Genomic DNA, 57,671 nt, shown 5'->3' with positions numbered 1-57,671 from the left:
ATGGTTGATTGGCTTACTAAGACACCCATCGGCACCACTGCCAACGAGTGCCTCACGCATATTATGTGACACTGTGTTGAGTAATAAGTAGAGGTAGTCACTGCATTGACGAGCAATGGCAATGAGCTGCTTCATTCTGGCCATGGACTCTGCGCCGCCGGGGTCGCCAAGCACGCAGATATCGTAGTTGAATGCGTTACTGGCAGCCTGCTCGAGCTCTTCTATGGTGCGGCACCCGGTTAAATGCACGCCCCAAGCCGCCAAAATACTGCTGGTTGCCATATAACTGTGTTCGTTCTGCTCGAAATACAGCACCCGCTTATTGACCAACGAAGCACAAGGCAGGTCAAGTTCAAAGTGGTGTTCAGGTACTTTGAACACGGCGTTGAAGGTAAAACAGGTGCCCTTGCCGGGAGCCGAGTTTAGGGTGATGCGACCGCCCATAGCCTCGACTAAGTGTTTGGTAATGATAAGGCCGAGACCTGTGCCGCCAAATTTTCGGGTAATGGAAGAGTCGGCCTGGCCAAAGGGCGTAAACAAAGTGTCTTGCTTGTCCATGGCGATGCCCACGCCCGTATCCTTAACGGATATTAACAATGAGACACGTTCGTCGTTCAACAACCGGCTACTAATATCAATATTGACTTCGCCGTGTTCGGTAAATTTAATGGCATTACTGACTAAGTTAGTCAGTATTTGCCGAAAGCGTGTGGGGTCGCCAACAAGGTGATCGGGCACGTTTGGATTGACGTGAATAGACAACTCCAGGTTCTTTTCATGAGCGCCGGGGGCTAATAAGGTGAGCACTTCATTAACGGCATCACGGATTTGGAATTGAATGCTTTCCAGTTCCATGGCGCCAGCTTCGAGTTTAGAAAAATCGAGAATATCACTGATGATTGTCAACAGGCTATTCGCTGAGAGCTCAATGGTATCGAGGTAATCTTTTTGGTTTTTATTCAGTGGTGTTTTATATAGCTGGCGGGCAAACCCAATGACTCCGTTCAGTGGGGTGCGCAGTTCATGACTCATTTTCGCTAAGAAGTCTGATTTAACTTGGTTGGCAGCCAATGCATCACGTTTGGCGATATTGAGCTGGATGTTTTGCATCTCATACTGCTCGAGGGTTTCTTGATAATCAGCAGTGGCTTGGTCAATATGACGCTGCATCTCATCCTTTTCTTCGGCCATATGCTGGTTAATATGCAGCAACCCTTGGCGTAGCTGTTCGAGCTCGCCCTGCATTGGCTTTTGAATATTGTCGGCCTCTTTCCCATGAGCGACTTCTTGGGTTGCTTGAACTAAACGCGACAGTGGCTGAGTGATCATACGGCTCAAACGAATCGATATCACCACGGCAAAGCCAATGGCTAGCAGAATGACCGCAGCACTGATCAGCACCGCCTTTTGCTGCTCGACTACCGCAACTTGGCGATTGAATTGCACCATGACAATGCCATTAGTTTTAAAAGGCTGGTGACTCGGCGCATTGGGGTCAAGTATGCCATGGTAGATAACCAGAAAATCACCTTCCCGGGTCGTTTTGCTACTGGTTTTATTATCAAGTGTCGGTACTTGGGTTAAACGCGCAAACTCACGGTGTAAGTTGCTGGCCAACACCAGTTCATCATTGCTATCGAAAATAGCAACGGACTTAATAAGAGGTGAGTGTTTGTTATGAATATGCCTGGCGATGCGCTCAAGTGCGCCTTGGTCGTTGTTCGCCAATGGGTTTTCCAGCGCTATACTTAAGGGCTCGATGATCGTATTACCTTGCTCGATAAGAAATTCATCCAGCTCAAGGTAGCGATTTATAGTAAAATAACCGCCAAGTAACAGACCAATCACCACAGTAGGCACCAAGGTCAGGATCAATACCGAGTCCCGCAGGCCTAATCGGTTCATAATCAACCATATTTTTTGTCTGTGATAGGTTTAGGTTATAGCTTTCACAGGCCTTTCGCAATGTTAATTAGGGTAGTCAATGGCGAAGTTCTTTAAGCCCACAAAAAAATCAGTCAGTCAGCGCTTTCGTACCTTGTCGATATCTGGACTCGACCACCATGGTCGCGGTGTCGCCAAAGATAAAGGTAAAGTGATCTTTGTTGCCGGGGCGCTCGGCTCGGAGCAAGTCAAAGCAGAAATACTCAGCGATAAAAAGAATTACGCTGAAGCACGCTGTGTGAAAGTATTAAGCCCCAGTGCTGAACGAGTGGAGCCAAAGTGCCAACACTACCAGCACTGTGGTGGTTGTAACTTGCAGCACCTCGAGGCAAGTGCACAGTTGGCTGAAAAACAAAAAGCGTTAGCGGCGTTATTTCATAAGTTCACTGGGCTCAGTTCATTGCCATGGCAGAGTCCCATTGATAGCTCACCTTGGCATTATCGTCGTAGTGCCCGGGTCAGTGTATATTGTGATAATAAGCAAGATACCATCAAAGTCGGCTTTCGCCAGCAGGGGTCAAAACAGATCACTAATATTGTTGCTTGCCCGGTGCTTGATGCAGGGTTTATGGGTGTCTTTGACTTCTTTCGTGATGTTATTGGTGCGCATCGTGCTTTGCGCTGTATTACCCATTTACAGTTGGTGAGTGCCAAAGAGCATAATTTCATTGTTGTACGCCACACTAAGGCAATAGCGCAAACACTGCGTGAAGATATAAACGCGCAAGCGCAACAGCACAATTGGCAACTTGTTTGGCAAAGTGAAGCGCAGCAGGGCTTGCTTAGCACTTACTATGAGCTGGAAAGTAGTCAGCTCCGCCTTGGCTTTGGTTTGCAAAATTTCATTCAAGTCAATGCCGAGGTCAACGACAAAATGCTCACGCAAGCCATGTCATGGCTTAATTTAGCGGCGCATGAGCGGGTATTAGATTTGTTTTGCGGGGTGGGTAATTTCTCGTTGTTAGCGGCCATGCAAGCACAGCATGTTACGGGTGTCGAAGGAGTTGAATCGGCCGTCTCCCATGCGCGCGATAATGCTCAGCATAATGGCATTGATAACTGTGATTTTCATTGCAGCGACCTCACGCAGCCATTAGCGCAAGCACAGTGGTTTTCCAGTGAGCTTGATGTGCTGATCCTCGATCCATCTCGCACTGGGGCTGAAGCGGTGCTTGCGCAATTACCGTGCAATCAGTTTAAACGTATCTTGTACGTGTCGTGCGATCCCGTTACTCTGGCTAGAGACAGTAAAATTATACTCGCCAGCGGACACCAGCTAACTAAGCTTGGGACAATGAATATGTTTCCGCATACCGGGCATATTGAAACAATGGCCTTATTCGAACGGGGGTAGTTGCGGCCATGGTGGCAACCAGACAATCACACCGTACAGCACAGATAGAGAGCTTTGATACGGCGCTAAATCAACTAGCTCTGAGCGATGACAAGCATGCGTTAGTGAAAGCGGCCGCCGACTATTGTGGTGAGCGCCAGTGCGCCGAGCATGACCGTCTTGCCTTAGAGATGGTAGAAATTTTGGCGCAGTTAAACCTGGACGCCAATTCATTGGCGACGGCCTACCTAACGCCCTATTTCCTTGCTGGTTGTATTGATATTGAAGACACTCGCAACACCTTCAACAAAGACGTGGGTCTGTTACTCAAAGGGGTGGAGCAAATGGCGACCATCAGCACCTTGGCTCATGCTGGCAGCGGCCAAGTGCAGGTGGATAAAATTCGCCGTATGCTGTTGGCAATGGTGGAAGATGTTCGCGCGGTGGTGATTAAACTCGCGCAGCAGGTTTGCTATTTGCGTGAAGTGAAAAATGCCGAAGAAGAAGAGCGCGTAATTGCCGCCAAAGAAACCGCAAATATCTTTGCCCCACTTGCAAACCGTCTTGGTATTGGTCAGTTAAAGTGGGAGCTGGAAGATTTAGCTTTTCGCTACTTGCATCCACAAACCTACAAACGCATTGCTAAGTTACTAGAAGAAAAACGCTTAGACCGTGAAGCGTATATGCGCGATATGGTCAAGCAGGTAGAGGACAAGCTTACCCAAGCGGGAATTCAGGCGCAGGTATATGGCCGCCCGAAGCACATTTTCAGTATTTTTAAGAAAATGAGCAAAAAGAACTACGAGTTTGATCAGTTATTCGACATTCGTGCCATGCGCATCATCGTCGATGAAATTCAAGATTGTTACGGTGCCTTAGGTATAGTACATACCAGTTGGCGTCATTTACCCAAAGAGTTTGACGACTATGTTGCCACACCCAAACCGAACGGCTATCAATCCATTCATACCGTGGTCTTCGGGCCGGAAGGAAAAACCGTAGAAATTCAGATCCGTACCCAGCAAATGCATGAGGATGCGGAGCTAGGTGTGGCGGCACATTGGATGTATAAAGAAGGTGCACTGCCTGGTCGGGACTCGGGTTACGAGCAAAAAATTAATTGGTTGCAGAAGATTCTGCAGTGGCAAGAAGAAGTTGTGGATGGCACCGACCTAGCGGACGAGTTGAAAAACCAGGTGGTCGAAGACCGGGTGTACGTGTTCACCCCGCGCGGCGATATTTTTGATTTACCCCATGGGGCAACCCCCTTGGATTTTGCCTATTACATTCACTCCAACGTTGGTCATCGTTGTGTTGGCGCTAAGGTATTTGGCAAAATTGTGCCTTTCACCTACCAGTTACAAACTGGTGATCAGGTCGAAATTCTTACCCAAAAAGAGCCCAATCCGAGCCGTGATTGGCTTAACCCTAGCTTGGGGTATATCCGCTCCTCACGAGCACGTTCAAAGATCCATCACTGGTTTAAGCAGCTAGATCGAGACAAAAACTTACAAGCTGGTAAGGATATTCTCGATGGCGAGCTGCAAAAGCTCGACATTCAATACAAAGATCTTGAGCCGGCGATTAAACGTTTTAATTTCTCAGCTCTTGATGACCTCTTGGTCGCTATCGGTGCCGGTGATGTGCGTCTAAATCAGCTGCTTAACTTTGTGCAAAACAAAGGTGAAAGCGAACCACAAATCAAGTTTAAGCCGCACCGAGGTAATCACAAAGGCGATAAAAATGGCATCGTGGTTGACGGTGTTGGCTCGCTGATGAGCCATATGGCAGGTTGCTGTGAGCCGGTGCCAGGCGATAGCATTTGTGGCTATATTACTCAGGGTCGAGGCATCGCGGTGCATCGCAGTGATTGTGAGCAATTTGCGCAGCTACAAGAGCGTCACCCCGAGCGCATTGTGGAGGTCAGTTGGTCGCAAAAAACCAGCCAAGACTTTGCTCTGTCAATTAAGGTCGAGGCCAACGATCGCCAAGGGTTAATTCGCGATATCAGCGCGGTGCTCGCCAATGAGAAGGTCAATGTGATGAGCATGAATGTGAATACTATTGATGAGAAGCAACTGGCGATATTTTCGATGAAGATCGCGGTCTCAGACCTAAGCAGCACCAATCGACTGCTAACGAAGTTACTGCAAATTGATGGCGTGTACGATGCCAACCGAGTTGGAGCTAGCTAATGGGCTCTGTTGATGAACTATTGGCGATTATGGCCAAGCTGCGCTGTCCTGAGTCGGGTTGCGAATGGGATTTGGGGCAAGATTTTCACACCATAGTGCCGCACACTCTTGAGGAAGCCTATGAGGTCGCCGACACCATAGAGCGTGGTGATTTTACTGCCCTTAAAGCCGAGCTTGGCGACCTGTTATTTCAGGTGATTTTTTATGCGCAACTGGGAAAAGAACAGCAGCTGTTTGATTTTCAAGACATCGTCAGTGGTTTAAATCGTAAGCTCAAGCAGCGTCATGGTCATATTTTTGCCGATGAAGCCGAGCCCGGAAATTGGGAGCAGCGCAAGCATCAGCAGCGCCAAGCGCAAGGGCAAAAGCAGCTTCTAGACGATATTCCTAGCAATCTTCCAGCGCTCAGTGCGGCTCACAAAATTCAAAAGCGGGTCGCCAGTGTGGGCTTTGATTGGCCCTGCATTAGCGGCGCTTTGGATAAGGTGAATGAAGAGGTCGAGGAAGTGCGTGAGGCCATCAACATTGACCCACACAGCGATCACAGTGCTGAAGAAATTGGTGATTTGCTGTTTGCCACCGTTAATGTCGCTCGCCATCTTGGTCGTGACCCTGAGCAGTTACTGCGCCAAGCCAATCGCAAATTCACTAAGCGATTCAACCAAGTGGAAGTACACATCAATGAGCAGCAGCACAGCCTCAAGGACGCCTCATTAGCGCAAATGGAAGCAGCGTGGCAAAAGGTCAAATCACAAGAGTAAGGCCGCACCCGTAGGCCAATTTAAACTGGATTGGCGCAGGTGGCTTTGCTATACTATCGCCCCGTCTTGATTCTATTTAATCCATTTCCTGATATCTTAGGGTTCGCATGAGTACAAAATTTATCTTCGTTACGGGCGGGGTGGTTTCCTCGTTGGGTAAAGGTATTGCCGCAGCGTCTTTGGCCGCAATTTTAGAAGCACGTGGCTTAAAGGTGACCATCTTAAAGCTGGATCCTTATATCAACGTTGACCCGGGCACTATGAGCCCGATCCAACACGGTGAAGTGTTTGTTACCGAAGACGGGGCTGAAACAGACCTTGACCTAGGTCACTACGAGCGCTTTATCCGCACCAAAATGACCAGCCGCAACAACTTCACTCAAGGACGCGTATACGAAGATGTGTTGCGCCGTGAGCGCCGTGGTGAGTACCTAGGCGCCACCATTCAGGTTATTCCACATATCACCAATGATATTAAACGCCGCGTAATTGAAGGTGCCGAAGGGCATGATGTGGCCATCGTGGAAATTGGCGGCACGGTTGGTGATATTGAATCACAACCTTTCCTAGAAGCAATCCGTCAGCTTGGTACCGAGCTTGGACGTGAAAATGCGCTGTTCATGCACTTAACGCTAGTGCCTTTCTTAGGCCCTGCAGGAGAAGTGAAAACCAAGCCTACGCAGCACTCGGTGAAAGAGCTTCGTTCCATCGGTATTCAGCCTGATGTGCTGGTATGCCGTTCGGCGTGTAAATTGCCGGCCAACGAGCGCGCTAAAATAGCACTATTCACCAATGTTGAAGAAAAAGCGGTTATCTCACTGCAAGACGTCGACAGCATTTACAAAATTCCGGCGTTATTAAAGTCGCAAGATTTAGACAATATTATTTGTCGCCGTTTTTACTTAGATTGCCCAGAAGCGGATCTGTCTGAGTGGGAACAAGTACTGTATCAAGAGTCGAACCCAATTGGGGAAGTGACCATAGGTATGGTCGGTAAGTATATTGAGCTTCCTGATGCTTATAAATCGGTGAATGAAGCCCTTAAACATGCCGGTTTGAAGAATCGCTTAACTGTTAATATCCAGTATGTTGACTCCCAGGATATTGAGAGCAAAGGCGTTGAATTACTGCACGGCTTAGACGCTATCCTCGTACCGGGTGGCTTTGGCGGCCGAGGTATTGAAGGCAAAATTCGCACAGCGCAGTATGCTCGTGAAAACAAGGTACCTTACCTAGGTATTTGTTTGGGGATGCAAGTCGCACTGATTGAATACGCACGCAACGTTGCTGGCCTAGAAGGGGCGAACTCAACTGAATTTGATGCCGGCTCTGCGCATCCGGTGGTTGGCCTTATCACCGAGTGGCTGGATAAAGACGGTAATGTTGAAATGCGTGATGCAGACTCTGATTTAGGCGGCACTATGCGTTTAGGCGCGCAGTTATGTCACCTTAAAGAGGGTTCAAAAGTACGCGAGGTGTACGGCAGTGACCAAGTGGTTGAGCGTCACCGCCACCGCTACGAAGTAAACAACAATTATGTTGAACAACTTGAGCAAGCGGGTCTGAAATTCACCGGTCTCTCCGAAGATAAAAAGCTGGTGGAAATCATCGAAAATGAAGATCATCCATGGTTTATTGCGGCGCAATTCCACCCGGAATTCACCTCAACACCACGCGATGGTCACCCACTATTTGAAGGTTTCGTGGCAGCAGCAAACAGCTTCCAGAAACAATCTTCGTAATTGTCAGATAAAGCCGTGCTCATGCACGGCTTTCTCGTTTTACACTTGGGACAAGAGGAATCAAGCAAGATGTCAGAAATTGTTAAAGTGATCGGCCGTGAAGTGATGGACTCACGAGGTAACCCAACTGTTGAAGCTGAGGTTCACCTAGCCAGTGGTGCATGGGGTCGTGCCTGTGCTCCATCAGGTGCATCAACCGGTACGCGAGAAGCATTGGAGCTGCGCGACGGCGACAAAGCACGTTACCTAGGCAAAGGTGTGCTAACCGCAGTCGGTTACGTAAACAACGAAATTGCCACCGCATTAAAAGGTCAAAATGCCCTTGAACAACGCGCTATAGATGCGGTGATGTTAGAGCTAGATGGCACTGAAAACAAAGAAAAACTAGGTGCAAACGCGATTTTGGCTGTGTCTTTAGCGAATGCTAAAGCAGCAGCTCAAGAAAAGGGCGTAGAGCTGTTCGAACATATCGCTGATATCAATGGCACCTCAGGTAACTACTCTATGCCTGTGCCAATGATGAACATTCTTAACGGTGGTGAACACGCTGATAACAATGTTGATATTCAAGAGTTTATGGTTCAGCCAGTAGGCGCATCTAGCTTCCGTGAAGCGCTGCGCATGGGCGCGGAAATTTTCCATAGCTTGAAGAAAGTACTCAGTGCTCGCGGCTTAAATACGGCGGTGGGTGATGAAGGTGGTTTTGCCCCTGATCTGAAGTCGAACGAAGAAGCTCTGGAAGTGATCGCTGAAGCGGTTAAAGCTGCCGGTTATGAGCTCAACAAAGACGTGACCTTGGCGCTTGATTGTGCTGCGTCAGAGTTTTACCACGATGGTAAATATGACCTTAAAGGTGAAGGTAAAGAGTTTGATTCTGCTGGGTTTGCTGACTTCTTGGCTGACTTGGCGGCGCGCTATCCAATCATCTCTATTGAAGATGGCTTGGATGAGAGTGACTGGGACGGTTGGAAAATTCTAACTGACAAAATTGGCGATAAGGTGCAATTGGTCGGCGATGATTTATTCGTAACAAACACGAAAATCTTAAAGCGCGGTATTGATGAAAGCATTGGTAACTCGATTCTTATCAAGTTTAACCAAATTGGTTCTCTGTCTGAAACCTTGGATGCGATCAAAATGGCGCAAGATGCGGGCTTCACAGCGGTTATTTCACACCGCAGTGGTGAAACTGAAGACGCCACCATCGCTGATTTGGCAGTAGGTACAGCAGCCGGTCAAATTAAGACGGGTTCATTGTGTCGCTCTGACCGTGTCGCTAAGTACAACCAGTTGCTACGTATTGAGCAGCAACTTGGCGATAAAGCGGTATATAAAGGCCGCTCGGAAATCAAAGGTCAATAACCAGTTGTTGAACAAAAAAACCGCAGCTCAGCTGCGGTTTTTTTATTTCTGGTATTACCAAGCACTTAAAAGCTGGGCTTGTGGTTAAATAGCACCACTAATACGAAGGTTATTGAAGGCTGTTGGTTGTACCGCGATTGAGCTCACGCTTTACGTAATCTTGACCTGCTTTTTCTTGTGCTGCTTTTTCTTCAGCAGTCATACAGACGCGCTTGGGTATGTTCGAGCCAGTCGGCCTTTTTAACTCACATATCAGGCCGTCATTATTAGCGGTTTGTCCTTCATTAGCTTGGCCAGCGCAACCACTTAATAGCACCACTGCACATCCTGCCAAAAGCAATCCTAATTTCATTATTATCTCCTTAATAGTCCGTTAGCCCTCTTTTGGGGCCACCTTCATGTTATAAGGGAATTACTTTTCAGTTGCCAGTAAAGTAAGTGTTATTAATTGTTTTTAATAGTTAAATTAACCTATTGTTAATATTGTTTACCTTTCATTGTTGTGTCACTATGAGTCTAAATCGGAACAGTCGCTGTATCTGCATTGGTAACGCTCAAGGAGGGCAGGGTGACAGTACTTTATTTTCTCGGATGTCCAGAATTAGACACGCTTAATACCGATGAGCGTAGTCAGGTAGTGGAACAGGCCTATAAAGAGTTTCGGGCAGTGCACCCGGTAAAATGGGCGATACGCTGGTTGTTAATTGTCTTGGCGCTATTACCCTCGGTGATACTTGGTGTGTTGATTGGCACTGAGGCTGCGCTCGCCAGTGCAGTGATAGCTATGGTGCTACTGCATATTGTCATTGCAGAGAAAGAGAGCACCTTAGCGCGCCATTATTTGCACCAGCATTTCAGCGAGCTCTGTGCGAAAGTGTTGCTTAAGTACTAAAGCTGATGTTGTTAGGCATCAATCACCTTACTTTGACGGTGCATGATTTGCGGCGCTCGTTACAGTTTTACTCCGAGCTGCTATGTTTCACTCCGTTAGTGCGTTGGCGTCAAGGTGCATACCTGCAAAACCAAGAACTGTGGCTATGCCTTAATGTTGGCCGACCCCAACCAGCGCAAGATTACTCCCATGTTGCTCTAACGGTGGAGCCAAGCCGTTTTTGTGAATTGCAACAGCGATTAACCGCCGCTGATGTGTGTTTTTGGCAGGAAAATAGCAGTGAAGGAAACTCTTTGTATTTTCTAGACCCTGATGGTCATAAGTTAGAAGCGCATGTTGGTGATTTAGGTAGTCGATTGGCAGCCATAGCGCAAAAGCCCTACGAACACTTGCATTGGCATCCACAAGGGCAGGCAGTGATAAAGGACTATGATTGATACCCAAAGCGGCGCTAGTCAGACCTCCACAGACCGGGCTTATAAGGCGAAATGGTTGGCTAGAATCTGTCTCGTAAAATGGGTTTTAAGGTAAAAGCCACGGGGCAGAGTTTGAATTGTTTTTCCTTGTGGGCCAATGGCGTCAGTTAACGCTTGGCTGTTTGCCGCTTTAGGACGCAGTTGCAATACTTCGCCATAATGGCCGTTGAGCGTTTCTATTTTCCCCAATGCAATCAGCTCGGTGAGCTCCTCCCAATCACGTTTAAGCTGTGCAAACTGTTGCTCATTGGGACGCCACAAAAAGCCACTGCCAATGACTCTGTCGATTACTGCGATATCACGTTCGGCCAGTATTGGCAGCCACAGTACGTGATTAAGCTTCTTGTACACTGTGCTTTGTTCAAAGGTCAGCCCTTGTAGATTGGTTAAGGGGGCGACACTGACAAAGGTCGTCTCCAGTGGCAAACCTTTTTGCGAGATGGGCAGCGTTTTCAGTTCGACACCTAATGACACAAAGTCGGGTTCGGGCAGTGAGCCAGCACTGGCTCCTAACGCAAGTTCAATAAGCTGACCAACCCAGCCTTTTTCACGCAGCAAGTCTTGCGGTGTTTTAAAGCCAAGCTCACCTGCCAATTGTCCCAGCGTTTTACCTGCTATAGCATCGACCCGTTGTTGCAGTTGACTAAGGGTTTGTGGCGGTGCGTTCATGTCTTTGTCTCTAGAGTATTTCAATCGCTATGTTAGCAAACTCTTGCGTAGTGGAGAATGTGTCACCTTACTATCTCGGCTAAGTATTGCTAGTAAGTGCCTTAGTTGGTGTTATTTTGAACATGTTTTCAGTGATTAAAATAACATCGCTTTATAAGTTCTCGTCAAAAAATAACATTATGAAAAATAAAGATATTTTCCATAAAGCCTCTCGGGCTTTAATAATATACTGTTGTTTTAATCCACAAAATACAGTCCTATAAACATATTTATCCACAGAATCTGTGGAGAAACACCTTTTTATGATCGTCAATTGTGGATTTGTTCTATTTTTACCCTTGTTTTTTAAAAGTTATGCACAGCTTGTGAGTAAGTTGGTGTTTAGTGCGAATAATATTTGCTGTGCTTTAGGGATTATGGAACAATCGATAAAAATCGACTTACAAATGAGGCACTAAGGTGATTGATGCCGAAGGTTTTCGTGCCAATGTCGGAATCGTAATTTGTAATAACCAAGGCCAAGTCTTTTGGGCTCGTCGTTACGGACAGCATTCTTGGCAATTCCCGCAAGGTGGCGTAGACGATGGGGAAACGCCCGAGCAAACCATGTATCGTGAATTACACGAGGAGGTTGGCTTACTCCCTGAAGATGTAGAGATACTGGCAAGTTCTAGACATTGGTTGCGTTATAAGTTACCGAAGCGGTTGATCCGCAGAGATTCCACACCTGTGTGTATTGGCCAAAAACAAAAATGGTTCTTGCTAAAATTAAAGTGCAAAGATGAAGACGTGGATTTACTTAAAACTCACCACCCTGAGTTTGATGACTGGCGTTGGGTGAGTTATTGGTATCCTGTACGTCAGGTCGTGGCCTTTAAACGCGACGTATACCGCCGGGTAATGAAAGAGTTTGCGCCGGTTGCTATGCCTTTTAATCGCAAGGAGTCACAGCCGCAAGGGCAGTGGCGCCAACGCCGATAGGAGAACACCATGTTAGCCACCATGCGCACCATCGTCGAGCAAGTTGCTCAGCAACCGAGTTTGGAAAGCGCATTGGTGGTATTTGTATCGCAAGTAAAAAAAGCGATGCGCACCGAGTGTTGCTCAATTTACTTCGCTGATTACAGTAAGGATAACTTCGTCTTAATGGCCACCGATGGCCTCAATCCTGGTGCTGTGGGTCAGTTTCGAGTCGGTTTTACTGAAGGCTTGGTGGGCTTAGTGGCGCAGCGTGAAGAACCTATTAATTTGGCTTATGCCAAATCACACCCGCGCTTTGTCACCTCCGATTTAGTGCAAGAAGATCAGTACAATGCCTTTCTCTCTGTACCTATTGTGCATCAACGCCGCGTGCTCGGTGTTATTGTCGTGCAGCAGCAAGCTGCGCGGGTATTCAGTGAAGATGAAGAGTCATTTTTAATTACTCTTTCTGCTCAGCTAGCGCCTCAGTTGGCCGACGCACAACTGCAAACCTTGCTCAACCAAGATGGGCAAAGCCAGCGCTCCACAACTCTTAAAGGCATATCCGGCTCGCCGGGTATCGCTTTAGGGCAGGCCTATGTGGTGTTGCCTAAGGTTGACTTTTCGTCGGTTGAAATGCGCAAAGAGCCTAACAAACTCAAACAAAAGCAGCTATTTTTCCAGGCGGTAGCCGCCACCCACAAAGAATTCAGCACCCTGGCAGCGTCGATGCAAGGGCACCTTCCCGATGAGGCTGTGGCCGTTTTTGAAGTGTATTTACAGCTTCTTGATGCGAAGAGCCTAGGACGCGATGTTGAATTAGAAATAGCCGACGGTTGGTGCGCCAAAAGTGCCTTGAAGCGGGTTATTGAGCGTCTAGTGCAGCAATTTAATGCCATGCAAGACCCTTATATAAAGGAGCGCGCCGTTGATGTTAAAGACATTGGTTTACGGGTTCTGCACCACCTACTAAATACCGAGAAGGCCACCAAGGTGTATCCAGACGATACAATTTTGGTGGCGCACACGTTAACCCCAGCTATGCTAGCTCAGGTCCCCAAAGAAAAACTCAAAGGGGTGGTCAGCGTCCATGGTGCGGCGAACTCCCACGCCTCTATTCTTACCAAGGCGATGAACATTCCCACCGTGTGGGGCATCAATGATATTCCTCTATTGCAGTTTGACCAAAAGGAATTGATTGTTGATGCTTATGCGGGGCGCGTCTACTTATGTCCTAGCGAGGCTCTTAAGCAAGAGTACGCGCAAGTACAGCATCACGACGCTAAATTACATGACCAGTTTGAGTCTGAGCACCATCTCGAGGCAAAAACCGCAGACGGGAAGAGCATCGACTTGTTGCTTAACGCTGGCTTGGATTTAGGCAGTGAGCTCAATAGCGCCCGATATTGCGATGGTGTTGGGCTGTACCGCACCGAGTCATGGTTTATGCAAAAGGGAACGTTTCCGTCTCAGCATGAGCAAGAGGTGTGGTATCGCCAAGTACTCAGCAGCTACCACCCTGCGCCAGTTACTATGCGTACATTGGATATTGGCGGCGATAAAGCACTGGATTATTTCGATATTAACGAGGAAAATCCGTTCTTAGGGTGGCGCGGTATTCGCGTAAGTTTGGATCATCCGGAGCTTTTCCTCGATCAACTGAAAGCCATGATCAAGGCCAATACTGGCTTGGGTAATCTACGTATTATGTTGCCGATGATAAGTGATATCGGGGAGGTTGATGACGCGTCTGCGCTGATGGAACGCGCTTATTATGAGTTGCAACAAGATGCACCGGATCAATTCAGCTATATTGATAAGCCGCTAGTGGGAGTGATGATTGAGGTGCCCTCGAGCATGTATTTACTCAAGGAGTTGGCGGCCAAAGTTGATTTTTGTTCGGTGGGCAGCAACGATTTAACTCAGTATCTGTTAGCTGTGGATAGAGCTAATTCCAGAGTGGCTGGGCTTTTTGATCCTTATCATCCTGCAGTTTTACGAGCTTTAAACGGTATTGCCCAGCAATGCCAAAACGCCAACTTTCCGTTTAGCCTATGTGGTGAACTTGCCGGTGAGCCCGAAGGCGCGGTGCTCCTTATTGCTATGGGGTTTGACAGCCTAAGTATGAACTTCAGCTCGTTACACAAAGTGAAGTGGGTGATCCGCCGTGTCGGTTTGGCTGCTTGTGAGGTGTTATTGCATCAATGTTTGGCTGCTTCCAGTGCAAAGAAAGTGCACCGCTTGGTGCGTGAATTTATGCTCGAAAACCACCTTGGCGCGCTTCTTTATACGCAAAAAGAGTGATCAATAAGTGGTCGTGAAATTGCCTTTATAACCTGATATATTAGCGCTATAAGAAAAGTTTATAAGAAGGGCGGTATGGCTGACCTGATATGGCTATTTTTGCTATGCACAGTGCTTGGCAGCGTAGTAGGCTTTTTAGCTGGATTACTGGGAATAGGAGGCGGCTTACTTATTGTCCCGGCGCTTTCGGCGTTATTGGTGCACTTTCATGTCACGGATGTTGAGCACGTGTTAGTGATTGCCATTGCTACCTCCTTGGCTTCGATTTTATTCACCTCCACCTCTTCTGCTTTGGCGCATCATCGTAACCAAAATGTCCCCTGGCAAGTTGCACCTTGGGTGCTTGTAGGCGTTTCACTGGGCGCCCTGATAAGCGGCTTTATGGCAAGTTATATACCTCAACAGGGATTGAAAACCATATTTGCTGTCTGTGTGATGTTCATTGCGATGCGTATGATTGTCTCTACGCGCAGAGTAATGAAGACTCGGGCCATGCCTAAAGGTCCTATGGTTGCTGCTAGTACCTCGGTACTTGGGGCCATATCCGGGTTAATCGGTATCGGCGGCGGCGCGCTTGTGGTGCCGCTTTTAAATTATTTTTCTGTGGATATGAAAAAGGCCATTGGCTGCGCCGCTGTCAGTGGCATAGCCATTGCGCTGTTTGGCTGCTTGGGTTACATTGCCTCCGGGTGGCAAGTGAAGAGTTTAAGCGATGGCTTCTTGGGCTTTGTGTATTTACCTGCTTTAGCGGGGATTGTTGTCACCTCCTGGTTCACTGCTCCTTTTGGCGCGCGAGCAACGCATTTTTTACCAGTATCGCAAATTAAGAAAATCTTCGCCGTGCTATTGGTGGTGATCGCCTTGCGAATGGTGTTTAGTTAGGCATTGGAATTTATGGCTTTAGAGTTTCCGCAAATCGACCCCATTATTTTTGAAGTGGGTCCGGTGGCTGTACGTTGGTATGGCTTAATGTATTTAATTGGCTTTGCTTTCGCTCTGTGGCTAGCAAACCGACAAGCAGCAAAACCTAGTTCAGGGTGGAGTAAAGAGCAAGTAAGCGATCTGCTGTTTTACGGCATGCTCGGTGTGATCCTCGGCGGACGTGTGGGCTATGTGCTGTTTTATCAGTTTAGCTATTTCCTCGAAAACCCATTGTATTTACTGCGTATCGACCAAGGCGGAATGTCTTTTCACGGTGGTACCCTTGGCGTGATTGCCGCCATTGTGTGGTTCGCTAAAGCCAAAGGTAAGTCTATCTTAGCGGTGGGCGACTTTGTGGTGCCTTTGGTGCCGCTGGGGTTGCTGGCCGGGCGCATTGGTAACTTTATCAATGGCGAGCTTTGGGGGCGCGCATCTGATGTGCCCTGGGCGATGGTATTTCCTACTGGCGGGCCTGAGCCAAGACACCCTTCACAATTATACGAGGCATTTTTTGAAGGCCTCGTGCTGTTTCTTATTTTGCAGTGGTTTATACGCAAACCACGCCCAGCAGGCAGTGTCGCCGGATTGTTTTTACTCGGTTACGGGGTATTCCGTTTTGCCATTGAGTACTTCCGTGAACCTGACGCTCATTTAGGCCTGTTTGCAGACTTTATTTCCATGGGGCAAATTTTATCCTTGCCGATGATTATCGTGGGTGCTGGGCTGATGTATTGGGCATACCAGCATAACAACAGCACAGAGAAACACGGCTCACAACAACCAAGCTAATACTATGAAGCAATATTTAGATTTAGTGCGCCATGTGAAAGAGCATGGCACCAAAAAAGAAGACCGGACCGGTACCGGCACCCTTAGTGTATTCGGCTATCAAATGCGCTTTAATTTGCAAGAAGGGTTTCCCTTGGTGACCACCAAGAAGTGTCATTTGCGCTCGATTATCCACGAGTTGTTGTGGTTCCTTAAGGGCGATACCAATATTGGTTATCTTAACGATAATGGCGTGCGCATTTGGGATGGTTGGGCCACGGCAGAAGGTGAGCTGGGCCCAGTGTATGGCAAACAATGGCGCAGCTGGGAAGGTCCTAATGGTGAAGTGATTGACCAGATTAAGGACGTGGTCGAGCAAATTAAAACTAATCCAGATTCACGACGATTAATTGTCAGTGCCTGGAATCCAGCATTGTTGCCAGACACTCAGTTTAGCCCTAGCGAAAATGCTGCTAAGGGCAAGCAAGCACTGCCGCCGTGTCACACGCTATTCCAATTCTATGTGCTTGATGGCAAGCTGAGTTGTCAGCTATACCAACGTAGTGCAGATATTTTCTTAGGTGTGCCGTTTAATATTGCCAGCTATGCATTACTGACCATGATGATAGCGCAAGTATGCGATTTAGAATTAGGCGACTTTGTCCATACCTTTGGCGATGCGCACTTGTACTTGAACCACTTACAGCAAGTAGACGAACAGCTTGGGCGTGAACCGTTCGCCAAACCGACCATGAAGATTAACCCTGAAGTGAAAGATATCTTTTCTTTTAGCTTTGATGACTTTGAGCTGGTGGATTACCAGTGCCATCCTCATATCAAGGCGCCTGTTGCTATTTAATCTGGCCTCAGGTTGTTGCTGGCACCTTTATTGCAGGCACATTAAGTAATATTCATAAATGTGTTTCGATGAGGGTGTCATGCGACTCTTAATCACGATTTTGCTAGCGGCGCTGGTGATGGCTTGTGCGCCTTCACAACGCATAGAAATTGTGCCCCGCGTCGGTGAATACCGACCTGTACAAGAAAATACTATTCACCAATACAGTGTCCGTCTTGCCAATAATATGACAGCGGCGTTGCAAAGCATTGCTCCGGGTGCCAAAGTCGCAGTCGGCACCTTTTTGCCGCCCCAGTCATTAACGCTCAAGCAAATGACACCTCAGCAACACCAGATAGCTCTACAACTTCAAGAGAGTTTTATCACCCTCTACAATCAAATGGGTTTCTCCGTGGTTGAATACCGAACCCGTAATAGCATTGCTTTGCGTGACGGCGGAGATGTTATGTTGAGCCGCGAGGTAGGGCAGTTAGCAGCCCGTCACGGTATCGACTTTTTTGTTACCGGGACTATGACCCCACAGCAAGATGCTTATGTGGTCAATGTGCGGATGATTAACATCAGTAATAATGAGGTGGTCGCGGCGGCGACGGACTATTTACCTAATAATGTGTTAACTAGTGCCGATAAAGTACATATGCAAAATGGCCATATTGAGCGCCGCGCTTATTAACGAGGAAAGACTATGAACACTCCCGCAATTTCAGGGCTTTTATCGCTGACCTTAGCTGTAGCTGGTTGTGCCAGTATGAATCAATGGACTGCGCATGAAGATGAAGTGAAGCGCCAAGCCATTGATGAATATGAAAGTGCCCATCAACAGGTTAAAGTGATTGGCGCGCCAGAGCAAGCCGTGGCTGGTAATACAGCCCAGTATCAAGGCCTTAACAATCCTCTTAAAGTGCATTCCAGCCGCCAAAGTTACGCGAAACATTCTGTGAAAAACATCAACCATTATGTGCGCGGATTGATGCAAGATATGATGAGTAACATTGACGCCAGCGCACAAAATCAGGTTATGGCAGTATCAAGCTTCGTCTACTTAGATACCGACTACCAGCAGGGCACATTATTGGGCAACCAATTGGCAGAGAGCTTTATGCATGAGTTGCATGAATTTGGGGTGCCTGTAGTGGATTACAAGACCACTGATTACATTCGTGTAACCCCTGAAGGTGACTTCGCTTATAGCCGTGACTTTTTAGAGTTGCAGCAAGATCACCCAATGCGCTTAGTGTTAGCGGGCACGCTGGTGAAACACCAAGGCGGAGTCTTAGTGAATGCGCGGATTGTTAGCGTCAATTCGAAAATGGTCATTGCCAGCTCTCAAGGTTTGATCCCCAACGATGTAGTAAACGCGTTACTGAGTAACGCCAGTTATAATGGTGTGGAGCTCAGCCAAGCGAATTAGTTATAAAGTTTTTAGCCCTAGCGCCGATAACCGACTATATGGCTTAAGTGGGTAAAAACAATGATAAAGCGTTTTCTTATTGGCGCCATGGTAACAACCATGGCCATGGCTGCATGGGCTCAAAGTGAGCCAAGCAAGGTCGAGATAAACCCTCTGTATATCAGTGTTGATAGAGGGTTTAACAATGCTCACCACAAACACCTAGGGGATTACACTCAACAATTGGCATTGAAACTCAGTGATACCATGGCAACACAACATGTCAGCCATATTGCAGTGACCAGTTTCGTTGACTTTGATCATCGCCTTGATAACGCTGGCGCCCTTGGTAACCAGTTAGCCGAAGGGCTGATGACAGACCTGCAACAATTTGGTTTTGCAACGGTCGAGCACAAGCTTAAACGCGCTATTTCTGTTCAACCATCCGGTGACTTTGCCCTTTCTCGTCATGCCAGCGAGTTGGCTGAGTCGGTGGGTGTAGACCATGTTCTCACCGGTACACTGGTGTACCGCCCCAATGGTGTGGTGATTAATGCTCGAGTGATCAGTAGTCAGGATCAAGTCATTAAAGCCAGCGCCCGCCAGTTTATTCCTTACTTCGTCTTAGACAACCTATTGCCGCATGGTTAATAGCTCAGCGTTTGTGCTTTAAGCTATTGCTATTTAAGGTGAAGTTATTTGATAATAGAGGCCAGTGGCCTCTTAGTTAAATGGATATAACAACCCCCTCCTAAGGGGTAGTTGCAGGTTCGATTCCTGCAGGGGCTGCCAGTTTATCCACATCGACCTATCCCCATAAAAGCACCTTTATTCGTGTTAAAGACAGTACTTAGCAGATAAACACGATAACGGTCTTGCGGTGCGTGCTTAGGTACCCACGCCTCTGGGTCGTGGACTCAGAGGCCGAAACAGGTATTACTAGGCGCCAGGGCCGCACTCTATGCAGTGTCTAATAATATCAGGACCAAACTTTAGCTTGGCGTTAACGTTTCGTAGGGCCGTGCGCACGCCTTCCTCTATGACCGGGTGGTAAAACGGCATCTCTAACATTTGTGGTACAGTCATTTTGTTTTGCACCGCCCAGGCAAGCAAGTGAGCGATATGCTCGGCTGCAGGGCCTATCATTTCGGCGCCCAAAAATAGGCCGCTGCCTTGCTCTGCGTAAACTCTTAACATCCCTTTATTTTTTAACATAACGCGGCTGCGTCCTTGGTTTTCAAAGCTTACTTCGCCGATTTCATAGCAGCCACAATCACCAAAGCGTTTACTTACTTGCTGATATGACTCGCCAACCATCGCAATTTGTGGGTCGCTAAATACAGCCGCAATTGGCGCTCGACGTAAGCCATTACGCACATCAGGGTAGCGTCCTGCATTGTGCCCTGCGATAGTGCCTTGATCCGTAGCTTCATGTAGCAGCGGCACCATATTACTGGCATCTCCGGCAATAAATATGTTGCTGTCCCCGCATTGCATAGTGTATTCATCGGCAATGGGGACTCCTCGCTCATCAAGCTCTAGTGATGTATTTGTCAATGCTAGCTTATCGACGTTGGGTTTGCGGCCCGTGGCGGCAAGCACGTAGTCGAACTGTTCGTTGTGTTGTTGTCCATGATCGTCGGTATAAGTGAATAGAGCTTTATCGCCGACTTGTCGCATATTTGTCACTTGAGCATCGGCGTCTACGAAAAACTCTTCAGCGAAGGTGGTGGCGGCATAATCTTTTAAGACTGGATCGCTTAGCGGGCCAATTGCTCCGCCAACGCCGAATAACTTTACGCGTACCCCTAAACGATGCAATGCTTGGCCGAGCTCTAAACCAATAACGCCAGGGCCAAAAACAGCCACAGACTCGGGTAAGTCTTGCCAGTCAAAAACCTCATCGTTGACAATTAAGCGCTCGCCAAAGTTGTTAAACGCTTCTGGGTAACTAGGTCGGGAGCCGGTGGCGATAACGACACGCTTGGCTTCAATTAACGTATGATCAGCGACTTGAACTTGATGATCATTAATAAATTGTGCGTGGCCAATCAGACGGTCTTGCGGGTCGATATCTTCGACTGCATCAATTACAAAGCCAACAAAGCGATCACGTTCGTTGCGCACGCGATGCATCACTGCCTGACCATCAATAATAGGGGCTTGGGTATTAATACCGAAACGGTTCGCTGTGTGCACACTGTGGGCTGCTTCTGCAGCGGCGATCAAGAGTTTGCTGGGCATGCAGCCAACTCGCGCACAAGTTGTTCCGTAATGGCCTGCCTCGATCAAGAGTACCTTATTGGTATGTTCTTTCGCGCTGCGATAAGCACTTAGGCCGGCTGAGCCTGCGCCAATGACTAAAACATCGGTGCTCACTTTATTCATAGCAGTGTCCTTATAAAAAAGGGCCCGCAGGCCCTTAAAATGAATTAGTTGTTGGTGAAGTAAAGGGAAAGCTCATCAGAGCCACCTATATGTTGCCCACCAATAAATACTTGCGGTACCGTATCTCTACCGGATATTGCTTTTAAGCTGGTAAGCGACGCTTGACTACCCAACACAATTTCCTCAAAAGCAAGACCGTGCTGCGTAAGCATTGCTTTCGCTTTGGTACAAAACGGGCACCCCGGCTTAGTAATAATGCTTACCGGCTGTGGCTTACTTTGTTTGGGGTTAATATAATCAAGCATAGTATCTGCATCCGACACCTCAAAAGGGTCGCCTGGTTTTTGCGGCTCGATAAACATCTTCTCGACCACGCCGTCTTTTACGAGCATGGAGTAGCGCCAGCTACGTTTACCAAAACCTAGGTCGTTCTTGTCGACCAGCATGCCCATGCCGTCAGTGAACTCGCCGTTACCGTCAGGGAGTAAGGTAATATTGTCGGCTTCTTGGTGCTCAGCCCACGCATTCATAACAAATGTATCGTTTACCGAGACGCAGACAATGTCATCTACGCCATTTTGTTTTAGTACACCTGCAAGCTCGTTGTAGCGGGGCAAGTGTGTTGACGAGCAGGTTGGTGTAAACGCACCGGGCAACGAGAAAACCACGACCGTCTTACCTGAAAAGATATCGTCTGAGGTAAGTTGTTGCCATTGCTCGCCTTTACGCACTGCAAATGTCACCTGAGGAATTCGTTGGCCTTCGCTGTTGTTTAATGTTGTCATACTGATAATCTCCTTTCGATGTGTTGAGTACAGTGTGACAAAAGCGAGTTGATTTGTATATCAGTAAGAATTGATGACTTTGATTGTTAAAATCGAACGATGAACGTATCTTGAGTTTAAATGGTACGCAGGAAGTGCTGAACCAAAGCTATTGGCTCAGCAACACTAAATCATTCAGTTGAATATTCGCCAGTGGCCGTTTACCAATATTAGTGGCAATGGCACTGTGTTGGTAAAGCTGATTCACTTCTACACGATGTAAGGTAGTTACCTGGCGTGGCAAACGTTTGCCTGCATAGGTGGTGAGGTTGCTGCTATGCGCCAAAGTGAGTTGCTGACCCATCACTAAGCCGTTGGCTTTACCTAAGTTGACAACTACTTGGTCACCATCAATATGCTGAATTAATCCACGGGTCGGTAGGCAGCGCAGCTCATTGTTAAGGTCAAACATCACTTTCTCACTGAGCGCAGTAATGGCTCGTCCGTATTGGCTTTGCCAAAAAGTGCCACTGTTTACATCGATACGAGCGGTTTTTTCAAATTGCCAAGGCCCTTGAGTTTGATAGGCTTTTTGCCATATTTTTTCAAAGCTCAAGGCATCGAATAACGCAAACTCTACATTAAAATAGCGGTTATAGCTTTCGTCCTGCCAAAATGCATAATCATTATTTAATTGCTTGCCGGTGGAAATATCGGTGATTTGCGAAAGTAACACGTACTGACTGTTACTTTTGTCACGAATATATTCCAGTACATTTTCATCATACTGAAATTGCTGTGTAAAGAAGGGGCTAACATCCACCGCTTCTTTAAAATAAGGAATAGGCAGCATTGCTAGCTGCGTTTGGCTCATAATTGCGTAGAGCTGCTTAGTAAAAGCTGGGGCCACGTCAAATATTTGACCATAACGAGCTTGCTGTGGATTATCCAATGCCGTGCGTGTGAGAGCAAAGTGGCTAACAAAGTCTTGTTCAGGGCATTGCTGTGGGTTATCTAACACTTCAATTTGCATGGTGACACTGATCATGCCATCACTTTGTTGCTCTTCGAGCAGCTGCATTTGTTGTACTTGACCATGTGCTTGCAAAGAAAGGTGATCTTGAGTGAGCACGCCGTTAGTCAAGGTCTGCACACTGGATAGCTCCAGCCCTGAATATAATAACGCCTGTTTTATAGCGTCACTGACCGCGTTGGCGCGTGCTGTTTCAGTATCTCCATCCTCTAAAGTCGCAACCCCTGTGGTTTGCAACCATTGGGCGCTGACACTCGGGCTTATTAGTGCAATCATCAGTGCGCACACACATGCCAAATATCGCATAGTTATCCCACCTAAAAATGTTCTTGCAACAAAGATAGCAAAGAACATACCAACTCCCCTGTAATAGTGGCATTTATCGTGCATACTACTGAGCATAGGTTTAGAGACAATCAGTGTGGAGCAAAACATGCTACGAATGATGATACTGCTGATCAGCACATGGAGCATGCTCGGTTGCAGCAGCGTGTTTGATAAGCACGTTGAATACGCCATAGAGCAGCCTGACAATTATCCGATTTTACGTGCGATTGGCTACGCGCCTATTGCACCGCAGCCCGGTGAAAGCGCCCAGCAAAAATCGCTGATGGCGATGAAAGCTTCGAAGATAGAAGCTTACCGGGAGTTGGCGGAGCAGGTTTATGGTCAGCAAATGCAAGGGCAAACCACCGTTGCCAATGCCATTGCTGGAGATGATGTACTGCAAGCACGGGTTCAAGGGGTGATCCGAGGGGCTCGAGTTAAACGCAGTTATGTTGTTGGCGACAGTTATGCGACTGAATTAGAACTGGATATGAAGCTAGTACACGATCTTTACATTACTCAGAGTAAACCTCGCAAGGTAAAAAAGGTCACTTACTACTGAGGTGCTTGCTGATATACAACACTGCCCCAAGTGTACGCCTGTGCGCTTGGGTTTTATCTTTCCTTGCCTTTATACACCTGCATTTTTGCTTTAATTCCTAATATCAAACTTATTCTAAGCGCCTCTTTATACTGCATTTACGGCTAACATCGGGTGCTGCAGAACTGAAAATCACTGCTATGCTTTAATAAATCAAACCCATTGCGTCCTAAGCGGTGCGCAGAAACTATGTAGGCTTTTAGGACGTAGTGAGCAGTGCGAAAATTATAAATAAAATACGGTGGCTGGGGCTAGGTTTAGTGTTCGCCATGACCTTGCTCATGAGTGCCATTCACGCTGGCGCAACTATGGACAGCGACTTGTTTCAAACGCTTATGCGCAATCAATACGGTACTCAACGTTTACTGGTGGCGCAGCGCTGGCAGCAATTACTAGCTAGCTTGAGTGCGCAGCCCGAAACCCGCAAAGTGCAACAGGTCAATCAGTTTTTTGCCACGCAAGTGCGCTACCGCACCGACCAACTTCTCTACAAACAACAAGATTATTGGGCAACGCCATTAGAAACCTTAGGGCAGGGACTGGGCGATTGTGAAGACTACGCCATAGCGAAATACGCGTCATTGAGGATGCTAGGCATCGCTGATAATAAGCTAAGGCTTATCTATGTTAAAGCGCAAATAGGTGGCCCTCGCAGCCAAGAGTTTCAAGCGCATATGGTGTTGGGTTATTACCCGACACCCAGTAGCCAACCCATCATTCTCGACTCGCTGACAAGTGCTATTTTGCCAGCAGAGAAGCGCACTGATTTATATCCGGTTTTCAGCTTTAACAGTGAAGGTCTGTGGACTGCAACGTCAACCCACAGTGTGGCCGACCCTCGGGCGAGATTATCTCGCTGGCATTCGGTTTTAAAGAAAATGGAACAGCAAGGAGTTAGGTGGTGATAAAGCAAGCATCTACGGCGTCCAATGGGGCGCACCGTATATCTCTGGTGGTACAACTGTGGCTGGTGATTGTGGTTATTGCTTTGAGTGGGTTGATCAGCAGTGTACTCATTAGCGGATACAATGTTAAATCTAGCTTCACCGAAGAGCTTTATTTGAAAAACGCCGATAATGCCACAACCTTAGCGCTTGCACTCAGTCAGATGAATAAAGACCCAGTGACCGTTGAGCTTTTCGTCTCAGCAGCCTTTGATACCGGCCACTATCAGCAGATTAAATTAGTCGATACACAGGGTGAAGTTGTGGTTGAGCGTTCGCTTACACAGCACGAACATGCCTCAGTACCTAGTTGGTTTGCACAGATGTTTGCTTTTGAGGTCGACGCCGGCGTTGCACAAATAAGCAATGGTTGGCAACAATACGGCACCTTGTATATTCAGAGTCAGCAAAGATATGCACTAGAAGCTTTATGGGACAATGTGCTCAATCTAGCCAGTGGTTTTGCCATTGTTGCGTTATTGAGCTGTATTGCCGCTTCACTCATTTTACGTTGGGTACTGAAGCCTTTAGAGCGAGTGGTCGCTCAAGCCCAAGGGTTCTCGAAAAAGCAATTTAAGCAACTTGCAGTTCCCAATACGGCCGAATTAGCTGAGGTGACAGAGGCGATGAATCATCTGGCTGAGCGCTTTGGTGGCATTCTGCGCGAAGGGAACGAGCGTATTGCCCGCGCACAATACCTAGCCCAGCACGATACAACAACAGGGCTGGCCAATGGTCGGTACTTCCTGTCGCGTATGGAGCAAGAGTTAAAGCAAGTTAGTCATGATCAGCACGTGTTGATACTAATGCGTTTGGCAAACTATGAGCAACTGCGGGGGAGCTTAAACCCGGAACAGTTTTATAGGTTGGAGAAAGAGCTGGCGCAGCTACTGATTAGGTATGCAGAAACTCAGCAAGATAACCTCCATGACTGGCAACTTGGGCGCATCAGTCATTGTGACTTTGCTCTTCGACTCAATGAGGTCATGGCCGCAGAGGATAGCTCACGGATGCTGACGCAATGCTGCAGTGAATTTAGCGATACCTATAATGGGCTGATAGAGCTGAGGCACAGCATTACCTATATTGAACAAAAGCAAAGCGGTGAAGAGGCTTTGCAGCACGGTCAGCGGTTGTTGGCTATGGCCACTGCTTCCGGCGTAGATATGTACGCCGATGCTGCAACCAAGCATCACCAAGTAGCGGCGGTGACTGGGCAATCCTTAACGCAAGCGCTTGAAAAAGAGCAGTTTGAATTAAAGCTCACAGACGTACTGAATTTTGACGATAGCTGCGTGCAAAGTGAAGTCGGTTTATATTTGAAAGTGGGTAACAAGGTCCATTCGCGACGCTACTATCAACGTCTGCTCAGTGAGCAACAATTGGATGCGCAGCTGGACTGGAAAACGGTGAAAACATTTTTCAATGAGAAGTTATGGCTGCATTACGCTCAGCCTCTTGCTATCAAACTCAGTGAAGCGACTCTAGAAGATGAAATCGCTTATACCAGTATTCTTGCATTGATATCGAGTGAGCGGCTGCTAGCATCGCGCCTAACCTTGGAGTTTTCTGAGTCATGTTTAATCAACATGGCTGAACAAGTGAAAGAGTTCTGCCGAGAGGCAAAATTAGTGGGTTGCCAATTAGGTTTAACGGATGCAGGTCAAGCACTGAACCAAGTTGATGGCTTAGAACAGTTGGGGTTAGATATTATAAAGCTTGATAACACCTTGGTGCACAACATCAGTAATGATGAGGCCACCCAACAGTTGGTGAGGCATATTTGTGCGCAGGTGCGCCCTTTGGGAATGATGGTCGTGGTGGAGGAATTGGCTCAAGACATTGCTGTTGAATTACTCAAAGAGTTGGGAGTCAGTGCCCGTATTCAAACTCAGCAGGGGCATTAATGCCCTTCCCCAGCACCGTTGACATGCAACGCTAATTGCAGTCGGTCTTTAACCTGTAGCTTTGCAAATGTCGAGCTTAGATGCTGTTTAACGGTGCGCTCAGAAATATAGAGTCGTGCCGCGATAGCCTTGTTGGTTTGTCCTTGAGCCACGAGCTTGGCGACCTCACATTCACGCTCGCTCAGTTTACTCAAATCCGCAGAAGTAGGTGAACAGGCTTTATCGGCGATGGAAAGCGCACCAATAAGGTTGCTTAGCAAGCAGCCAGGAAGCCACAGAGCATTGTTTTCAATCGCGTCACGCGCCTGTTTAAGTACAGCCGTAGTGGCGAACAGTTCAACATAGCCGCGCGCACCTAAGCTAAACCCTTGTTGTAATTCACTGACACAGGGATTACGGGTCATCAAAATAATTGCGATATGACGAGCATGTAACTGGCCAATGATCTGTTGCCAATCGGGCATGCCAGTGAGTACCCAAGCAATACGCGCACCGGGTATTTGATCGGGCAGTGTATAAAGCACTTCTATTGGCTCACCTAGGCGCTGCCAATGGCTGGATATGAGCCCTTGTTCGGTTATAAACAGATCCATGGCTAACGCTCCGTCATCGCCTGAGAAGTGGCTTTAAGAATGGGTTTTAACAAATAGTCTAATACCGTTTTTTGCCCGGTGATAATATCCACTTGGGTTGTCATTCCTGGGATAATCGTGAGTTGCTCGCTCAATGAGCCGCGCGATGTTTTTAATTGCACTAAATAATAAGTGTTATCGCGCTCATCGGTGACAGTATCGGCACTGATGTGAGTGACTTGGGCTTCCAACCCGCCATAAATAGTAAAGTCATAGGCTGTGAGTTTGATCATCGCCGGCTGTCCTGGGCGTAAAAAGGCAATGTCTTGTGGCGCAACTTTGGCCTCCACAAGTAGTTGATCATCAAGGGGGATGATCTCCACCAAGTCACTGCCAGGTTGTAACACCGCGCCCACGGTATTGACCAATAGGCGTTGCACAGTGCCACGAACTGGCGAGCGAATATCAGTTTGTGTAACCTTATCAGCAAGCCCCGTTTGTGTTTCCCGCAAGGCGTCGAGGCGCAGCATCGAATCGGAAAGTTGGTCGCGCCAGCGGTTCACCATGGTCAGTTCGACCTCATCAATTTTACTTTGCGCTTCTTCAATCGCTGCCTGGGTTCGCTTTAATGCCGCTTGGGCGCGCTTTATCTCACCTTGTAAGTCCACAGCCTGTCGCTCTAAGCGGATTATGTCGACTTCAGAGACGGCCCCAGATTGCAGTAATGGTCGTGTTACCCTCAGTTCTCGTTGGCTTAGTGCTAAGCTGGCGCGGTACTGCTCAATGGCTGCTGCTGTTTCATTATAGTCTTGGCGTCGCTGTTCTAATTGCCGTTGGTGAATACGAATTTGCTGGGTCAATTCCTGCTTGTTACTGCGATATTGGGCTTGCTCATACTTAATCGCATTAGGCGCCTGTTGCTTTAATTCATCGCTAAATACCAGCTCAGTATCTGCGGTGAGCGCTTGTAAGCGAGCCACTTCTGCGCTTAACCCTAAATATTGGGCGCGGCTTTCACGCAGGCTGGAGACAAACCGAGTCGGGTCGACCTTGACGAGAAGGTCCCCCTGTTCAACAATTTGCCCCTCTTTGACGAGAATTTGCTCGACCATGCCTCCGTCATAAGATTGCACAACTTGCAGTTTTTGTGAGGGGATCACCCGCCCTTCGCCGCGTGTCACTTCATCTAGTTGTGCATAGGCGGCCCATACTAGCAGCAGTATAATCGCCACGGCGATAGCATAAAGAAGACCGCGCGCCGCCAGTGGTTGCTGCTGCATTTGCTGCCAATGCGCATCAGCCACCCAGTCTTGCTGATTGGGAGGCACGAAAAAACCATTAAACAGACGATTGAATACCCCCTTTTTGGCGCTGCGTTGAATGCCTCGGCCTAAGCGCTCAAAACTCGCTTGTTCAATACTGGATGGTGGGTGTTCTTGCTCTTTCATGATGCGTGTTTCACCGATTTTTTCGTCAAGTGAGAGGTAATCGTCGCTTTATCTCCATCGGCGATGATTTGGCCTTTATCCATGACTATAACTCTATCAACAAGTTCCAGCAGGGCTGAACGATGGGTAATAAGCACTAGCGTTTTGCTGGAGCAGTAGTGTTTTAGGGTATGAATTAACCGCTGCTCACTGCTGTGATCTAGGGCTGCACTGGGCTCGTCCAATAGCAACACCGGAGGGTCATTGATGAGGGCCCGAGCCAGAGCAACGGCTTGGCGTTGTCCGCCAGAGAGTAACTTTCCTTGTTCGCCAACTTGCAAGTCAAGGCCGTCAGGATGGGCGTTGATAAGCTCCATCAGACCAGCTTTCTCTGCAGCTGCTATTATTTGTTCATCTTCGGCATGCCACGCACCAAGCGTTATGTTGTCTCTCAACGTACCGTACATTAAGCTCACGTCTTGGGGAACGTATCCTATATTGTGGCGTAGCTCAGCCGGGTCGAGTTGGCCGATATCAATGTCATCAACTAATATATGGCCTGCATTAGGGCTATATAACCCCATAAGAAGCTTCTCAATGGTGCTTTTGCCAGAGCCATTTTTACCGACCAAGGCCACATGCTCACCGACTTTAATCTGCAGTGACACGTTGCGTATAATAGGCACTGCGTTTTCATCATAACTAAAGTTAACTTGATCTAACTTAAAGTGGCCGTTAAGGACAGGGTGAGATACCCAGTGTTTGCCCTCTGGTCGCTCCACTGGCTTGTCCATTATTTCATTAAGTGAATCCATAGCCGTAGCCGCGTGGTGATATTGTGCCATCACAGCGGCTGTTTGCGAGATTGGGGCCATGGCGCGAGAAGACAACAGATACGCGGCAATTAATCCGCCTTGCGTTAATTCGCCGTCAATCACCAAGTACACGCCAACAATGATAAGGCCAATGCCGACCCCTTGTTGCATCCAAGTAGACAGATTAGTAATTGAAGCACTGAGCAAACGGCTTTGGGCATTTATACGCGCCAAGTACAGTGTCGCTCGCTCCCACGCTGATTGCACTTTACATTCTCCATGAAAGGCTTTGATATCATCGAGATTGTTTAAGCTTTCAACCAGCACAGCATTGCGCATGGCACTGACTTTCATGGTGTTGTCACTTAGCTGCTCAAGCCGATTGTGACTGGCAAGGGCGTACAGCAAAATGACTATAGCGCCAATGATCAGCGGCACAATTAACTCTAAGCCAATCAGTGCGATAATTAATACGTAAATTAATACAAAGGGTAAGTCGACTAACGCCACTAAAGTCATAGAGCTAAAGAACCCACGGATAGACTCAAAAGCGTGAAGGTTTGCGGCAAATGAACCTGAAGATTGGGGCTTATTCTTCAGTTGCATGCCGAGTACCCGCTCCATAATGGTGGCTGAGACTTTCACATCGATACGGCTCGCGGCTAATTCAAGAAAGTAACTGCGCATCAAACGCAACACCAAGTCGGCGCTGAGCGCCAACATAGCGCCAATACCTAAGACCCATAAGGTATGTACGGCTTGGTTTGGGACAACGCGGTCGTATACGTTCATCACAAACAGCGGCATGGTCACTGAAAACAAGCCTATGAATAGTGCGGCAATAATCACATCGCGATACAGCGAGCGACATTCTTTGATGATCGGCCAAAACCACCCGGCGCGGCTATTTTTATTAGTCAGAGGTGCGCGGGCATCGTAGGCAAATTCAGGCTGAAGGTAGATAACCGCGCCGCTATAGGCTTTTTCAAACTCCCCAGTATTTTGTTGTACTGGCGTATCTGCAAGTTCTGGGTAAATCACAGATACTTGCTCGTTATGCTTATCGAAGCTTAGCAGCACACAGGCTTGATTGTTTGCCATTAACACAATAGCGGGCAGTAAAGCGGTATTAACCGCATCAAGGTCTCGATGTACGAGCTTCGACTTAAAGCCTGCCCGTTTGGCGGCGCGTGACAACACAGAAGGAGTGAGCTTATCGTCAACAAGAGGAAGGCCAGCGATAAGCGCCTCGCCAGAGAAGGGGCGATTATGATAATTGCATATTATTGCTAAGCAATCCGCTAAGGCACCGCCGTGAGCATGATCCATATTCATAAAACGCCATTTCCAGTAGGTGATTAGCTGTTGATTTTGGCCTCAATTCGCCTATTGAGCGCGTTGGCGCGCACTGAAATTTCTTTTTGGATAGGCTGTTCAATACCAAAGCCCATGGCAGTGACCCGCTGCGCAGAAATACCGAAGTTATTGATAAGAATCTCGGTAACAGCAAAAGCGCGGCGCTCTGACAGCCGTTTGTTATACTGTGGCTCGCCATCGAGTGACGCGTGGCCGTGGATTTCAACGGTTTTATCAGGGTGTTGCTTTAAGAATGTCGCGAGGCGTTCAATCTCAGCGTAGTATTGCGGCATTACCACGTCAGAATCGAAGGCAAAGGGAATACCTATTTCCACCGAGCGCGTGTCCGCTGTATATTTAGTGCAGCCTTGGGCGTCGACCTCGGTTGCAAATGGTGTGGTCGGACACTGGTCTTTATCATTGGCAATGCCATCACTGTCGTCATCAGCATTTATAACGGCGGCGCTATTGCTTAGACCAGCAGCCGGTAATGTGGTGTCTATTTTTATACTTTTATAGGCGTTGTTGCGCTTATTTTTCTCGGCAAGAAAAGACTTGCGAGACATTTGGCTAGCAACGTCGACTTTGGGGCAAAGGTGCTTGCTATCTGCTGTAAGCGGTGATTCAGTTAACTCACTTAAAGTCGGGTAGCTCTCGTTGGTAATACTTAAAGCTTCGAGTAACCCGCCCATCTCTGCTAGCATCGCCAATACATTATTCATTCGCTCATACTCGGCATTTATATAGGCTCGGCTGGATTGAAACGCCTCATTTTCAGCATCAAGCACGTCCAGCAAAGTACGCTCGCCGATATCGAACTGATCTTTATAAGCCAGCTTGACCTTCTCTGAGGCGGCCTGGTGCTGCGCTAAGGCCGGTAACTTACGCTCTAAAATGCGTACATTATTGTAGGCAATCTGCACGCCTTGGCGTATCTCTAAACAGGCTAAATCGCGCTGTTGCTTAGCAACATTAACTTGTTCGTATGCTTGCTCGAGATTGGCACTATCAAGGCCACCATTAAACAGGTTGTAGCTTACATCGATGCCAATGCGGCCTTCAGAGCGAGTAGTGTTAAAACCAAGCTCATCTCTGTCTTGCATGCCATAGCGAGCGGATAAGTTCACATTGGGGTGAAATCCGGACTTTTGGCTTTGTGCAAAGGCTTGCTCGGCGCTGATACCATAGAGCGTGGCATAAAAGCGCGGAGAGTTTTCATATGCTAGCGCTAACGCTTTGTTGATAGAAAACGGAATTTGTTCATCATCGATCCCCGCCTCGTTGAGGTTGCTAGGGGGCAGCTCGCCGACAATCCGTAGATAGCGGGCATTGACATCGTGCAGGTTGGCAAGCTCGGTCATAACGTTGGACTCGGCCAGCGATAAGCGTCCGGTGATTTGCTCTAAGTCGGCTGCTCTGGCTACGCCAGCGCCGACGCTTTGCTCTATCTGTTGAAACACCATTTGGTGTTGTTCAAGGTTTTGCTCTGCTAACTCCACCAGCTTGTTGTAGCGAATAACATCAAGATAAGCGGTAGCGGCATCTAAGCTGGTTTGTTGTGCTTGGGCTAGCAGCTCAAAGTAACGGGTTAGCTGGATTTGCTCAAATCGTTCAACTTCGTTGCTAGTGCGAAAGCCGTCATAGAGCATTTGAGTTACGCTCAACTCGGCGGTATTTCGCGCGTAGTCATCATCAACGCCGTAATTACGTGTCTCGTAACCGGTGCTTGCATTGATGTCGACTTTAGGCAGGTAGCCAGAGAATGCGGCATCGACCCCATGCATTGACGCTTTAAATTCATGCCAACGCTGTTTTACCTGCGGATTTGTGTCAATTGCTTGTTTGGCAGCGTAAGAAAGTGGCTCAGTGGAGCGTGCTTGTGATGACGAGCTTGCGAACACCGTAGTCAGTGCAATAGCGGTTAGTAGAAGCGGTCTAAGACCTATGAACTCCTTGTTAGCCTGTTCACAATCCATGCTAACCTCCCAGTTTTGTTAAATAAACCCAGTACTGCCATGTCAATTGTATGATTTAGTCGAGAATTCACCGATGCGCAATAAAATCATTTTTTGTACCTCTAAAATTCGTTCGACTTAGTATAAAAGTATGGTTTTTGGGCGACAAAATTGGACTGCTGTCCAATAACACTTTGCTCGTCAGTTTCTACACTTAATTTGTCGGCCAAATTCAGTGAGGAAACCGCCATGGACCAGTTAATTGTAAAAGAGGTAGTAGGGGAAGTATTTGTACGTTTGCCCAATGGTGAGGTAAAGCTTGTTAGCGTTGGCGATAGTATCGTCCAAGGCACGCGCATAATGACCCAAGCACAAAGCTCAGTGACACTCTCAGGCACTCACAGCGACTTTGAAATTCCTGCCAATCAGCATGTATCGCTCGGGGCAGATACGCTAGCTGAATTTGGTTTGAGTCTAGATGAGCATCAGGTCGCCCAGCAAAGTGTTGCCGAGGCACTCAACGGCCTTGATGCACAGCCGACCTCACCTTCTGCCACTAACGAAGACCCAAGTATTTCCTCTTTTTTGGATGCACTGCAAGGTGACGGTGACATTCTCGATGCCTTAGAAGCAACCGCAGCTGGTGCGGGTGGAGGCGCCGCTGGTGGAGGAGGGACCTCTTTTGTACAGCTCACACGTATCAGCGAAACGCTAACAGATCAGCAATTGACCTTAAATGACGATTTTAGCGCTCAGAATCAAGGTGCGATAACGGTTGAGAACACCGGCGATGGGGTGTTGCCAGAGGGTGAAGCAGCGAGCAATGAGAGCGGTGTTATTACGGTGACGCCTATAGGTTTAACTAATAACCCAGACATTCAAGTCAGTGGCACCAGTACAAATATGGCAGGGCAAACTGCGACTGTGACATTGATCACAGCTAATGGTGTTTCGATTGAGCAGACAGTGGTTATTGATGATGGCGGTCAGTGGCAAGTGGTGTTCTCTGATGAGGTAGCAGACGGTGCGTTCGAAGTGACTGTTACGGCCATCGATCCTCAGGGAAACACTGTGGTGGGAACAACGTCAGGGGAGCTTGACACCACACCCCCCGTTATTGTTATCGCTACACCTATAGATGAAGATGACCCGACGCCAGCTATTTCGGGGAGCAGCGATTTAGATGCTGGAGCAGCAGTGAATGTGCTCATTACAGATGCAGCAGGCGCTACCCAAACACTGGTCGCTACTGTGGGGGAGGACGGCACTTGGCAAGTGCAAGTGACGCAACCATTGGTGCAAGGGGAATTCAGTGTTGTTGCTAGCAGCACTGATGAAGCAGGGAATATTGGCCAGGCGCAGGCACAGGGCAGCTTTAATGGTGACACTGACCTAGAGAGTTTAACTATTGATATCGCTGCGATTGGCACCACAAACGACAGTACACCGAGCCTAGCGGGCAGCACGGATGCCCCTGATGGCAGTGTGATCACTATCACTGTCGTTGACGCTTTGGGAAATGAGCAGAGTATAACCACGACAGCTGTTGCCGGTCAGTGGCAAATTGATGTGGCTCAGCCATTAGCCGAAGGCGAGTTCTCAGTGACCGCATCTGTAGCGGCGGGTGGCTTAGAGGCCAGTGACTCAGAGTCTGGTTTATTGGACAGCCAAGCGCCCAGTATAGTCATTGACTCTTTAGCAACCATCAGTGATAACACCCCAATAATCAGTGGCAGCAGTGATGAAATCGGCGCTACCGTCAACATATTGGTTACTGATGCGGCGGGAGTTGCGCAAAGTTTAACGGCTGTCGTCCAGGCAGATGGTAGCTGGCAGGTGGAGGTGCCACAAGCGCTGGCTGAGGGAGAGTTTGAGGTACAGGCTAATGTTACTGATGCGGCAGGTAATAGCGCCAGCGATACCGAGCAAGGAGTGATAGATGTCAGTGCGCCGGAGTTAACGATAGATTCTCCTGCGATTACCAATGACACAACCCCCATTATTACTGGCACCAGTAGTGAAGTTGGGGGCACCGTTATTGTGATTGTCTCTGATGCTGAGGGCAATCGACAAACATTAGAAGCGACAGTTCAGCAAGATGGTAGCTGGCAAGTACAAACTCAGCAGGCGCTAGGTGAGGGAATTTACCAAGTATACGCTAGTGTTGTTGATGCATCTGGTAATAATGCCAATGATACTGCTCAAGGCGAAGTGGATACTACAGCGCCGAGCCTAACCCTGACTCCACTTGGAGTCACCAACGATCCCACCCCAGTGATTTCCGGAACAAGTGATGAGATAGGAGCAACGATAGCGGTCGACGTGGTTGATGCGAATGGCACAACTCAGTCATTCACTGCTGTGGTGCAAAGCGACGGGAGTTGGCAAGTAGAGGTGCCGGCAGAGCTTGCTGAAGGGGGATACCAAGTTGAGGCCAGTGTGAGCGATGAAGCCGGAAACAGCACATCAGCAACGGCAAGTGGAAAAATTGATACCAATGCTCCCGATTTGAGCATCGACTCGCTATCACCTACCAATGATGTAACACCAACGATTTCAGGTTCCAGTAGTGCAATAGGTGCCGCAGTAAATTTGACTCTCACCGATGCAAATGGGCAGATACAAACCGTAACAGCGGTGGTGGCGGCAGATGGTAGTTGGCAAGTGTCTGTCCCGCAGGCGCTTGCTGAGGGGGTGTTTACCGTTTCAGCGAGTGTTACTGATGCTCAAGGAAATGAAGCGCAGGCAAATGCCCAAGGGCAAATAGATGTTACGGCTCCGACGCTCAGTATTGACCCGCTTGGAGCGCAAAGTGATACCACGCCTATTATTTCCGGTGTTAGTTCGCAAGTGGGCGCAAGCGTGGTTATCGAGGTCACCGATAGCGATGGTACGACGCAAACGTTAACAGCAGTGGTGCAAAGCGATGGTCGCTGGCAGGTAGAAGCCTCCCAGCCGTTAGCCGAAGGGGATTATACTGTACTTGCATCAGTGACTGATGAAGCAGGGAATAACACCCAAGCGTCAGCGCAGGGCAGTATTGATGCCAGTGCACCGGATTTGACCATCGACAACCCGGGTATAGGCAATGACACGACTCCAATCATTACTGGCAGTAGTTCTGAGGTTGGAGCAACGGTGGCTATTACCGTGGTCGATGCCAGCGGTAATACCCAGACGGTTCAGGCGACGGTGCAAGGTGACGGCACTTGGAGTGCATCGCTCGCCACGCCATTAGCTGAAGGGCAATACACTATCACCGCCGAAGTCAGTGACAATGCCGGTAACCAAGCGAATGATCAAGTCCAAGGCGAAGTGGATATTACAGCACCCTCTGTGACAATTTCGCCCGTTGGCAGTGTGAATGATGAAACCCCTGTAATTAGTGGCAGTGCTGAAGGCAACGAGGGAGATGTTGTATCAATTACCGTAGTTGATGCCAGCGGAGATAGTCAGAGTTTTACGGCACTGTTAGCCGGTGATGGCAGTTGGACAGCTGAGGTGCCCACTGCACTTGCTGAGGGGGATTTTGATATTACCGCCAGCATTACTGATGCCGCAGGAAACGAGGGCACCGACAATGAATCTGGTACTGTTGATACTGCCGGTCCAGGGATCACGATTGATCCCGTAGGAGTGATAAGCGATGCCACTCCTGTTATTTCTGGTATATCAGCGGGCGCTGCGCCTGGAACTGTGGTGTCAATAGTCGTGGTTGATGCCCTTGGCAATGTTCAGAACTTGAGCGCCGCAGTCGGCGCAGACGGTACATGGAGCGCAAACGTTGGTGCAGCGCTGGCAGAAGGAGAGTTTACTATCACAGCCAGCGTTGACGATGGAGCTGGCAACACCTCAACGGATTCTGAGACAGGGGTTATCGATACTCTTGCTCCAAGTGTTGAGATTGACCCACTCGAGCTCACTAACGACAACACGCCCCTTATTTCTGGGGGCTCAAGCGAGGCGAACAGCCAATTAACACTTATCTTTACTGACTCTCAGGGGAACAGTCAAAGCGTAATCATTACCACTGATGACAATGGCGATTGGCAGGTATCCGCTCCTTCAGCGTTAGCCGATGGTACTTATACCGTGGCCGCGACCATTGTTGATGATGCCGGCAATACGGGTACTGATTCTCAGAGTGCTGTAATTGATACCATTGGCCCTGAGTTGACCATAGTGCCATCGTTTCTGTTAGGTAATCTCGTTTCCTTGTCTGGTACTTCGGATTTGCCCGCAGGCAGTGAGGTCACCATCACAGAGCACCTCGTCGGAGGAGGGATTGGTGCAACGTACACAGCGATCACCGATGCGGATGGCAATTGGACTTTAGTTAATTTGACGGTGCCGCTTCTGACATTAGCCTATGTGACTGCGTCAGCCTCTGATGCCGCTGGTAATTCGACCACCATCAGTACACTCGATTTTGATAATGAACCGCCTGTCCTTAGCATTGATACCCTTGGCTTAACTAATGACAGCACGCCAGTTATCAGTGGCACAACGGATGTGGCTGATGGCACCGTGGTAGAGGTGATAGTGACCGATGCGTTCGGTGACCAGCAAACCCTGCAAGCGTCTACCTCAAATGGCAACTGGTCTGTGGCTGTGCCTACGGCGCTGGCTGAAGGTGGTTTTACTGTAGCAGCGGCAGTACGTGATGACGTTGGCAATCTAACCGAAGTGAGCGCAACCGGTGAGGTGGATACCACCGCCCCTAGCCTAAGCGTGAACGTGCCAGCAAATGGCAATGACAATACCCCGCTTATCTCAGGGACCAGTGATGAAATTGGTGCCACTGTCTCTGTCACAGTCACTGACGGCAATGGTGATAGCCAGAATATTTCTACCGTTGTAGCAGCCGATGGCACCTGGGCTGTGACGCCTTCAGCGTTATCTGACGGCACCTTCTCCGTGAGTGCAACGATAATGGATGATGCGGGCAATACCACCACAGTGTCTAACACCGGAAGTATTGATACTCAAGGAGTGAGTGTCACCCTTGATCCATTAGGGTTAGGGAACGATGCCACACCGCTGCTGAGCGGGACATCGAGTGAGATAGGCAGGGAAGTGAGTATTAGTGTGCTGGATAACAACGGTGATACTTACACACTCAGTGCGACGGTAGACGGCAGTGGTAATTGGTCGGTGCCTGCCCCCAGCCTGGCTGAAGGAGATTATACCGTAACCGTCAGTGTTTCTGATGCTGCTGGCAATAGCAGCAGTGCAAGCGACACTGGCACCATAGATACCATTGCACCGACAGTAAGCATTGATCCAAGCAGCGTGGCACTAACTAATGACAACACCCCGCAAGTCAGTGGCTCCACAAATGAAGCGAATGCTCAGGTGAGTGTGCAATTTGTGGATGATGCGGGCACTATCCACACGGTGACCACTAACACAGATAACAACGGTGATTGGTCTATTAGCGCCAGCGCAGTACTGGTCGATGGTCAATATACGGTGACCGCAAGTGTTACCGACCAAGCGGGAAATACCGGTAGTGCTGTGGATAACGGTATCATAGATACAACTCCCATTAGCTTTGAAGTCACTGATTTTGACCCCGGCATTTTGGGTTTAGTGCTACCGTCAGCGGAAGGCACAGCACCTGCAGGTACAGAGATCTACATTGTTGGCTCTAGCTTAATTGGTGTTGGCCTATTGGGTATTGACTTGGATGTTCTAAATACTTACCCGAGTACAACCACTGACGCTAGTGGGGACTGGGGATATACTCTCTCATTACTTGATTTAGATTTACTCAGTGGTGAGGATTATTATTTCGTGACCATTGATGATGCGGGCAACTATTTAGTAAAAGATACCAATAATCAGGTATTTGATAGTGGCTCTATTTATGAAAACTCCTCAGCAGAGCAACCTTTAGAGGTCAGCGCTTCCGCTCAAGAGGTGGTGGTTGAAGAAACTGATAGTCAAAGCCATTATGCCAGTGTTGAGACTCTGGATTATGAGGCTGTAAGCTTGAGCTTAAATGGTGAGCAGTTTACCGAGTTTAACCAAGTAAAAGAAATCACAGTCAATGCCGATCAAGCTATCAGTGAATCGGGCTTGTTAGGCGCTGAGTCTATTTTGGATAATCCCGATGAGGCAGAAGAGGTATTAGCTCAATTTGATGATTTAGCCTCAGAGCAAACAATAACGAGCGAGGAGCATGGCTTTGGAGGAGCCTCACATTACGCCACTGTTGGCGATGATGAAGTGATCAAAGCAATGCTGGATAGCTCTGGCAAAGGCGAACTGTAAGAGGTAAAAAAGGGAGCTTAAGGCTCCCTTTTTCGAATCAATATTTAGCTTAGTAGGTTCAGGCTTTTAAATTCTTTACGATTTTATTTTCGCTGCGGTCAATCCCGCCGTCGGCAGCATAGGTTAATGAACTTGGTGCGCCGATAAGAATATCTTTGAGTTGTTTGACGGTGAGCTGGGCATTGTGAGCAGCCTGAGCATTCACTTGATTTTGCTGTTTGCACTTTAGCAATAAAGTCTGTGCATGCTCTATCATCTCTTGGTGCGGCGCTAAAATCTCTTGCTCTTGCGCTTTTAATAGCTGAGCAATATGTTGGTCTTGTTGCTGAATTTGAACAAGCGCCTGTTCTTTTTTTGGCGTTAATTCCTTCAGCTCACCACCACTGCGCCCGGCAATAGCGCTCAGCTCATCTTCAAGTAGTTGTAGCAAGTCTTGTAAACTTGAGAGCTGTTGGCCGAGAGCTACACTAAGTGCCGAATCAGCCATACAAATCGAACTCAAACGCAGCGATGTTTTTAGCAAGCTTTTCGCTATCTACTTGGTATTTGCCTTCACTGATAGCTTGCTTTAATTCGTCAACCTTTTGTTGATCGAACCCTGATGAGCGCTCAGCCTTTTCTTGCAAAGACTTCATTTGCTTTGCTTGTGGCGTAAGGCTTACTGAGTCTGCTGCAGCCTTCGTACTGGCTTTTGCATTTGCCTCATTACCTTGTGTTTGCGTTTGGTTGAGCTTTTGTTGCTCCACTTTATTTTGTGGTGTGTTGTACACCGAGCCTTGCTGGCCTTTGTTGACTTGATTCACCATCACTAATTACCTAAGCTATATTGACCTTTGCACTGTTTATCGGCCATTCTAGCCAATACTTTAGCATAAAATTTAAATATTAACCGCCACGGTTTCCACTGCTGTTACTTTGGCATTGATCAGCCGGCCAGACTTTACATTACGCACGCGAATATTATCACCGACACCGCCATCTTCTAGCGCTTCTCCAGATGTTTTTATAGTGAGTCCGTTAAAGCGGGCAATTATGCTCACATTATCGCCCTTACACACCATACACAACTGATTCATACTAATTGGCAACCCTCTGCGAATACTGCGTTTACTGCGGCTGCCGACAATAACTTCTGGCTGCTCTATGTAGCGAGCGCGAACAAAATGTTGCGGACGCTGCTCCGTAGTTAAATCATCAGCACTAATAATTTGCCCACGGGCAATGTGATCATTGGCGACCACGATAGTAGAGAGCTTACTGATGCGTACATGGACATACTGACTCCAAAGAGCAGGACTTGAACACTTAAGTTTTACTGTTACCTGCCGATTAAATGGCGGAGCGCTAGCCGTAGAGGCTTGCGGTGTTACTGCACACTCTCTGGGACCTATGCGCGCATCTAAGTCCATCGCTTGCACTTGCAGCTCTTGATCGGGCTGGATCTGCGCTTGCTCTGTGATGTATTGCTCAGCAAGCGTTTGCAAAGTGTGGCGATCATAGCGCTGTTGTTGGCCGTTGTTTGCCTCAGCCGTTGAGCTTATTAATACAAAGGCTATTAACCATAAGCTTTGGAAAAGTTGAATTTTTTTGAACATACTCACCATGTTTCGACTATGCTTATTGGGTAAAACAGGGTATAACTACGAAGCGTCAAAAACTGGGCGTTCTAGCGTAGTTATACTAACGTATGAAGCTAAGAAGCAAAATGCGTTCCTATTTGGCGCGAGTGTGCGAAGTTGTAAATTAATGCTAGGAGAATCCGATGGCTGGCATTTTAGATTCTGTCAATCAACGAACCCAACTTGTGGGTCAAAACCGCCTTGAATTATTGCTGTTTAAACTAAAAGGACGCCAGCGGTTCGGGATCAACGTTTTTAAAGTTAGAGAAGTCCTTCAGTGTCCACCACTAACAAATATGCCGAAAACGAATTCTTATATTCGTGGGGTAGCGCATATTCGTGGACAAACTATTTCTATCATCGATTTGTCTATGGCCGTAGGCGGTCCGGCCATCACTGATATTGAAAATTGCTTTATTATTATCGCCGAATATAACCGCTCTGTGCAGGGGTTTTTGGTGGGGGGCGTTGAGCGTATCGTCAATATGAACTGGGAAAAGATTATGCCACCGCCGTCAGGTGCGGGGCGTTATTCTTACCTTACCGCAGTGACTGAGATTGATGACGAGCTCGTAGAAATCTTGGATGTCGAAAAAATTCTTGCAGAGATCAGCCCTGTTAATACCGAGGTCAGTGAGGGCATTGCCTCAGATGGCGAGATGCAGAAAGATCTCGGTGAGCGTATTGTGTTTATTGCCGATGACTCTGCCGTGGCGCGTAATCAAGTAAAACGGGCGCTGGAGCCTCTCGGGGTGCAAACTGAGCTGGCGAAAAACGGTAAAGAGGCCCTGTTGCGATTAAAAGAAATAGCGAAGCTCGACTGCAAAGATGATATCACTGAGCGAGTGGCGTTACTGATATCGGATGTGGAAATGCCAGAGATGGACGGCTATACCTTAACAGCAGAGGTCAAAGCGGATCCGAAGCTGGCACCATTGCATGTGATACTGCACACCTCTTTAAGTGGCGTATTTAACCATGCGATGATAGAAAAAGTTGGGGCGGATGATTTTATTGCCAAATTTAACCCCGACGAACTGGCTACAGCAGTTAAAAAGTGGGTGCATTGTGATTAATGCCGCCTTGTCTTGTAACCGCTTCAAGTGAGTTAGGTGAGAGTAATTTGGAAAATAAGCATTTAGAGCTCGGTGAATACAACCAGTTTCGTGCATTTTTAGAACAGCAGTGTGGCATCGTGCTGGGTGATAACAAACTTTACTTAGTTAAAAGTCGCTTGGCTCCGCTGATGGCTCGCTTTAGCGTTGAATCTTTGTCGCAGCTGGTTAGCAAAACGTTGAGTCCGCATGAGCGGCAACTTCGTGCCGCTGTTGTTGATGCCATGACCACCAATGAAACATTGTGGTTTCGCGACTCTTATCCATTTGAATTATTGAAGACAAAGCTCTTACCTGAGTGCAAAGATTTACGTCGGCCGGTAAAAATTTGGTCGGCGGCCAGTTCTTCAGGGCAAGAGCCCTACTCAATAGCGATGTCAGTGGCCGAATATCAACAGTCTCGCCCAGGTCAACTGTCCTCGGGAGCGCAAATAATCGGTACGGATATCTCTAATACTATGCTCGATATTTGTAAAAATGCTGAGTATGACTCATTGGCATTGGCTCGAGGACTCAGTGCTGAAAGACGCAAAAAGTTTTTTAGCGATAGCGGCAACGGTATGGCTAAAGTTAACGACAATGTAAAACGTATGGTGAGCTTTCGCCATTTGAATTTATTGGATTCATATGCGTTGCTGGGTAAGTTTGACATTATCTTTTGTCGCAACGTCCTTATTTATTTTTCTCCGGAAGTAAAAGCCAAGATCATTGGTCAATTCGCGCAAGCGCTCAACCCTAAGGGATATTTGTTTTTAGGAGCGAGTGAATCAATGACAGGCTTGAGTACCGAGTTCGATATGATCCGTTGTAATCCCGGTATCATCTACCAAAAAAAGTCGTAAATACATAGCCTTACAATCTATGGTCTAAAAATTGCTGTAGCCCCTCTAAGAGAGTCAAAAATTTGGAGAGGCTATGGCTATCAGTTTTGATAAAGCATTTGGTATTCATCCCCAAGCAATGCTCGTTCGCTCGCAAAGGGCTGAGCTATTGGCGTCGAATATTGCCAATGCAGACACCCCTGGCTATAAAGCGAAAGACATTGATTTTGCCAGCGCGTTAAAAGCGGCAAATAATCGGCAATTAAGCGGCAATAGCTTAGCTCGCACCCATCCGGAACACCTCCAAGCAAGTACCCAAATGAGTATGGGTGAAGCAAAATTTCGTGTTCCAAATCAACCAGATACAGGCGATGGCAACTCTGTTGATGTACAGGTGGAACGGAACTTGTATACACAGAACGCTATAGAGTATCAGGCCAGCTTACGCTTTATGAACGGCAAGATTTCCGGTCTTAAGAAAGCCCTAGGTGGTCAAGGAGCATAATCATGAGTTTATTTAATGTTTTTGATGTTTCTGGTTCGGCCATGAGTGCGCAAAACGTGCGCTTAAATACCACGGCCAGCAACTTAGCAAACGCAAACTCGGTTAGCTCCTCAGTGGAGCAGACATATCGCGCTCGCCAACCTGTTTTCGCTGCTCAGTTGCAGCAAGCAGTAGGCAAACAGCAAGGTGAGTCTGTGGGAGTGAAAGTGCTGGGTGTAGTCGAGAGTGACAAACCGTTGCAAATTGAATACAACCCAGGTCACCCGATGGCGGATGAGAACGGTTATATCTATAAACCCAATGTTAATGTGGTTGAGGAAATGGCCAATATGATTTCGGCGTCACGCTCCTATCAAACGAATGTGCAAATAGCCGACTCTGCTAAGCAAATGCTAACGAGAACGTTGCAGCTTGGTAAGGGTTAAAGCGAGGATAGAGCATGAACAATAATGTGCAATCAGCAACGGGTCTAGGCTCCCTGTATTGGGATAACCAAAATAAGGCGCCGGAAGAAAAGAGCGATGAGCTCACCCAGGAAGATTTTTTCAGCCTGCTGACTCAGCAGTTGTCCTATCAGGATCCGAGCAAACCTGCGGATAATGACCAGATGATTGCGCAGATGACTAATTTCACCATGGCCGAGGGGATCTCAAAGCTCAATGAGAATTTTAACTCTTTGGCTGCGTCAATGACATCTAACTCGGCGCTGCAGGCGTCAACACTAGTCGGGAAAAAGGCGTTGTTGGAGTCTGAAACTATCGAGTTGTATAGCGGTGAAGTGAGTAAAGGGACTGTTCTTGCTAAAGAGCCTGTTGATAATTTAAGCCTCACTATCAAAGACGATAAAGGTCAGGTGGTTGAGGTGGTTGATTTAGGCTCGCAACCTGCTGGTGCAATTCGCTTTGAATGGGACGGTCTCGACAAAGACGGCAATCCGTTTCCTCCTGGTGAGTACGACATTGTGGCAGAGGGCAGCATCAATGGTGAATACAGCTCTTTACCTATGGCGACATTCAAAAATATTGAAAGCGTTAATATCAACGGCGCGAATGGGATCATCGTGAATACCAAAGAGGGCGCAGTGAAGCTCGCTGAGGTGGCTGAGATTTCAGTGTAAAGCATTTGCCTGCGGGCAGTTATTACGAAGAGGTGAAACATGAGTTTCAATATCGCTTTAACAGGGTTGGCGGCAGCCCAAAAAGACTTAGATGTGACCGCAAACAACATTGCGAACGTCAATACCACAGGTTTTAAAGAATCCCGCGCAGAGTTTGCTGATGTGTATGCGGCATCAGTATTCAGTGGCGGTAAAACGAAGAACGGTGATGGTGTGCAAACCACCATGGTCGCGCAGCAGTTTCACCAAGGTTCTTTAAAGTTCACGTCAAATGCACTGGATTTAGCGATTACCGGTGAAGGTTATTTTGCCATGGCCGATGATTTAGCTTCGCAAGATTTTACCTATACGCGTGCTGGGGCGTTCAAGCTTAATGATGATAACTTCGTGGTCGATGCTAAAGGTAACTTACTGCAAGGTTTCCCAACGGATCCGGTAACCGGTGATACCACTTCGGTGAGCTTGAGTACGGCCAATCCGATTCAAATACCTGATTCATCAGGCTCTCCAAATGCGACAGATAATGTCTACAGCTCATTTAACTTGGATGCAGGTGCCACCGTTCCAACGGTAACGCCATTTAACCCAAATGACTCAGCTACCTATAATTCGTCAACATCAACAACGGTCTATGACTCTCTGGGTGAGCCCCACGTACTGCAGTTTTTCTTTGTAAAAACAGCCTCTAACGAATGGGATGTGCGCGCCACCGTCGATGGCACTGAAGTTGATAACGCGGGTAACGCAGGTGCAGGCCCTATCACCCAGTTTACTTTTGATGCAGCGGGTTTACCATTGCAAACAGATGGTGCGCCCAATACCGGCGCGACGTTTAACCCAATGACGTTATCGGGCGCTAACCTGAGCGCCAGCGGTATTTTGACCAACGGTGCCCAGTTTAATGATATTAACTTAAACTGGCGTGATGAAGCTGCGACGGGTAACAAGCTCCCAACCCAATTCTCTAGCCGCTTCGAGGTGAAGGCGTTGGAACAAGATGGTTCGACCGTGGGCCGCTTATCTAATATTGAAATCGGTAGTGATGGTAAGTTAGTTGCTTCGTATAGTAATGGCGACTCTACCTTCTTAGGCCAGGTAGCGATGGTCCGTTTCCCTAACTCTCAGGGCTTGCAGCAGGTAGGTAATACCAGCTGGAAAGAAAGCTTAGACTCTGGTGAACCCATCGCAGGTGAGCCAGGGACCGGGACCTTGGGCACGATTAATTCTGAAGCGTTGGAGCAATCGAATACTAACCTTACTAATGAACTAGTTGATTTAATCAGTGCACAACGAAACTTCCAGGCTAACTCTCGGGCGTTAGAGGTGAACTCAACGCTGCAACAGAATATCCTGCAGATCCGATAAGAAAAATCCTACTAGGCCACCTTTTGGTGGCCTTTTTTCATCCCTCTAGTCTCTCCTTTTAAATAACTCCTTTTTCTTGGTATCAATCTTGCTTTAGTCAATATAACGACGATTTTAAGGAGCAAGCCAATGGACAAGATGCTGTACATTGCCACCTCAGGAGCTAAGCAAAGCCTACTGGGGATGGGGGTTAAAAGTAACAACCTTGCCAACGCTAACACCACAGGCTTTAAAGCCGATATCGCTCAGGCACGCTCGATGCAGGCCTTTGGTGAAGGGTTGCCGACACGCGTTTTTGCTCTGCAAGAACGCGCAGGGACCAACACCACAGCTGGCGGTATTTCTGAAACCGGTCGCGACTTGGACATTGCTATGAGTGAGCACGGTTGGCTGACGGTATTAGATGATGCCGGCAACGAGGCCTATACCAAAGCCGGTTCATTGAAAATGACCCAAGAGGGGATGCTACTCGATAGAGATGGCCGTCAAGTTGTTGGCGAAGGGGGGCCAGTAATCCTGCCTGTTCCGATTGAGAAAATAAGTTTCAGCAAAGACGGCACCATTCAAGTTCGCCCTCAAGGCGCCCCGGCCAACTTTCTTGAAGAAGTGGACAGATTGCAAATCGTTGAGGCCACAGGGCATCAGGTGGAAAAGGGCAACGACGGTCTGTTTCGGCCCGTAAATGGCCAACAACTTGATGTTTCTGAAAATGTCTCAATCATGTCAGGGGCTCTCGAGATGTCGAATGTCAATCCTGTGCATGAAATGGTCGATATGATCAGCCATCAACGTCAGTTTGAATTACAAGTCAAGCTAATGAAAACCGCCGAAGAGAATGACCAGCGTGCTGAGTCATTGCTACGGATTATGTAACATTAGCGAGGAGTCACTACTATGAACCCAGCATTGTGGATCAGTAAAACCGGGCTTGACGCCCAACAGACCGATATTTCGGTTATTTCCAATAACTTGGCTAATGCCAGCACGGTCGGTTACAAGAAAAGCCGCGCCGTGTTTGAAGATTTGTTGTATCAAAATATCAATCAACCTGGCGGGCGCTCTTCACAAGATACAGAGATGCCTTCGGGGTTGATGCTTGGCGCCGGTGCCAAGGTGGTTGCTAACCAGAAGAATTTCTCCCAGGGCAATATGCTAAGCACGGAGAACTCCCTCGACTGGATGGTTCAAGGACAAGGCTTTTTTGAGGTGTTGCTCCCTGATGGCAATATTGCTTACAGCCGTAATGGTCAATTCACGACCGACGAAGACGGTCGTATCGTCACCAGTGGTGCTGGTTTTCCGGTGCAACCAGAAATGAACGTGCCCGATGACGCGCAGTCTATTACTGTGTCGCAAGACGGAGAGGTTTCGGTGCGCGTAGCCGGGCAGGCGGACAATGTAGTGATTGGTCAGTTGGTGATCAGTGACTTTATTAATCCATCAGGGCTTGAACCTATGGGCCAAAACCTTTACACCGAAACCGCTGTCAGTGGCGCTCCGGTGCAAGGTAACCCGGGAGTAGACGGCTTGGGTATTATTGTTCAAGGAGCATTGGAAACCTCGAACGTCAATGTGACCGAAGAGCTGGTCAACTTAATTGAGACACAGCGTGTTTATGAGATGAACTCTAAAGTGATTTCATCTGTAGACCAGATGCTCAGCTATATTAATCAGCAGCTATAAGTGGGGGCATTATGATTAGGCCAATTGCACTATCAATTACTTTTGTACTTGCTACAGGGTGTGTTTCTACACAAAACTCCCATGTTGTCGAAAACGACCCTTACTATGCGCCGATGTATCCGCAGGAAGCAACACAAAACATGACCCAAAGTGGCGGCCTTTTCAATCCCGTATTGGCGAACGATTTGTATGCCGATAAGAAAGCGTTGCGTACTGGAGATATCATTACTGTGGTACTGCGTGAGTCAACGCAAGCATCAAAAACGGCAAAAACGGAAACTGACAGGGAAACCGAGCTGGGGTTAGAGCCGGTTATTGGTTTAGGCGGCAATCCGGTCAATATCGGTGGAGATAGCATTCAAATGGGTGTGAACTCAGATGCTTCGTTCACCGGCGACGCTAAATCTAATCAATCCAACAGTTTGTCAGGCAATATTTCCGTGAACGTGATGCGCGTGCTGCCCAATGGTAATTTGGTGATTCGTGGCGAAAAGTGGTTAACGCTTAATACTGGGCAGGAGTTTATTCGCTTAGAAGGCATTGTTCGCCCAGCTGACGTGAGCTCCGAAAACACCGTAGAAAGTAGCCGTATCGCTAATGCGCGTATTCAATATTCTGGCAAAGGCGAGCTGCAAGAAACGCAAAGTGCCGGTTGGCTATCACGGTTCTTTATGAGCACTTTGTTCCCATTCTAAGGAGTCCAGTCATGAAATGGTTAAACCTTATCGTGTTCTGCATGGCGTTGACTAGCTGGCAAAGTTTTGCCGAGCGTGTCAAAGATGTGGCCATGGTTGAGGGCGTACGTAGTAACCAATTAGTGGGTTATGGTCTGGTTGTGGGTCTGCCTGGCACGGGAGAGAAGAGCCGCTTTACCGAACAAAGCTTTAAAGCGATGTTGAATAACTTTGGCATTACTTTGCCGGCCAACCTTAAGCCAAAGATTAATAATGTTGCAGCGGTTGCCGTTCATGCGGATATGCCGGCGTTTATCAAACCCGGCCAGAGTATGGATGTCACTGTATCTTCAGTAGGTAGTGCCGAGAGCCTACGCGGTGGTACCTTATTGCAAACCTTCCTAAAAGGTGTCGATGGTAATATTTATGCTATTGCTCAAGGTAGCTTAGTGGTTAGTGGATTAGGCGCGCAAGGGCTTGATGGCTCACGTGTGGTGGTCAATACGCCAACTGTGGGGCGAATTCCTAATGGCGGCATTGTCGAGCGCGCGATCCCAAGTCCTTTTACCCAAGGGGATTACATTACCTTTAATCTTAATCGCCCTGACTTTACTACCGCGAAGCGCCTGTCCGATACCATTAATAATCTCGTCGGGCCGAATACCGCAATGGCAATGGACGCGGCGTCAGTGCGCGTAACTGCCCCACGTGATGTTTCGCAACGAGTCGCTTATTTATCGACGCTGGAAAACCTTGAATTCACTCCCGCCGATAATGCTGCGAAAATCATTGTCAACTCCCGTACTGGTACCATAGTGATTGGCAAAAATGTCAAGTTGCAGCCAGCGGCTATTACTCATGGCGGGCTCACGGTGACCATCGCCGAAAATGCAGAAGTGTCGCAGCCCAATGCATTGGCCGAGGGCGAGACGGTGGTGACCAATCAAAGTATTATCGATGTGCGTGAAGACGACTCGCGTGCCTTTGTTTTTGACCCCGGGGTGAGTTTAGATGATCTTGTGCGCGCGATTAATGAAGTGGGCGCCGCACCGGGAGATTTAATGGCCATTCTTGAGGCGTTGAAAGAGGCTGGTGCTATTAATGGTCAGTTGGTGGTCATTTAAATCTGATACTGCAACAGCAAACCCCAAGTGCCCAAAGCCTTGGGGTTTGCTGTTTTTATAGCCACCTAAGTTCTTGTTAATCAGAACTATAAAGTCAGTGGTACGTTTTTTGCTTTAGTTTTTGCATCTAGTCATTACTTTGTCAGTCTTATGGATGCTAACCAACTGCAAACGCAAAGCGTCTTCGATCTCAATAGCTTAGATAAGCTTCGTCAAGATGCGTTAAAACAGCCTGCCGGCAGCGACGGCGAGCGCGCGGCCTTAAAGCAAGCAGCGCAGCAGTTTGAGTCTATCTTTACGCAAATGCTGCTCAAAAGCATGCGCAAAGCCAATGAAGCCTTCGAAGATGAAGACAGTCCTTTTAATGCCAGCAGCGTTAAATACTTCCAAGACATGCATGATCAGCAGCTCTCCAGTGAGTTATCGGCGAATGGCTCATTGGGCTTGGCCGATTTGATTGTGCAACAGTTATCGCCACAAAAAGACAGCTATATGCCTGCGTCAGCTTTGCGTGATGCGCGGTTAAACAACGCGCAAGTGAAAACCCAAGAACAACACTCTGAGGCATCTCCTATCGCTCACAAAGCCGATTTCGCCAATGCCAAAGAGTTTGTCGAAGGGGTGTGGGACGTTGCCCGTGAAGCGGCCGGTAAAATCGGTGTGCACCCCGGTGTTATGGTTGCTCAAGCTGCATTGGAAACTGGTTGGGGCAAGCACATTATTAAAACTGCGAGCGGTGAAAGTTCAAACAATTTATTTAATATCAAAGCGCACCGTGACTGGCAGGGGGAAGCGACTGTAAAACCAACATTAGAGTATGAAGGAGGAGTTGCGGTTCAGCGCAAAGAACCGTTCCGAGTGTATGACTCTATTGAGCAAAGTTTCGATGATTTTGTCTCATTTTTGAAAACTAATCCCCGTTACCAGCAGGCTTTAGATGTGGCCGATAAGCCTCATCAGTTTATCGACGCTATACACCAAGCTGGCTACGCCACCGATCCACAGTATGCAGAGAAAATTAAACGTGTGTTAGGGCAAAGCGAATTACGCGCCCTAGCCGGTGATCTGCTAAGGCAAGGAGAGTAGATCATGTCATTTAACCTACTAAACATTGCCAGTTCAGGCATTCGTGCCAATACCGAGCTGCTTAATACTACCAGTAAAAATATTGCCAACATTAATACCGAAGGCTACGTGCGCGAGCGTACAGAGCATGGCACCACCTTCGACAATCAGGTTGGCCGTGGGCAAACCTATCGTCTGCTCAATGAGTTTGCACAACAGCAACTCAATAGAGACACCTCTAATCGCTCGTTCTTTGAGCGCTTTATGGAGGAAGCACAGCGTATTGATAGCCAGTTTTCCGAGGAGTCCAATAGCCTGTCTACGCAAATCAATGGCATGTTTAATAATCTGCAAGAGGCGCTGAATCAGCCCTCTAACAATGTTACCCGCTCGTTGTTCTTCACCAACGCGGAAAACTTTGTTAATCAGATGGATAGGTTGTCAGGAATTGTATCGCAACAAAAGAGTGTGGTGAATGATCAGCTTGGGATCCTTGCTGATGAAGCTAATGGCTTAATTGAGAAAATTAGTGAGCTGAACAACCAAATTACAGCTGTTCATGGCAAGAAAGATCAAGCTGATGCCAGCTCGGTCTATAACGAGCGCGACAAAGCGATTAAAGATCTTTCAGAGCTAATGAACCTAGAAACACTCGATGGACCTCATGGTGAAAAATTGGTGTTCATGTCTACAGGTGAAGCTTTGGTTATGGAAAATGGTAGCTTTAACTTGTTCTCGTTAAATGGCGATCCAGATCCGAACCTTAAGGAACTTCGCCTTGATGTGACCTCCGGACAAGCCAATAGCTTAGAGGTTGATACCAACAGCTTAAAAGGCGAGATTGGTGGCCTGCTGGCTTATCGAGACGAGGTACTCATACCGGCGCAAAATCAGCTGGGGCAAATGGGCTTATCATTGGCCGACGCCTTCAACCAGCAAAACCGCTTGGGGATGGACGCCAACGGTGAAATAGGAGGTGATCTGTTCACTTTGCCCACCGTCAACGGCTTACCATTCGCCGCTAATGCGGGATCGGGCAATTTGCAGGCTGGTTTAGAGCAGGGGATGGGCAAAGAGATTCCGGCAACGGATTTCCGTGTTACCTTTACCTCGCCAACAACCGTAGAGATAGTGCCCCTTAATAATAAAGGTGAGCCTATCGGTACGCCGTCGACGGCCAACGTAACGGCGGGAGTGATAGACTCAACCACAGTAACAAGTGGCGAGTCTTATGGCTTAGATATTGATGTGACAGGTGCGCCAGTAGCGGGAGATAGCTTTGATATCAAGTTAAATGCCTTTGCAGCCAGTAATGTTGGGTTGGCGACCACGCGGCCAGAAAAGCTGGCATTAGCGTCGCCAATTCGCACCGAAACAGCGTTAAATAACGTCAGTGAAGCGGCAATTTCTCCCGGTTCGGTGACTGATATTGCCAACTCAACGGGCATCACTGTGGGCCCGCCGCCAAGCTTGACGAACGGGCCAATCAGCTTGCAAAAAACAGGTAATCCTAACGAGTACACGATTACCGATGGCAACGGTACAACGACTTTTACCATTACACCGCCTGCTGAAAATATGCTCGCTCAAGCAGGAGCACCGTACGCTAACTATGGCTTTGACTTTAATATTGAAGGCAACCCGGCTGCAGGCGATACGTTTAGCCTCGAGTTTAATACCGGGGGTTTTGACGATAACCGTAATGGCCTGGCACTCGCTGGGCTACAAAGCGAAGAGTTAGTGCGAGAAAATGTGCTGAGCAGCGGCAGCGCCGATAATCTCAAAACATTCAACCAGGCATTCGCAGGTATAGTGACTGATATAGGGATTGTAACTAGCCAAGCACAAACCAGTCATGCGGCTTTCTCTGCGTTGGAGGAGCAATCGAACGCTTGGTATGAGTCGATGTCAGGTGTCAATTTAGATGAGGAAGCGGCTAATTTACTGCGCTTTCAACAAAGTTATGCGGCATCAGCGCGTGTGCTCTCTACAGCACAAACGGTGTTTGATAGCCTGCTTAGCTCCGCGAGGTAAATAATATGCGTTTATCCAATAATCAAATTTATCAAAAAGGCTTAACCAGTATTTTAGAAAACCAGGTTAAGGTTGCCAAAGCACAAGAGCAGATCAATACGCAAAAGCGCGTGTTAACTGCATCTGATGATCCATCTGCAACAACGCGAGCCATGCTATATGGTGATGCTATTGCTAGTAACGAGCAATACACCAAGAACCTTAATTTGCTCAACAGTCGTTTAGAGACAGAAGACAGTGTCCTTAAAAACATTAAAGACTCTATTCAACGTGCTAATACGCTTACCGTACAGGCTGGTAATGGTGCATTAACAGAGCAAGACCGTAAAGGTTTAGCGGAAGAGTTAAAAGCGATCCAGGCTAACTTGCTTGATTTGATGAATGCCAAGTCTGAAGACGGTAAGTTTATCTTTTCTGGTTATCAAGATAACAACCAGAGTTACCAGTTTAATAGTGCAAGTGGGCGTTACGAGTATGGTGGCGACCAAGGCCAACATAAAGTTACGGTTGCCGAAGGGGTGAGCATTAAATCATCAGACAATGGTTTCGATGTTTTTGAAAAAGTACCCACGCGCTTAAATGTTGACAGCAATACAGCAACGCCCGGCGGCGGTGTGACTTCGGCAACAGTGTATGTGAACGAACAAAACGCTTTTGACCAATTTCATAAACAAAATTACAACTCAGACCCAGCCGCTGGCGCAACCGCCAACACGATGACGGTGGATATCACGGCCGGTCCTCCCGATAGCTATCAAATACTGCAAGACGGGGCGCCATTAACGCCTGCGGTTACTGGGACCTACACTCCCGGTGAGCCGATTAAGTTTGCCGGTATGGAAATTGATATTCAAGGCGCAGCTCCTGGACAGGCGACCTTCGATTTGGCCCCGCCGGGGCGAGACAACGTGCTTAATACCCTTGAGGATTTAATTAATGGGATAACCACACCTGGATTAGGTATTGAGGATTACCAACAAGTTTTGGCCGATGGTTTGGTGCAGTTAAGTAGTGCACAAAACCAAGTATCACTTACCCAAGCAGGTTTAGGCGGACGCCTGAATACGGCTGAACGTATTGAGTTTTCCAACGCCGATGTTGATATTAATAACAAAGAAGCAAAAGCTGATCTTGTTGAAGTGGATATGGCTGAAGCGGTGACCGAGTTAACACGTCATGAGACTGCACTGCAGGCTTCGCAGGCCACTTTTAACCGTTTGTCGAACTTATCCTTATTCGACTATATCGGTTAGTTGAGGTTGCTATTTGTGGTTGGGGCCGTAAGGCCCTTTTTTATTTTTTGTTTCTATAACTATTCGCTCTTCTCCTACCTCAAAGTTACCAACTTATAAGTAAAGTTATTAATTTTTATATTTAAATTCATAGTGTTGAAAAAAAGTATAAAAAAATACTAAAGGAAAAAAGTGCTCGCCCGATAACCTAAGTAACTTAGCAAAACGTCAAAAAACAAGCTTTCGCTTAGTAATTGATAGTTTGAGAGTAAATTCAAAGTTTACTGTGGGAGAAATGACATGGCACTTTATGTAAATACTAACGTAAGTTCACTGAACGCCCAGCGTCAGTTAATGAATTCAGGTAACGAGTTAGATACCTCGTTCCAACGTTTATCATCAGGTTTTCGTATTAATAGCGCAGCTGACGATGCGGCAGGTCTACAAATTAGTAACCGTTTAGGTTCACAAATCATGGGCTTGAACCAAGGTAACCGTAACGCCAATGATGGTATCTCTTTAGCACAAACCGCTGAAGGAGCAATGGATGAGGTTACTAACATGTTTCAGCGTGTTCGTACTTTATCGCAGCAAGCTGCAAACGGCTCTAATACAGATGAAGACCGTTTAGCGTTGCAAGAAGAGATTCGTGCCTTGATGGATGAAGTTAACCGCGTTGCGTCTGATACTACATTTGGTGGTACAAACCTTCTTGATGGCTCGTACAAAGCAAGTTTTCAGGTTGGAGCTGATGCCGCACAGGTTATAGGTTTTAGCATGCAACAGGTAGGCGGTACATCAGGTGACTCGGATCACTCGCTATCTGCAAATGGAGGTTTCACTCTTTCAGGCATTGCAGGCGTCGCGTCAGAAGTAACTTCAAAGGCGATGACAGATGTACTTGGAACTGATGGCATTTCAACGTTGTCATCGATTAATTCCGACTTTGCTCTTACGGATGCAGCATTCTCTAATGTGTTCACTGAGACAGGCATTTCTGTCTCGAGCCAAATGAATGCGCAACTGGTTATGGCTGGTATGGATTCGTTAATTGCGGTAGTGGATAAAAAACGGGCTGAATTGGGTGCGGTACAAAACCGTTTCCAATCAACAATTCGTAACCAAGCAAACATCTCTGAGAACTTGAATGCGGCAAAGTCTCGCATTAAAGATACAGATTTTGCTCAAGAGACCGCAAATCTAACTAAGAACCAGATCTTGCAACAGGCAAGCCAGACCATTCTTAGTCAGGCAAACCAGCGTCCACAGGCAGCATTAAGTCTTCTTGGATAAGTAAAATGAAAAGCGCCCTTGCTGATGGGGTATTGGCAAGGGCGCGAAGTTGGATTTTAAAGCGGAAGCTAATTGCTAAAAAAATCCCAAAGTTGGGCAGGGTGCTACATCCCACCCAACTTCATTCAGTATAAGCAGCTATTATGCCAAAAAGTATAACAATTTTTTGGCAGTCGATTTCACTCTCAAACACAAGGGCCGTTACGGCCCTTTTTTCATATTGGCCCACTTATTGCTCATTTACTCTTATACGCGGCTAGCGCGGGTTTTTAACGGCAAATAATTGCCAAGCCCCCTCTGAAAGCGGCGTAAAGGATCCGCCTTAGTGTGGAAACAATTCGCCGCAAGCAGCGGTTAATAACCAAATTGAGAGTGAAAGAGAGGCTATTATGGCTTTATATGTAAATACCAACGTCAGTGCGCTTAATGCACAGCGTCAGTTAATGAACTCTGGTAATGAGTTAGATACCTCGTTTAAGCGCTTGTCTTCTGGCTTGCGTATCAACAGTGCTGCCGATGATGCGGCAGGCTTACAGATTTCAGATCGTCTGCAGTCACAAATCCTCGGTTTAAACCAAGGTAACCGAAATGCCAATGACGGCATCTCCTTAGCACAAACCGCTGAAGGTGCGATGGATGAGGTGACATCCATGTTCCAGCGCATTCGAGTACTGTCTCAACAAGCCGCAAATGGTTCAAACACCGATGAGGACCGCTTGGCGCTGCAAGAAGAAATACGCCAACTTTCTTCTGAAGTAAACCGAGTCGCATCAGATACGACCTTTGGTGGCCAAAATTTACTTGATGGTTCTTATTCTGCAAGTTTCCAAGTTGGCGCAGATGCGGTGCAGGTTATCGGCTTTACCATGAAAAATGTGGGTGGAACGGCTAATAGCTTGTCGGCTGATGGCGGGTTCACTATTTCGGGTATCGCTGGTGTAGCATCAGGTGTTGGCAATAATGCGATGACGGCTATTCTCGGAACTGATGGTGTTTCTACGCTTTCTGGCCTTGACTCTAACTTTGCCCTCACTGACGCTGTTTTCTCTAATGTATTCACAGAAAGTGGAGTGTCCGTGTCCAGCCAGGTTAATGCTCAGCTAGTGATGGCAGGCATGGATTCACTTATCGCTGTTGTTGATAAGAAACGGGCCGAGCTCGGTGCGGTACAAAACCGCTTCCAATCGACGATTCGAAACCAAGCAAACATTTCGGAAAATTTAAGTGCAGCAAAATCACGAATTAAAGACGCAGACTTCGCCATGGAAACTGCAAAGCTAACCAAGAACCAAATTTTGCAGCAGGCAAGTCAGACTATTCTTGGTCAAGCGAACCAGCGTCCGCAGGCCGCACTGAGCTTGCTGCAAGGATAAACTGATACTTAATTCGTATTTTTAAAAAAATTATTAAAGCCTCCGTTTTAACTGTCGATAACAGAGCTAGAGAACTGTAACTCTAGTTCTTATCGTGAATCTAAGCTGAATAGGGGTATTTCGCTTAGGTTCATACAATTAAGATAAAGCGGAGGCTAATATGGCTTTATATGTAAATACGAACGTTAGCTCGCTCAATGCGCAGCGTCAGCTAATGAACTCGGGCAATGAGCTTGATACATCTTTTAAGCGCTTGTCCTCAGGGTTTCGCATTAACAGTGCATCTGATGATGCAGCGGGTATGCAAATTTCAAACAGGTTGACGGGGCAGGTCAATGGCCTAAACCAAGGTAACCGAAACGCTAACGATGGTATTTCTTTAGCGCAAACCGCTGAAGGGGCGATGGATGAAGTAACTAACATGTTCCAACGTGTTCGTACCCTAGCCCAACAAGCTGCTAACGGCTCAAATACTGATGAAGATCGTGTAGCGTTGCAGGAAGAAATACAGCAGTTAATGGGTGAAGTTAACCGTGTTGCTTCTGACACTACTTTTGGTGGTCAGAATCTACTTGATGGCAGCTACAAAGCCAGTTTCCAGGTCGGTGCTGATGCAGCTCAGGTCATTGGATTCAGTATGCAGCAAGTGGGTGGTACCGCAGGTGATAGTGATCATTCGCTTTCCGCTGATGGTGGCTTCACTTTATCAGGGATTGCTGGCGTCGCGTCAGAAGTTACGTCTAAAGCAATGACAGACGTACTAGGTACAGAAGGTATCTCTACACTGTCATCAATTAATTCCGACTTTGCTTTAACTGACGCAGCGTTTTCAAATGTCTTTACCGAAACGGGTATCTCGGTATCTAGTCAAATGAATGCGCAGTTGGTGATGGCTGGTATGGATTCATTGATTGCCGTGGTTGATAAGAAGCGAGCTGAACTGGGTGCGGTACAAAACCGTTTCCAATCTACAATTCGTAACCAGGCGAACATCTCGGAAAACTTAAGTGCTGCACGTTCGCGCATTAAAGATACCGACTTTGCTGCTGAGACAGCTGCTTTGACGAAGAACCAAATCTTGCAACAGGCAAGTAACTCAATTTTAAGCCAAGCAAATCAGCGTCCTCAGGTCGCTCTTTCGCTACTGGGTTAAATTGAACTGATTTAAGCCATAACTGACGATTAGGCGGTTATGGCTTATACTCCTTCTAGGCATTGTTGGAGATGTTACATGGCTGAAATTAACTTAAATCAAGACTTGGCAACTGTTTTGCAGAGTAGCTCAACAGCGAGTAAACAAGACTCGTTATCTGAAGCTAAAAATGAAGCAAAGCTGGGTGTTCAAGAAGATATTGAACTAAAGGCCGAGGATGACTCTTTAGTTTCTAACAAAAGCGAGTTGATGCAAACACAGCAACAACTCAATGAAGAGCTAAGAGAGAGTTTGGATAAAATTAATGACTTTATTCCAATTCGTTCAACGAATCTGGTTTTCGAGTTTGACGAACTTGGAGATCCTCCGATCGTTAAAGTTATAGATCGCGATAGTGAAGAGGTGATTCGAGAAATTCCACCTAAAGAGTTCCGCGAAGTTGCTAAAGCTTTAGAAGAATTTGCCGATAAACTTGATAATCGTGGAGTGCTCTTTGATCAATCTGCGTAACGTAAACTGAATTAGGAGGTTTTTATGCCATTAATCACTCAGGCGGG

General features: G+C 47.6%; 50 protein-coding genes and 1 tRNA gene (2 of these 51 only partly in view). 38 read left to right on the top strand and 13 right to left on the bottom strand.

What is annotated here, in order from left to right; all coding sequences use genetic code 11:
• Nucleotides 1-1,905: the 5' portion of a two-component sensor histidine kinase BarA gene (gene barA, locus MHM93_RS12060; RefSeq protein ID WP_239449282.1), read on the bottom strand. 855 nt of this gene lie to the left of the window's left edge; the window shows 1,905 of its 2,760 coding nt (coding positions 1-1,905); the start codon lies at nt 1,903-1,905; its stop codon lies beyond the left edge, outside the window.
• 79 nt (nt 1,906-1,984) lie between these two features.
• Between barA and rlmD the strand changes: the two genes are divergently transcribed.
• The 5 genes from rlmD (at nt 1,985) to eno (ending at nt 9,337) form a co-directional block, all read left to right on the top strand.
• Nucleotides 1,985-3,298 carry a 23S rRNA (uracil(1939)-C(5))-methyltransferase RlmD gene (gene rlmD / locus MHM93_RS12055; RefSeq protein ID WP_239449281.1) on the top strand — a complete coding sequence of 438 codons (1,314 nt, stop codon included), beginning with the start codon at nt 1,985-1,987 and terminating at the stop codon, nt 3,296-3,298.
• Nucleotides 3,299-3,306: 8 nt separating this feature from the next.
• The gene (relA, locus tag MHM93_RS12050) at nt 3,307-5,472 is read left to right on the top strand and encodes a GTP diphosphokinase (protein ID WP_239449280.1); all 2,166 of its coding nucleotides are present in this window, start codon (nt 3,307-3,309) and stop codon (nt 5,470-5,472) included.
• Nucleotides 5,472-6,233 (top strand): nucleoside triphosphate pyrophosphohydrolase, encoded by a 762-nt coding sequence (gene mazG, locus MHM93_RS12045; protein WP_239449279.1) that lies wholly within the window; start codon nt 5,472-5,474, stop codon nt 6,231-6,233. Before relA ends, mazG begins: the two co-directional genes overlap by 1 nt.
• 107 nt (nt 6,234-6,340) lie before the next feature.
• A complete protein-coding gene (locus MHM93_RS12040) occupies nt 6,341-7,975 on the top strand; it encodes a CTP synthase (protein ID WP_022944090.1) in 1,635 nt (544 codons plus the stop codon).
• 69 nt (nt 7,976-8,044) lie between these two features.
• Nucleotides 8,045-9,337, top strand: coding sequence for a phosphopyruvate hydratase (eno, locus tag MHM93_RS12035; protein ID WP_045978620.1), 1,293 nt, complete (start codon nt 8,045-8,047; stop codon nt 9,335-9,337).
• 109 nt (nt 9,338-9,446) lie between these two features.
• Here the strand turns inward: eno and MHM93_RS12030 are convergent, their stop codons facing one another.
• On the bottom strand, nt 9,447-9,689 hold the full coding sequence (locus tag MHM93_RS12030) for a hypothetical protein (RefSeq protein ID WP_022944088.1): 243 nt from the start codon (nt 9,687-9,689) through the stop codon (nt 9,447-9,449).
• Nucleotides 9,690-9,905: 216 nt separating this feature from the next.
• On the opposite strand from MHM93_RS12030, the gene MHM93_RS12025 reads away from it, so the two are divergent.
• Both MHM93_RS12025 and MHM93_RS12020 read left to right on the top strand, forming a co-directional pair.
• Nucleotides 9,906-10,229: a hypothetical protein gene (locus tag MHM93_RS12025; protein ID WP_022944087.1), complete on the top strand. Its 324-nt coding sequence runs from the start codon at nt 9,906-9,908 to the stop codon at nt 10,227-10,229.
• A 5-nt stretch (nt 10,230-10,234) separates the two neighbouring features.
• Nucleotides 10,235-10,666: a fosfomycin resistance glutathione transferase gene (locus MHM93_RS12020; RefSeq protein WP_239449278.1), complete on the top strand. Its 432-nt coding sequence runs from the start codon at nt 10,235-10,237 to the stop codon at nt 10,664-10,666.
• Nucleotides 10,667-10,705: 39 nt separating this feature from the next.
• Here the strand turns inward: MHM93_RS12020 and mutH are convergent, their stop codons facing one another.
• On the bottom strand, nt 10,706-11,374 hold the full coding sequence (gene mutH, locus MHM93_RS12015) for a DNA mismatch repair endonuclease MutH (protein ID WP_045978562.1): 669 nt from the start codon (nt 11,372-11,374) through the stop codon (nt 10,706-10,708).
• A 459-nt stretch (nt 11,375-11,833) separates the two neighbouring features.
• Between mutH and rppH the strand changes: the two genes are divergently transcribed.
• The 9 genes from rppH to MHM93_RS11970 all read left to right on the top strand — a co-directional run bounded on the left by rppH (nt 11,834) and on the right by MHM93_RS11970 (nt 19,368).
• Nucleotides 11,834-12,355 (top strand): RNA pyrophosphohydrolase, encoded by a 522-nt coding sequence (gene rppH / locus MHM93_RS12010; RefSeq protein WP_022944084.1) that lies wholly within the window; start codon nt 11,834-11,836, stop codon nt 12,353-12,355.
• A gap of 9 nt (nt 12,356-12,364) precedes the next feature.
• Entirely contained in the window at nt 12,365-14,638 is a 2,274-nt protein-coding gene (gene ptsP / locus MHM93_RS12005; RefSeq protein ID WP_239449277.1) for a phosphoenolpyruvate--protein phosphotransferase, read from the top strand.
• 75 nt (nt 14,639-14,713) lie between these two features.
• Entirely contained in the window at nt 14,714-15,520 is an 807-nt protein-coding gene (locus MHM93_RS12000; RefSeq protein ID WP_045978564.1) for a sulfite exporter TauE/SafE family protein, read from the top strand.
• 12 nt (nt 15,521-15,532) lie between these two features.
• Nucleotides 15,533-16,348: a prolipoprotein diacylglyceryl transferase gene (lgt, locus tag MHM93_RS11995; protein WP_239449276.1), complete on the top strand. Its 816-nt coding sequence runs from the start codon at nt 15,533-15,535 to the stop codon at nt 16,346-16,348.
• A 4-nt stretch (nt 16,349-16,352) separates the two neighbouring features.
• Nucleotides 16,353-17,186 carry a thymidylate synthase gene (locus tag MHM93_RS11990; RefSeq protein ID WP_239449275.1) on the top strand — a complete coding sequence of 278 codons (834 nt, stop codon included), beginning with the start codon at nt 16,353-16,355 and terminating at the stop codon, nt 17,184-17,186.
• Between the two features lie 79 nt (nt 17,187-17,265).
• Nucleotides 17,266-17,859: a FlgO family outer membrane protein gene (locus tag MHM93_RS11985; protein WP_152441084.1), complete on the top strand. Its 594-nt coding sequence runs from the start codon at nt 17,266-17,268 to the stop codon at nt 17,857-17,859.
• Nucleotides 17,860-17,871: 12 nt separating this feature from the next.
• Nucleotides 17,872-18,597, top strand: a complete 726-nt coding sequence (locus tag MHM93_RS11980; protein ID WP_239449274.1) for a FlgO family outer membrane protein — start codon at nt 17,872-17,874, stop codon at nt 18,595-18,597.
• Nucleotides 18,598-18,657: 60 nt separating this feature from the next.
• Nucleotides 18,658-19,227 (top strand): FlgO family outer membrane protein, encoded by a 570-nt coding sequence (locus MHM93_RS11975; protein WP_239449273.1) that lies wholly within the window; start codon nt 18,658-18,660, stop codon nt 19,225-19,227.
• Between the two features lie 66 nt (nt 19,228-19,293).
• A tRNA-Arg gene (locus MHM93_RS11970) sits at nt 19,294-19,368 on the top strand.
• Between the two features lie 147 nt (nt 19,369-19,515).
• Here the strand turns inward: MHM93_RS11970 and MHM93_RS11965 are convergent.
• The 3 genes from MHM93_RS11965 to MHM93_RS11955 form a co-directional block, all read right to left on the bottom strand.
• Nucleotides 19,516-20,964 (bottom strand): dihydrolipoyl dehydrogenase, encoded by a 1,449-nt coding sequence (locus MHM93_RS11965; RefSeq protein WP_239449272.1) that lies wholly within the window; start codon nt 20,962-20,964, stop codon nt 19,516-19,518.
• A gap of 44 nt (nt 20,965-21,008) precedes the next feature.
• Nucleotides 21,009-21,749 carry a glutathione peroxidase gene (locus MHM93_RS11960; RefSeq protein WP_239449271.1) on the bottom strand — a complete coding sequence of 247 codons (741 nt, stop codon included), beginning with the start codon at nt 21,747-21,749 and terminating at the stop codon, nt 21,009-21,011.
• Between the two features lie 148 nt (nt 21,750-21,897).
• A complete protein-coding gene (locus tag MHM93_RS11955; RefSeq protein WP_239449270.1) occupies nt 21,898-23,067 on the bottom strand; it encodes a flagellar assembly protein T N-terminal domain-containing protein in 1,170 nt (389 codons plus the stop codon).
• 127 nt (nt 23,068-23,194) lie between these two features.
• Here MHM93_RS11955 and MHM93_RS11950 point away from each other — a divergent pair, with 127 nt between their 5' ends.
• The 3 genes from MHM93_RS11950 to MHM93_RS11940 all read left to right on the top strand — a co-directional run bounded on the left by MHM93_RS11950 (nt 23,195) and on the right by MHM93_RS11940 (nt 26,540).
• Nucleotides 23,195-23,650, top strand: a complete 456-nt coding sequence (locus MHM93_RS11950; protein ID WP_026110991.1) for an LPP20 family lipoprotein — start codon at nt 23,195-23,197, stop codon at nt 23,648-23,650.
• 308 nt (nt 23,651-23,958) lie between these two features.
• Nucleotides 23,959-24,594, top strand: a complete 636-nt coding sequence (locus MHM93_RS11945; protein WP_239449269.1) for a transglutaminase-like cysteine peptidase — start codon at nt 23,959-23,961, stop codon at nt 24,592-24,594.
• Nucleotides 24,591-26,540: a LapD/MoxY N-terminal periplasmic domain-containing protein gene (locus tag MHM93_RS11940; protein ID WP_239449268.1), complete on the top strand. Its 1,950-nt coding sequence runs from the start codon at nt 24,591-24,593 to the stop codon at nt 26,538-26,540. Before MHM93_RS11945 ends, MHM93_RS11940 begins: the two co-directional genes overlap by 4 nt.
• Here the strand turns inward: MHM93_RS11940 and MHM93_RS11935 are convergent.
• From MHM93_RS11935 to MHM93_RS11920, 4 genes are read right to left on the bottom strand one after another with little or no spacing between them, the layout of a single operon-like run.
• Entirely contained in the window at nt 26,537-27,133 is a 597-nt protein-coding gene (locus tag MHM93_RS11935) for a response regulator transcription factor (protein WP_239449267.1), read from the bottom strand. The genes MHM93_RS11940 and MHM93_RS11935 overlap by 4 nt on opposite strands.
• A 2-nt stretch (nt 27,134-27,135) precedes the next feature.
• A complete protein-coding gene (locus MHM93_RS11930) occupies nt 27,136-28,560 on the bottom strand; it encodes an HlyD family type I secretion periplasmic adaptor subunit (RefSeq protein ID WP_239449266.1) in 1,425 nt (474 codons plus the stop codon).
• Nucleotides 28,557-30,689, bottom strand: a complete 2,133-nt coding sequence (locus tag MHM93_RS11925; protein WP_239449265.1) for a type I secretion system permease/ATPase — start codon at nt 30,687-30,689, stop codon at nt 28,557-28,559. Before MHM93_RS11925 ends, MHM93_RS11930 begins: the two co-directional genes overlap by 4 nt.
• 23 nt (nt 30,690-30,712) lie before the next feature.
• Nucleotides 30,713-32,686: a TolC family outer membrane protein gene (locus tag MHM93_RS11920; RefSeq protein WP_239449264.1), complete on the bottom strand. Its 1,974-nt coding sequence runs from the start codon at nt 32,684-32,686 to the stop codon at nt 30,713-30,715.
• A 228-nt stretch (nt 32,687-32,914) separates the two neighbouring features.
• Here MHM93_RS11920 and MHM93_RS11915 point away from each other — a divergent pair, with 228 nt between their 5' ends.
• On the top strand, nt 32,915-38,941 hold the full coding sequence (locus MHM93_RS11915) for a retention module-containing protein (RefSeq protein WP_239449263.1): 6,027 nt from the start codon (nt 32,915-32,917) through the stop codon (nt 38,939-38,941).
• A gap of 58 nt (nt 38,942-38,999) precedes the next feature.
• On the opposite strand, the gene flgN is transcribed toward MHM93_RS11915, so the two are convergent.
• The 3 genes from flgN to flgA form a co-directional block, all read right to left on the bottom strand.
• Nucleotides 39,000-39,428: a flagellar export chaperone FlgN gene (gene flgN / locus MHM93_RS11910; protein ID WP_239449262.1), complete on the bottom strand. Its 429-nt coding sequence runs from the start codon at nt 39,426-39,428 to the stop codon at nt 39,000-39,002.
• Nucleotides 39,421-39,747 (bottom strand): flagellar biosynthesis anti-sigma factor FlgM, encoded by a 327-nt coding sequence (gene flgM / locus MHM93_RS11905; protein WP_022944062.1) that lies wholly within the window; start codon nt 39,745-39,747, stop codon nt 39,421-39,423. The genes flgN and flgM overlap by 8 nt, the downstream gene beginning before the upstream one ends.
• A gap of 72 nt (nt 39,748-39,819) precedes the next feature.
• Nucleotides 39,820-40,536 carry a flagellar basal body P-ring formation chaperone FlgA gene (gene flgA / locus MHM93_RS11900; RefSeq protein ID WP_239449261.1) on the bottom strand — a complete coding sequence of 239 codons (717 nt, stop codon included), beginning with the start codon at nt 40,534-40,536 and terminating at the stop codon, nt 39,820-39,822.
• Between the two features lie 167 nt (nt 40,537-40,703).
• On the opposite strand from flgA, the gene MHM93_RS11895 reads away from it, so the two are divergent.
• The 18 genes from MHM93_RS11895 to fliD all read left to right on the top strand — a co-directional run.
• Nucleotides 40,704-41,636: a chemotaxis protein gene (locus MHM93_RS11895; RefSeq protein WP_022944060.1), complete on the top strand. Its 933-nt coding sequence runs from the start codon at nt 40,704-40,706 to the stop codon at nt 41,634-41,636.
• 47 nt (nt 41,637-41,683) lie between these two features.
• On the top strand, nt 41,684-42,517 hold the full coding sequence (locus MHM93_RS11890) for a protein-glutamate O-methyltransferase CheR (RefSeq protein WP_026110988.1): 834 nt from the start codon (nt 41,684-41,686) through the stop codon (nt 42,515-42,517).
• Between the two features lie 73 nt (nt 42,518-42,590).
• Entirely contained in the window at nt 42,591-43,001 is a 411-nt protein-coding gene (gene flgB, locus MHM93_RS11885) for a flagellar basal body rod protein FlgB (RefSeq protein ID WP_045978574.1), read from the top strand.
• 2 nt (nt 43,002-43,003) lie between these two features.
• Nucleotides 43,004-43,426 carry a flagellar basal body rod protein FlgC gene (gene flgC / locus MHM93_RS11880; protein ID WP_045978575.1) on the top strand — a complete coding sequence of 141 codons (423 nt, stop codon included), beginning with the start codon at nt 43,004-43,006 and terminating at the stop codon, nt 43,424-43,426.
• Between the two features lie 14 nt (nt 43,427-43,440).
• Entirely contained in the window at nt 43,441-44,118 is a 678-nt protein-coding gene (locus tag MHM93_RS11875; RefSeq protein WP_022944056.1) for a flagellar hook assembly protein FlgD, read from the top strand.
• Nucleotides 44,119-44,157: 39 nt separating this feature from the next.
• Complete coding sequence (flgE, locus tag MHM93_RS11870) at nt 44,158-45,483, top strand: flagellar hook protein FlgE (protein ID WP_138507736.1); 1,326 nt, start codon at nt 44,158-44,160, stop codon at nt 45,481-45,483.
• Nucleotides 45,484-45,612: 129 nt separating this feature from the next.
• Nucleotides 45,613-46,356: a flagellar basal body rod protein FlgF gene (locus MHM93_RS11865; RefSeq protein ID WP_022944054.1), complete on the top strand. Its 744-nt coding sequence runs from the start codon at nt 45,613-45,615 to the stop codon at nt 46,354-46,356.
• A gap of 21 nt (nt 46,357-46,377) precedes the next feature.
• Complete coding sequence (gene flgG / locus MHM93_RS11860) at nt 46,378-47,166, top strand: flagellar basal-body rod protein FlgG (protein ID WP_022944053.1); 789 nt, start codon at nt 46,378-46,380, stop codon at nt 47,164-47,166.
• A 14-nt stretch (nt 47,167-47,180) separates the two neighbouring features.
• Nucleotides 47,181-47,861 (top strand): flagellar basal body L-ring protein FlgH, encoded by a 681-nt coding sequence (gene flgH / locus MHM93_RS11855; protein ID WP_026110987.1) that lies wholly within the window; start codon nt 47,181-47,183, stop codon nt 47,859-47,861.
• Between the two features lie 11 nt (nt 47,862-47,872).
• The gene (locus tag MHM93_RS11850; RefSeq protein ID WP_022944051.1) at nt 47,873-48,964 is read left to right on the top strand and encodes a flagellar basal body P-ring protein FlgI; all 1,092 of its coding nucleotides are present in this window, start codon (nt 47,873-47,875) and stop codon (nt 48,962-48,964) included.
• 150 nt (nt 48,965-49,114) lie between these two features.
• The gene (flgJ, locus tag MHM93_RS11845; protein ID WP_239449260.1) at nt 49,115-50,050 is read left to right on the top strand and encodes a flagellar assembly peptidoglycan hydrolase FlgJ; all 936 of its coding nucleotides are present in this window, start codon (nt 49,115-49,117) and stop codon (nt 50,048-50,050) included.
• 3 nt (nt 50,051-50,053) lie between these two features.
• Complete coding sequence (gene flgK, locus MHM93_RS11840; protein ID WP_239449259.1) at nt 50,054-52,063, top strand: flagellar hook-associated protein FlgK; 2,010 nt, start codon at nt 50,054-50,056, stop codon at nt 52,061-52,063.
• A 5-nt stretch (nt 52,064-52,068) separates the two neighbouring features.
• Entirely contained in the window at nt 52,069-53,316 is a 1,248-nt protein-coding gene (gene flgL / locus MHM93_RS11835) for a flagellar hook-associated protein FlgL (protein ID WP_045978578.1), read from the top strand.
• Between the two features lie 279 nt (nt 53,317-53,595).
• Entirely contained in the window at nt 53,596-54,588 is a 993-nt protein-coding gene (locus MHM93_RS11830) for a flagellin (protein ID WP_138507733.1), read from the top strand.
• Between the two features lie 389 nt (nt 54,589-54,977).
• Nucleotides 54,978-55,961 carry a flagellin gene (locus MHM93_RS11825; protein WP_138587855.1) on the top strand — a complete coding sequence of 328 codons (984 nt, stop codon included), beginning with the start codon at nt 54,978-54,980 and terminating at the stop codon, nt 55,959-55,961.
• A gap of 160 nt (nt 55,962-56,121) precedes the next feature.
• Nucleotides 56,122-57,114: a flagellin gene (locus MHM93_RS11820; RefSeq protein ID WP_138507731.1), complete on the top strand. Its 993-nt coding sequence runs from the start codon at nt 56,122-56,124 to the stop codon at nt 57,112-57,114.
• Between the two features lie 78 nt (nt 57,115-57,192).
• Complete coding sequence (locus MHM93_RS11815; protein WP_239449258.1) at nt 57,193-57,624, top strand: flagellar protein FlaG; 432 nt, start codon at nt 57,193-57,195, stop codon at nt 57,622-57,624.
• Nucleotides 57,625-57,648: 24 nt separating this feature from the next.
• Nucleotides 57,649-57,671 carry the 5' portion of a flagellar filament capping protein FliD gene (fliD, locus tag MHM93_RS11810; protein WP_138507730.1) on the top strand. Its footprint extends 1,393 nt past the window's final position, so the window shows 23 of its 1,416 coding nt (coding positions 1-23); it begins with the start codon at nt 57,649-57,651; the stop codon falls past the right edge of the window.

Source organism: Pseudoalteromonas sp. MM17-2 (assembly GCF_022347945.1).
GTDB classification, from domain to species: domain Bacteria; phylum Pseudomonadota; class Gammaproteobacteria; order Enterobacterales; family Alteromonadaceae; genus Pseudoalteromonas; species Pseudoalteromonas ruthenica.
The sequence above is the reverse complement of the archived record's forward strand: the minus strand, read 5'-3'. Positions and strand labels throughout refer to the sequence as shown.

Excerpts from the sequence above, each read along its gene's own strand:
- MHM93_RS11915 (WP_239449263.1), top strand. The coding sequence starts at position 32,915 with ATGGACCAGTTAATTGTAAAAGAGGTAGTAGGGGAAGTATTTGTACGT.
- MHM93_RS11975 (WP_239449273.1), top strand. The coding sequence starts at position 18,658 with ATGATAAAGCGTTTTCTTATTGGCGCCATGGTAACAACCATGGCCATG.
- lgt (WP_239449276.1), top strand. The coding sequence starts at position 15,533 with ATGGCTTTAGAGTTTCCGCAAATCGACCCCATTATTTTTGAAGTGGGT.
- MHM93_RS12020 (WP_239449278.1), top strand. The coding sequence starts at position 10,235 with ATGTTGTTAGGCATCAATCACCTTACTTTGACGGTGCATGATTTGCGG.
- MHM93_RS11815 (WP_239449258.1), top strand. The coding sequence starts at position 57,193 with ATGGCTGAAATTAACTTAAATCAAGACTTGGCAACTGTTTTGCAGAGT.
- MHM93_RS11985 (WP_152441084.1), top strand. The coding sequence starts at position 17,266 with ATGCGACTCTTAATCACGATTTTGCTAGCGGCGCTGGTGATGGCTTGT.
- MHM93_RS11875 (WP_022944056.1), top strand. The coding sequence starts at position 43,441 with ATGAACAATAATGTGCAATCAGCAACGGGTCTAGGCTCCCTGTATTGG.
- flgG (WP_022944053.1), top strand. The coding sequence starts at position 46,378 with ATGAACCCAGCATTGTGGATCAGTAAAACCGGGCTTGACGCCCAACAG.
- MHM93_RS11825 (WP_138587855.1), top strand. The coding sequence starts at position 54,978 with ATGGCTTTATATGTAAATACCAACGTCAGTGCGCTTAATGCACAGCGT.
- MHM93_RS11980 (WP_239449274.1), top strand. The coding sequence starts at position 17,872 with ATGAACACTCCCGCAATTTCAGGGCTTTTATCGCTGACCTTAGCTGTA.
- MHM93_RS11955 (WP_239449270.1), bottom strand. The coding sequence starts at position 23,067 with ATGCGATATTTGGCATGTGTGTGCGCACTGATGATTGCACTAATAAGC.
- flgE (WP_138507736.1), top strand. The coding sequence starts at position 44,158 with ATGAGTTTCAATATCGCTTTAACAGGGTTGGCGGCAGCCCAAAAAGAC.
- flgK (WP_239449259.1), top strand. The coding sequence starts at position 50,054 with ATGTCATTTAACCTACTAAACATTGCCAGTTCAGGCATTCGTGCCAAT.
- MHM93_RS11865 (WP_022944054.1), top strand. The coding sequence starts at position 45,613 with ATGGACAAGATGCTGTACATTGCCACCTCAGGAGCTAAGCAAAGCCTA.
- flgJ (WP_239449260.1), top strand. The coding sequence starts at position 49,115 with ATGGATGCTAACCAACTGCAAACGCAAAGCGTCTTCGATCTCAATAGC.
- MHM93_RS11830 (WP_138507733.1), top strand. The coding sequence starts at position 53,596 with ATGGCACTTTATGTAAATACTAACGTAAGTTCACTGAACGCCCAGCGT.
- MHM93_RS11965 (WP_239449272.1), bottom strand. The coding sequence starts at position 20,964 with ATGAATAAAGTGAGCACCGATGTTTTAGTCATTGGCGCAGGCTCAGCC.
- MHM93_RS11990 (WP_239449275.1), top strand. The coding sequence starts at position 16,353 with ATGAAGCAATATTTAGATTTAGTGCGCCATGTGAAAGAGCATGGCACC.
- flgC (WP_045978575.1), top strand. The coding sequence starts at position 43,004 with ATGAGTTTATTTAATGTTTTTGATGTTTCTGGTTCGGCCATGAGTGCG.
- MHM93_RS11945 (WP_239449269.1), top strand. The coding sequence starts at position 23,959 with ATGACCTTGCTCATGAGTGCCATTCACGCTGGCGCAACTATGGACAGC.
- MHM93_RS11850 (WP_022944051.1), top strand. The coding sequence starts at position 47,873 with ATGAAATGGTTAAACCTTATCGTGTTCTGCATGGCGTTGACTAGCTGG.
- MHM93_RS12030 (WP_022944088.1), bottom strand. The coding sequence starts at position 9,689 with ATGAAATTAGGATTGCTTTTGGCAGGATGTGCAGTGGTGCTATTAAGT.
- MHM93_RS12040 (WP_022944090.1), top strand. The coding sequence starts at position 6,341 with ATGAGTACAAAATTTATCTTCGTTACGGGCGGGGTGGTTTCCTCGTTG.
- MHM93_RS11960 (WP_239449271.1), bottom strand. The coding sequence starts at position 21,749 with ATGACAACATTAAACAACAGCGAAGGCCAACGAATTCCTCAGGTGACA.
- eno (WP_045978620.1), top strand. The coding sequence starts at position 8,045 with ATGTCAGAAATTGTTAAAGTGATCGGCCGTGAAGTGATGGACTCACGA.
- MHM93_RS11925 (WP_239449265.1), bottom strand. The coding sequence starts at position 30,689 with ATGAATATGGATCATGCTCACGGCGGTGCCTTAGCGGATTGCTTAGCA.
- mazG (WP_239449279.1), top strand. The coding sequence starts at position 5,472 with ATGGGCTCTGTTGATGAACTATTGGCGATTATGGCCAAGCTGCGCTGT.
- MHM93_RS11935 (WP_239449267.1), bottom strand. The coding sequence starts at position 27,133 with ATGGATCTGTTTATAACCGAACAAGGGCTCATATCCAGCCATTGGCAG.
- relA (WP_239449280.1), top strand. The coding sequence starts at position 3,307 with ATGGTGGCAACCAGACAATCACACCGTACAGCACAGATAGAGAGCTTT.
- flgB (WP_045978574.1), top strand. The coding sequence starts at position 42,591 with ATGGCTATCAGTTTTGATAAAGCATTTGGTATTCATCCCCAAGCAATG.
- flgA (WP_239449261.1), bottom strand. The coding sequence starts at position 40,536 with ATGTTCAAAAAAATTCAACTTTTCCAAAGCTTATGGTTAATAGCCTTT.
- ptsP (WP_239449277.1), top strand. The coding sequence starts at position 12,365 with ATGTTAGCCACCATGCGCACCATCGTCGAGCAAGTTGCTCAGCAACCG.
- flgN (WP_239449262.1), bottom strand. The coding sequence starts at position 39,428 with ATGGCTGATTCGGCACTTAGTGTAGCTCTCGGCCAACAGCTCTCAAGT.
- MHM93_RS11820 (WP_138507731.1), top strand. The coding sequence starts at position 56,122 with ATGGCTTTATATGTAAATACGAACGTTAGCTCGCTCAATGCGCAGCGT.
- mutH (WP_045978562.1), bottom strand. The coding sequence starts at position 11,374 with ATGAACGCACCGCCACAAACCCTTAGTCAACTGCAACAACGGGTCGAT.
- MHM93_RS11930 (WP_239449266.1), bottom strand. The coding sequence starts at position 28,560 with ATGAAAGAGCAAGAACACCCACCATCCAGTATTGAACAAGCGAGTTTT.
- MHM93_RS11920 (WP_239449264.1), bottom strand. The coding sequence starts at position 32,686 with ATGGATTGTGAACAGGCTAACAAGGAGTTCATAGGTCTTAGACCGCTT.
- flgL (WP_045978578.1), top strand. The coding sequence starts at position 52,069 with ATGCGTTTATCCAATAATCAAATTTATCAAAAAGGCTTAACCAGTATT.
- flgM (WP_022944062.1), bottom strand. The coding sequence starts at position 39,747 with ATGGTGAATCAAGTCAACAAAGGCCAGCAAGGCTCGGTGTACAACACA.
- rlmD (WP_239449281.1), top strand. The coding sequence starts at position 1,985 with ATGGCGAAGTTCTTTAAGCCCACAAAAAAATCAGTCAGTCAGCGCTTT.
- MHM93_RS11895 (WP_022944060.1), top strand. The coding sequence starts at position 40,704 with ATGGCTGGCATTTTAGATTCTGTCAATCAACGAACCCAACTTGTGGGT.
- MHM93_RS12000 (WP_045978564.1), top strand. The coding sequence starts at position 14,714 with ATGGCTGACCTGATATGGCTATTTTTGCTATGCACAGTGCTTGGCAGC.
- MHM93_RS11950 (WP_026110991.1), top strand. The coding sequence starts at position 23,195 with ATGCTACGAATGATGATACTGCTGATCAGCACATGGAGCATGCTCGGT.